The 57,671-nt window shown below is 69.8% G+C and carries 39 protein-coding genes (2 of these 39 running past the window's edge); 12 read left to right on the top strand and 27 right to left on the bottom strand.

Annotation, left to right across the window (positions count from 1 at the left end; genetic code table 11):
• Positions 1–979, top strand: partial view of a TolC family outer membrane protein gene (locus tag BXA03_RS03630; protein ID WP_076503911.1) — the 3' portion only. It extends 383 nt beyond the left edge of the window; only the last 979 of its 1,362 coding nucleotides appear in the window; its start codon lies beyond the left edge, outside the window; it ends in the stop codon at positions 977–979.
• Positions 980–1,095: 116 nt separating this feature from the next.
• On the opposite strand, the gene BXA03_RS03625 is transcribed toward BXA03_RS03630, so the two are convergent.
• Together BXA03_RS03625 and BXA03_RS03620 are read right to left on the bottom strand one after the other, a co-directional pair.
• Positions 1,096–2,733 (bottom strand): 3-deoxy-D-manno-octulosonic acid transferase, encoded by a 1,638-nt coding sequence (locus tag BXA03_RS03625; protein WP_076503908.1) that lies wholly within the window; start codon positions 2,731–2,733, stop codon positions 1,096–1,098.
• 2 nt (positions 2,734–2,735) lie between these two features.
• A complete protein-coding gene (locus BXA03_RS03620; RefSeq protein WP_076503906.1) occupies positions 2,736–4,118 on the bottom strand; it encodes a phosphomannomutase/phosphoglucomutase in 1,383 nt (460 codons plus the stop codon).
• A gap of 111 nt (positions 4,119–4,229) precedes the next feature.
• Here BXA03_RS03620 and BXA03_RS03615 point away from each other — a divergent pair, with 111 nt between their 5' ends.
• From BXA03_RS03615 to BXA03_RS03600, 4 genes are all read left to right on the top strand, one after another.
• Positions 4,230–5,768, top strand: a complete 1,539-nt coding sequence (locus tag BXA03_RS03615; RefSeq protein WP_076503903.1) for an AlkA N-terminal domain-containing protein — start codon at positions 4,230–4,232, stop codon at positions 5,766–5,768.
• The gene (locus BXA03_RS03610; RefSeq protein ID WP_083715864.1) at positions 5,765–6,358 is read left to right on the top strand and encodes a methylated-DNA--[protein]-cysteine S-methyltransferase; all 594 of its coding nucleotides are present in this window, start codon (positions 5,765–5,767) and stop codon (positions 6,356–6,358) included. Before BXA03_RS03615 ends, BXA03_RS03610 begins: the two co-directional genes overlap by 4 nt.
• Complete coding sequence (locus BXA03_RS03605; RefSeq protein ID WP_076503900.1) at positions 6,355–7,269, top strand: DMT family transporter; 915 nt, start codon at positions 6,355–6,357, stop codon at positions 7,267–7,269. The genes BXA03_RS03610 and BXA03_RS03605 overlap by 4 nt, the downstream gene beginning before the upstream one ends.
• A gap of 105 nt (positions 7,270–7,374) precedes the next feature.
• The gene (locus BXA03_RS03600; protein ID WP_200803326.1) at positions 7,375–7,641 is read left to right on the top strand and encodes a type II toxin-antitoxin system RelE/ParE family toxin; all 267 of its coding nucleotides are present in this window, start codon (positions 7,375–7,377) and stop codon (positions 7,639–7,641) included.
• A gap of 16 nt (positions 7,642–7,657) precedes the next feature.
• Here the strand turns inward: BXA03_RS03600 and BXA03_RS03595 are convergent, their stop codons facing one another.
• The 10 genes from BXA03_RS03595 to BXA03_RS03550 all read right to left on the bottom strand — a co-directional run bounded on the left by BXA03_RS03595 (position 7,658) and on the right by BXA03_RS03550 (position 17,812).
• Positions 7,658–8,557, bottom strand: a complete 900-nt coding sequence (locus BXA03_RS03595) for an alpha/beta fold hydrolase (RefSeq protein WP_076503898.1) — start codon at positions 8,555–8,557, stop codon at positions 7,658–7,660.
• A 63-nt stretch (positions 8,558–8,620) separates the two neighbouring features.
• Entirely contained in the window at positions 8,621–8,836 is a 216-nt protein-coding gene (locus BXA03_RS03590; RefSeq protein WP_076503896.1) for a hypothetical protein, read from the bottom strand.
• 91 nt (positions 8,837–8,927) lie between these two features.
• Complete coding sequence (locus BXA03_RS03585) at positions 8,928–9,692, bottom strand: aspartate/glutamate racemase family protein (RefSeq protein ID WP_076504808.1); 765 nt, start codon at positions 9,690–9,692, stop codon at positions 8,928–8,930.
• An 8-nt stretch (positions 9,693–9,700) separates the two neighbouring features.
• Complete coding sequence (gene hydA / locus BXA03_RS03580; protein ID WP_076503893.1) at positions 9,701–11,119, bottom strand: dihydropyrimidinase; 1,419 nt, start codon at positions 11,117–11,119, stop codon at positions 9,701–9,703.
• Positions 11,120–11,147: 28 nt separating this feature from the next.
• Positions 11,148–11,945, bottom strand: coding sequence for an SDR family NAD(P)-dependent oxidoreductase (locus tag BXA03_RS03575; protein WP_076503890.1), 798 nt, complete (start codon positions 11,943–11,945; stop codon positions 11,148–11,150).
• A complete protein-coding gene (locus BXA03_RS03570) occupies positions 11,938–12,948 on the bottom strand; it encodes an NAD-dependent epimerase/dehydratase family protein (protein ID WP_076503888.1) in 1,011 nt (336 codons plus the stop codon). Before BXA03_RS03570 ends, BXA03_RS03575 begins: the two co-directional genes overlap by 8 nt.
• Positions 12,941–13,726 carry an ABC transporter ATP-binding protein gene (locus BXA03_RS03565; protein WP_076503886.1) on the bottom strand — a complete coding sequence of 262 codons (786 nt, stop codon included), beginning with the start codon at positions 13,724–13,726 and terminating at the stop codon, positions 12,941–12,943. Before BXA03_RS03565 ends, BXA03_RS03570 begins: the two co-directional genes overlap by 8 nt.
• A gap of 2 nt (positions 13,727–13,728) precedes the next feature.
• Positions 13,729–14,544, bottom strand: a complete 816-nt coding sequence (locus tag BXA03_RS03560) for an ABC transporter permease (protein ID WP_076504806.1) — start codon at positions 14,542–14,544, stop codon at positions 13,729–13,731.
• Between the two features lie 72 nt (positions 14,545–14,616).
• Entirely contained in the window at positions 14,617–15,618 is a 1,002-nt protein-coding gene (locus BXA03_RS03555) for an ABC transporter substrate-binding protein (RefSeq protein ID WP_234983584.1), read from the bottom strand.
• 304 nt (positions 15,619–15,922) lie between these two features.
• A complete protein-coding gene (locus BXA03_RS03550; protein ID WP_234983583.1) occupies positions 15,923–17,812 on the bottom strand; it encodes a TolC family outer membrane protein in 1,890 nt (629 codons plus the stop codon).
• 247 nt (positions 17,813–18,059) lie between these two features.
• Here BXA03_RS03550 and BXA03_RS03545 point away from each other — a divergent pair, with 247 nt between their 5' ends.
• Together BXA03_RS03545 and BXA03_RS03540 are read left to right on the top strand one after the other, a co-directional pair.
• Positions 18,060–18,770, top strand: a complete 711-nt coding sequence (locus BXA03_RS03545) for a transglutaminase-like cysteine peptidase (RefSeq protein ID WP_369822391.1) — start codon at positions 18,060–18,062, stop codon at positions 18,768–18,770.
• Positions 18,771–18,834: 64 nt separating this feature from the next.
• Positions 18,835–20,931, top strand: a complete 2,097-nt coding sequence (locus BXA03_RS03540; protein ID WP_076503883.1) for a bifunctional diguanylate cyclase/phosphodiesterase — start codon at positions 18,835–18,837, stop codon at positions 20,929–20,931.
• A 146-nt stretch (positions 20,932–21,077) separates the two neighbouring features.
• Here BXA03_RS03540 and BXA03_RS26305 read toward each other — a convergent pair whose 3' ends face one another.
• From BXA03_RS26305 to imuA, 8 genes are all read right to left on the bottom strand, one after another.
• Positions 21,078–31,616, bottom strand: a complete 10,539-nt coding sequence (locus BXA03_RS26305) for a retention module-containing protein (protein ID WP_083715862.1) — start codon at positions 31,614–31,616, stop codon at positions 21,078–21,080.
• 232 nt (positions 31,617–31,848) lie between these two features.
• Positions 31,849–32,487 carry a helix-turn-helix transcriptional regulator gene (locus BXA03_RS03425; RefSeq protein WP_076503882.1) on the bottom strand — a complete coding sequence of 213 codons (639 nt, stop codon included), beginning with the start codon at positions 32,485–32,487 and terminating at the stop codon, positions 31,849–31,851.
• A 52-nt stretch (positions 32,488–32,539) separates the two neighbouring features.
• Positions 32,540–33,973: an HlyD family type I secretion periplasmic adaptor subunit gene (locus BXA03_RS03420; RefSeq protein WP_076503881.1), complete on the bottom strand. Its 1,434-nt coding sequence runs from the start codon at positions 33,971–33,973 to the stop codon at positions 32,540–32,542.
• 16 nt (positions 33,974–33,989) lie between these two features.
• On the bottom strand, positions 33,990–36,059 hold the full coding sequence (locus BXA03_RS03415) for a type I secretion system permease/ATPase (protein WP_234983600.1): 2,070 nt from the start codon (positions 36,057–36,059) through the stop codon (positions 33,990–33,992).
• 136 nt (positions 36,060–36,195) lie between these two features.
• The gene (locus tag BXA03_RS26820; protein WP_076503880.1) at positions 36,196–36,525 is read right to left on the bottom strand and encodes a hypothetical protein; all 330 of its coding nucleotides are present in this window, start codon (positions 36,523–36,525) and stop codon (positions 36,196–36,198) included.
• 242 nt (positions 36,526–36,767) lie between these two features.
• A complete protein-coding gene (locus tag BXA03_RS03405; protein ID WP_083715860.1) occupies positions 36,768–40,139 on the bottom strand; it encodes an error-prone DNA polymerase in 3,372 nt (1,123 codons plus the stop codon).
• Positions 40,132–41,595 (bottom strand): DNA polymerase Y subunit UmuC family protein, encoded by a 1,464-nt coding sequence (locus tag BXA03_RS03400; RefSeq protein WP_076503878.1) that lies wholly within the window; start codon positions 41,593–41,595, stop codon positions 40,132–40,134. Before BXA03_RS03400 ends, BXA03_RS03405 begins: the two co-directional genes overlap by 8 nt.
• Complete coding sequence (gene imuA / locus BXA03_RS03395) at positions 41,564–42,367, bottom strand: translesion DNA synthesis-associated protein ImuA (protein WP_076503876.1); 804 nt, start codon at positions 42,365–42,367, stop codon at positions 41,564–41,566. The genes BXA03_RS03400 and imuA overlap by 32 nt, the downstream gene beginning before the upstream one ends.
• 271 nt (positions 42,368–42,638) lie before the next feature.
• On the opposite strand from imuA, the gene BXA03_RS03390 reads away from it, so the two are divergent.
• The 4 genes from BXA03_RS03390 (at position 42,639) to BXA03_RS26815 (ending at position 51,760) form a co-directional block, all read left to right on the top strand.
• Positions 42,639–45,722 carry a type VI secretion system Vgr family protein gene (locus BXA03_RS03390; RefSeq protein ID WP_076503874.1) on the top strand — a complete coding sequence of 1,028 codons (3,084 nt, stop codon included), beginning with the start codon at positions 42,639–42,641 and terminating at the stop codon, positions 45,720–45,722.
• A gap of 98 nt (positions 45,723–45,820) precedes the next feature.
• Complete coding sequence (locus BXA03_RS03385; protein ID WP_076503871.1) at positions 45,821–50,941, top strand: RHS repeat-associated core domain-containing protein; 5,121 nt, start codon at positions 45,821–45,823, stop codon at positions 50,939–50,941.
• Between the two features lie 56 nt (positions 50,942–50,997).
• On the top strand, positions 50,998–51,336 hold the full coding sequence (locus tag BXA03_RS03380; protein ID WP_234983582.1) for a hypothetical protein: 339 nt from the start codon (positions 50,998–51,000) through the stop codon (positions 51,334–51,336).
• A gap of 259 nt (positions 51,337–51,595) precedes the next feature.
• On the top strand, positions 51,596–51,760 hold the full coding sequence (locus BXA03_RS26815) for a hypothetical protein (protein WP_159444700.1): 165 nt from the start codon (positions 51,596–51,598) through the stop codon (positions 51,758–51,760).
• Between the two features lie 55 nt (positions 51,761–51,815).
• Here the strand turns inward: BXA03_RS26815 and BXA03_RS03375 are convergent, their stop codons facing one another.
• Together BXA03_RS03375 and BXA03_RS03370 are read right to left on the bottom strand one after the other, a co-directional pair.
• Complete coding sequence (locus tag BXA03_RS03375) at positions 51,816–52,541, bottom strand: RNA methyltransferase (RefSeq protein WP_076504790.1); 726 nt, start codon at positions 52,539–52,541, stop codon at positions 51,816–51,818.
• 31 nt (positions 52,542–52,572) lie between these two features.
• Complete coding sequence (locus BXA03_RS03370; RefSeq protein WP_076504788.1) at positions 52,573–53,760, bottom strand: MFS transporter; 1,188 nt, start codon at positions 53,758–53,760, stop codon at positions 52,573–52,575.
• Positions 53,761–53,931: 171 nt separating this feature from the next.
• Between BXA03_RS03370 and BXA03_RS03365 the strand changes: the two genes are divergently transcribed.
• The gene (locus BXA03_RS03365; RefSeq protein ID WP_083715858.1) at positions 53,932–54,693 is read left to right on the top strand and encodes an RluA family pseudouridine synthase; all 762 of its coding nucleotides are present in this window, start codon (positions 53,932–53,934) and stop codon (positions 54,691–54,693) included.
• On the opposite strand, the gene BXA03_RS03360 is transcribed toward BXA03_RS03365, so the two are convergent.
• The 5 genes from BXA03_RS03360 to egtB form a co-directional block, all read right to left on the bottom strand.
• Positions 54,674–55,120, bottom strand: a complete 447-nt coding sequence (locus tag BXA03_RS03360; RefSeq protein ID WP_017759115.1) for a universal stress protein — start codon at positions 55,118–55,120, stop codon at positions 54,674–54,676. The two genes, BXA03_RS03365 and BXA03_RS03360, sit on opposite strands and share 20 nt — an antisense overlap.
• Before the next feature lie 140 nt (positions 55,121–55,260).
• Positions 55,261–56,001: a 2OG-Fe dioxygenase family protein gene (locus BXA03_RS03355; RefSeq protein ID WP_076503865.1), complete on the bottom strand. Its 741-nt coding sequence runs from the start codon at positions 55,999–56,001 to the stop codon at positions 55,261–55,263.
• The gene (locus BXA03_RS03350; RefSeq protein WP_076503862.1) at positions 55,998–56,279 is read right to left on the bottom strand and encodes a DUF427 domain-containing protein; all 282 of its coding nucleotides are present in this window, start codon (positions 56,277–56,279) and stop codon (positions 55,998–56,000) included. The genes BXA03_RS03355 and BXA03_RS03350 overlap by 4 nt, the downstream gene beginning before the upstream one ends.
• Positions 56,280–56,441: 162 nt before the next feature.
• Positions 56,442–57,419: an L-histidine N(alpha)-methyltransferase gene (gene egtD, locus BXA03_RS03345; RefSeq protein WP_076503859.1), complete on the bottom strand. Its 978-nt coding sequence runs from the start codon at positions 57,417–57,419 to the stop codon at positions 56,442–56,444.
• Positions 57,419–57,671 carry the final stretch of an ergothioneine biosynthesis protein EgtB gene (gene egtB, locus BXA03_RS03340; RefSeq protein ID WP_076503856.1) on the bottom strand. Its footprint extends 1,007 nt past the window's final position, so only the last 253 of its 1,260 coding nucleotides appear in the window; the start codon falls outside the window, past its right edge; it ends in the stop codon at positions 57,419–57,421. Before egtB ends, egtD begins: the two co-directional genes overlap by 1 nt.

The raw sequence follows: 57,671 nt of genomic DNA, 5'->3' as shown, positions 1-57,671 counted from the left end.
GGCCGAGCAGGACCTGATCGTGCGGGTGGGTCAGGCCTATTTCGACCTGCTTTCGGCCGAGGACAACCTGAGGCTCATCCGCGCGCAGAAGGCCGCGGTGGCCGAGCAACTGGCCACGGCCCAGCGCAACTTCGACGTGGGCAATGCCACCGTCACCGACCAGCGCGAGGCCCAGGCTCGCTATGACCTGGTGGTGGCGCAGGAGATCGGCGCCGAGAACGACCGCCAGGTGCGGCAGGTGGCGCTGGACCAACTGGTCGGGCGCACCGGCGCCGCGCCCTGGGCCCCGCAGGCTGGCGCGCTGCCCGCACCGCCCGCCCCTGCCGACCTGCGCACATGGGTCGCCCTGGCCGAGGACACGCATCCCGCCGTGGCCCAGGCCCGCATCGGCACCGAGTTGGCTGCGCTGGAGACCGACAAGGCCCGCGCCGGCCACCTGCCCACCGTCGACGCCACGCTGAGCTACGGCGTCAATCGCAATCCGCAGGGCACCCTGACCACCACGACGCGCACCACCGTCGATGCGGCCCAGGCCGGCGTGCAGCTGAACCTGCCGCTCTTCGCGGGCTTTGCGGTGCAGAACCGCATCCGCGAGACGCTGGCCCTGGAAGACCAGGCCCGCGCCCAGCTCGACGGCGCCCGCCGCAACGTGGCGCAGGCGACGCGCACGGCCTGGCTGGGCCTGGCCTCGGGCCGCAGCCGTGTCGCAGCGCTCGAAGCGGCCGAAGCCTCCAGCCGCAGCGCGCTCGAGGCGACGCAACTGGGCTACCAGGTGGGGGTGCGCGTCAGCCTGGACGTGCTCAACGCCCAGGCCCAGCTCTACCAGACGCAGCGCGACCTGGCCGCCGCCCGCTATGCCGTGCTGCTGGGCGACCTGCGCCTGCGGCAGGCGGCCGGCACGCTGGACGCCGAGGCACTGCGGCCGCTCGATGCGCTGCTGATGCCGGCCCCGGTGGCCGAGGCCCAGCCGTCGCGCTGAGGGCGCAGGCTGCGCGCCAGCCATCGAACCTGCGGCTGAACGAACTCATGGACGTCCGCGCATGACGGACGGAGCGCTCCCTCCCATGAGGGAGCGTGATCGACCCGGGCGGCCAATCAGCCCTTGCGTTCTTCAGGCACCACCAGTGGCGCGTCGGGGTCGAACACCGGCTCCGCGCGCTCGCCTGGCGCAGGGCTGCCAGCGGGCACGGGCGTCGATACCGATGCTGCACCCTCTCCCAGCTGCAGGATCTGCTCCGCCTGCGGGGAAACAGCCTGCATGTGCGGCTCCGTCCCCGCCGCGGGTGGCACCTCGGCAGACCCTGGCGCCATCGTCGCGTCGGGCCCGAGGGATATCGCCACCGGCTCCGGATCGGGCAGGGCTTGGCCCAGCGCCAGGATGGCTGCTGCCGTGCGTTCGGCCGCGCCGCGGTGGCTGCCGGCAAAGCCCAGTGCGGCCTGCGACATCGCGGCGCAGCGACCCTTGTCCGCCACCAGCGACAGGGCATGCACCACGGCCTTCATCATGTCGTCCACGCGCAGCGCGCCACCCGCCGCGATGGCCAGCTCGGCCGCCTCGGCAAAGTTGAAGGTGGACGGCCCCATCACGATGGGGCAGGCGCAGGCCGCCGCCTCGATCAGGTTCTGGCCGCCCAAAGGCGCGAAGCTGCCGCCCAGGAGCGCGGCTTCGGACAGGCCGTAGTACAGCGCCATCTCGCCCAGCGAATCACCGAGCCAGATCTCCTCGCCCTCGGGCGCGCCCTCGGCGGTGGAGCGGCGCACGCACGCGAAGCCACGCTGCGCGATCAGCTCGGCCACCGCGTCGAAACGCTGCGGATGCCGCGGCACGATCAGCCACTGCACGTCGCAGGCGCGCAGCCGCGGCAGGTGCCGGGCCCGCTCGCCACGCGGGCGTCCGGGGTTGCCATCTGCGACCGCCGCGGGGCCGAAGTCGTCGCTCGACGGCGCCGTGGTCCAGAAGTGGCGCAGCGCGTCGAGCAGCATGGCCTCCTCGCCGTCGCGCGAGCTGGCGAACACCACCACGGGCTTGGGCAGGCGCGCGCGAAGGGCCTGGGCATGCACCAGTTGCCGTGCATCGGGCTGCGCGTCGAACTTGAGGTTGCCGTACACGCCGCGCAGCTTGGCGCCCAGCGACACCAGGCGGTGGGCATCGGCCTCGCTCTGGGCCCACACGGCCGCGAGCGAGGCATAGGCCGGTCGCGCCAGCGAGGACCAGCGCTCGGCCTTGGCCAGCGACTTCTCGGACAGGCGCGCATTGGCCAGCGTGAGCGGAATGCCCCGCGCCGCGCAGGCGGCCGTCAGCTCGGGCCAGACCTCGGTCTCCATCAGCACGCCGATGCGCGGCCGGAAGCGGTCGAGGAAGGCGGCCACGGCCTGGGGCGTGTCCCAGGGCTGCCAGACCTGCACGTCGCCGTCCTGCAGCAGCTTGGCGCCCTCCTCCCGACCCGTGGCGGTGCCATGGGTCAGCAGGATGGGCACGCCCGGCAACTGCCGGCGCAGTTCGGCGATCAGGATGCCCGCGGCGCGTGTCTCGCCCAGCGAGACGGCATGCACCCAGCAGGCATCGCGGATCTGCAGCGCCGGGTCATACACGCCGAAGCGCTCCGCCACCGCATGGGCATAGCCCGGCTCGGCCTTGGCGCGCTTGCGCAGCTTGCGTTTGAGAAGGGGCTGCGCGAGACGGGTGAACCACCCGTAGAGGCGCAGCGCAGGGGAACGGGAAACGCGCGGCACGCTCAGTGCGCCGCCTCCGCGAAGCTCGCGTCGGGCTTGACCGACTTGAGCAGCGCCGTCATGGTGGCTTCGATGCGATGCAGGGCGTCCTGCGTCTGGCCTTCGAAGCGCAGCACCAGCACCGGCGTGGTATTGGAGGCGCGCACCAGTCCGAAGCCGTCGGCCCAGTCGACGCGGATGCCGTCGATGGTCGAGACCTTGGCGTCGGCATCGAACTTCGCCTTGGCCTTCATTTCCTCGACCAGCTTGTGCGGTTCGCCTTCCTTGCACTGCACGTTGAGCTCGGGCGTGGAGAAGCTGGTGGGCAGCGCGTTCAGCACGTCGCTGGCGTTCGGGTGGGCCGACAGGATCTCCAGCAGGCGGCAGCCGGCGTAGGTGCCGTCGTCGAAGCCGAACCAGCGCTCCTTGAAGAAGATGTGGCCGCTCATCTCGCCGCCCAGAGGCGAGTCGAGTTCCTTCATCTTGGCCTTGATGAGCGAGTGGCCGGTCTTGTAGATCAGCGGCTGGCCGCCCGCGGCCTCGATGGCCGGTGCCAGGCGCTGCGTGCACTTGACGTCGTAGACGATGGTGCCGCCCGGCACGCGCGAGAGCACGTCCTTGGCGAACAGCATCATCTGGCGGTCGGGGAAGATGTTGGTGCCGTCCTTGGTGACGATGCCCAGGCGGTCGCCGTCACCGTCGAAGGCCAGGCCCAGTTCGGCGTCGGTGGTCTGTAGGGCCTTGATCAGGTCCTTGAGGTTGTCCGGCTTGCTCGGGTCGGGATGGTGGTTGGGGAAGTTGCCGTCCACCTCGCTGAACAGCTCGATCACCTCGCAGCCGATGGCGCGGTAGATGGCCGGGGCCGAGGCGCCGGCGATGCCGTTGCCGGAGTCGACCACGATCTTGAGCGGGCGCTGCAGCTTGATGTCGCCGGTGATGCGCGCCACATACGCGGGCAGCACGTCGACCTTGCGGACGCTGCCGCCTTCGGCCAAGTCGGCGCTGCCGTCCTCCATGACCTTGCGCAGGCCCTGGATCTCGTCGCCGTAGATGGCACGGCCGGCCAGCACCATCTTGAAGCCGTTGTAGTCCTTGGGGTTGTGGCTGCCGGTGACCTGGATGCCCGAGGTGCACAGCGTGTTGGCCGCGAAGTACAGCATGGGCGTCGTCACGGCGCCGATGTCGATCACCTCCACGCCCGTGGCCACCAGGCCGCGGATCAGCGCCTCTGCCAGGGTCGGGCCCGACAGGCGGCCATCACGCCCCACGGCCACTGCGCGCTCGCCAGCGGCGCGCGCGGCGCTGCCGAAAGCGCGTCCCAGCGCCTCGGCCACCTCCGCATCCAGGGTGCTCGGCACGATGCCGCGGATGTCGTACGCCTTGAAGATCGAGGGGCTGAGTTGCATGGCTGGGAGGGGAGGAAATGACAACAAAAGTGACGGCGGCGATTGTAGGCACCGCCCCCTGGGGCTCGGATGTCCGGAAATGGCGCATTACTGCACGCCTGCACAGGTAGCATGCCTTCCATGAACACCCGGCCCGATGCCCTCGCGGATACCGAAGGCGACGCCTGTTACCTGGCGTTGAAGACGCGCGATGCGCGCTTCGACGGGGCCTTCTTCACGGCCGTGATGAGCACCGGGATCTACTGCCGACCCGTGTGCCGCGTGCGCCTGCCGCGGCGCGAGAACTGCCGCTTCTACCGTCATGCGGCGCAGGCCGAGGCAGCGGGCTTCCGCCCCTGCCTGCGCTGCCGGCCCGAGCTGGCCCCGCGTGCCGGCGGCGCGCCGGCCTGGAGTACAGAGGACGCCTCGCGCATCCTCGCCCGCCAGGCCGCACGGCTGATGGACGAGCCCGAGTTGTGGTCCGACGACGCCGACGCGCAGCCCGGCCCGCTGGTCGGTCGCATGGCCGAGCGGCTGGGCGTGAGCGACCGCCACCTGCGCCGCCTGTTCGAAGCGGAGTTCGGCGTCTCACCGCTGCAATATCTGCAGACAAGGCGACTGCTGGCCGCCAAGCAATTGCTGGCCGACACGCGGCTGCCGGTGGCCGAAGTCGCACGGGCCAGCGGCTTCGGAAGCGTGCGGCGCTTCAATGCGGCCTTTGCCGAGCGCTACGACCTGAATCCACGTGAGCTGCGCCGCGCGCGCGAGGGGGATGGCGAGGGCGACGCGGGCGGTGCCTCGCTCACCGTGCGGCTCGGGTTCCGGCCTCCGTACGACCTGGCGACGCTGCACGGATTCCTGGGACGCCGCGCGCTGGCCGGTGTCGAGCGGCTCGACGCCGATGGCCGCTTCGTGCGCACGGTGCGCATTGGCGCCCAGACCGGCTGGCTGGCACTGCGCTTCGACCTGGCCGCCTCACAGGTGCGATTGACGCTCGGCGAATCGCTGGCGCCCGTCCTGCCGATCCTGGCCAGCCGCGTGCGTGCGCTGCTCGACCTCGATGCGGACCCAGCCGCCATCCACGCGGTGCTGGGCCCGCACTTCCCCGCGGCCGAAGGCCTGCGCGTGCCCGGCACGCTCGACGGTTTCGAACTGGCGGTGCGCGCCGTGCTGGGCCAGCAGATCACGGTGGCCGCTGCCCGCACGCTGGGCAGCCGGCTGGTGCAGGCGCTGGGCGAGCCCATCGCCACGCCCATCGATGGGTTGGACCGGCTCTTCCCCACCCCCGCGGCGCTGGCCGCCGCCGATGGCGAAACACTCGGCCGGCTGGGCCTGGTGCGCCAGCGGCAGGCCGCCCTGCACGCCCTGGCCGAAGCCGTGCTGGACGGCCGGCTGGCGCTGCATGCCGGTGCCGACCCCCAACGCACCTGCGCCGCTCTGCAGGCCCTGCCCGGCATCGGCGCCTGGACCGCGCAGTACATCGCCATGCGCGCGCTGCGCTGGCCCGACGCCTTTCCCGCTGGCGACATCGCACTGCAGAAGGCCCTGGGTGTGACCCAGGCCCGCGCCGCCGAAGCCGCCTCCCAGGCATGGCGGCCCTGGCGCAGCTATGCGGTGCTCGCCGCCTGGCACGGCCTGGCCGCGCCTACCTCCTCGAAGGACCCATCATGATTCCTGTCCCTTTCCGCACCCGCCGCGTCGCGCTGCGTACCTGCCACATCGACACGCCGCTCGGCGGCGTTCTGCTGGCCGCCAGCGCCGACGGCCTGGCCGGCCTGTGGTTCGACGCACAGCGCCACCATCCCGACACCACCGGCTGGGAGCCCGACCCCGGCCACGCGATCCTGCAGGACGCCGCCGGCCAGTTGCAGGACTACCTGGCCGGCCGGCGGACCGGCTTCGACCTGCCGCTGGACCTGTCGCGCGGCACGCCTTTCCAGCAGGCGGTGTGGCGCGCTCTGCTGGCGATTCCGCGGGGCGGCACGCACAGCTACGGCGCCCTGGGCCTGGCGCTGGGCCGGCCGGCCGCCATGCGCGCCGTCGGTGCCGCCGTGGGCCGCAATCCGGTCAGCGTGATCGTGCCCTGCCACCGGGTCATCGGCGCCGACGGCAGCCTGACCGGCTACGCGGGCGGACTGGAGCGCAAGCGGGCGCTGCTCACGCTGGAAGGTGTGGCGCTCCCACAGGCGGACAAAGGGCCGAGTGCGAGGCGCGTCGGCAACGCCCCGACCGTGCGCGAGCGAACGCGGGAGGTGGCGTGAGTCCGCCGCGTTCTGCATCACGCCCCTGGCTGATCGACCTCGTGCTGCTGGCCGCGCTGTGGGGCGCGTCCTTCCTCTTCATGCGCGTCGGCGCCGCCGAGTTCGGCGCACTGCCGGTGGCGGCCATGCGCGTGGGCATCGCCGCGCTGGTGCTGGTGCCCCTGGTGCTGCTGCGTGGACAGGGCGCCGATCTGCGCCGGCATTGGCGCATCACCAGTGGCGTGGGCATGCTCAATTCGGGCCTGCCCTTCGCGCTCTTCTCGTTCGCGTTGCTGACCATCCCCACCGGCCTCGCGGCGGTGATCAACGCGACGGTGCCGATGTTCGGCGCGCTGGTCGCGTGGGCGGCCTTCGGCGACCGGCCGGATGGCTCGCGGGCACTGGGGCTGGTGGTCGGCTTCGTGGGCGTGGCGCTGCTGGCCAGCGGGTCGACCGGGCTGCACACGGGCGCAGGCGACTGGCGCACGCTGTGGGCCGTGCTGGCCTGCCTGGGCGCCTGCCTGTGCTATGGCCTGTCGGCCAGCGCGGCCCGGCGCTGGCTGCAGCCGGTGCCGCCGCTGGTCAATGCCGCGGGCAGCCAGATCGGCGCCAGCGCACTGTTGATCGTGCCCGCCGCGCTCAGTTGGCCCAGCCAGATGCCCGGCCTGCGCGCTTGGATGGCCCTGGTGGCCCTGGGCGTGGCATGCACGGGACTGGCGTACATCCTGTTCTTCCGCCTGATCGCCCGCGCCGGGCCAGCCAAGGCTTTGACCGTCACCTTCCTCGTGCCGGTGTTCGCCGTGTTCTACGGCTGGCTGCTGCTGGGCGAGCGGGTGACGGCCTGGATGCTGGGCTGCGCACTGGTGATCGTGTGCGGTGTGGCGCTGTCGAGCGGGATGGTGCGGCTGCCGCGGTGGCGGCGCACTGCTTGACGCCGCACCGAGACAGGTGGAGCGCGTGTCGCAGACCCAGTGACGCATGACGACGTGACACATTCATGCTACAGCCACATCGGAGCGGCGCCTCATGTATCGGAGGTGCTGGATGATCTGGAGCGCTTCGTCGAATACCTCGAGCAGCACGGTGCCGGCGACCTCGCGGATCGGATGCAGGAGATCATCGAGGCCTTCGACGTTCTCGCTCACAGCCCGGCCATCGGCCGCCCGGTCAAGGACGGCAAGCGCGAACTCGTGATCGGCAAGGGCAGCCGGGGCTGTGTCGCGCTATACCGGTGCGTCGCCTCCGTCGACACCGTCTTCGTCCTGTCACTGCGGGCCCAGCAGGAGTCCCGGTTCAAGCACTGAGAAGAGCGCTCCCATTTCAATCCCCCGCCGCAGCCAGGAACGGCATCACCCGCGCCAGCAGCGCCTCGGGGGCCTCTTCGGCGATGTAGTGGCCGCAGGGCAGCGGGCCGCCCTGCACATCCACCGCCACGCGCTGCCATTCGGCCAGGGGCTGGAAGCAGCGGTGGACCACGCCCTCCTCGCCCCACAACGCGAGCAGCGGCATCGTCAGCTTGCGGCCGGCGTCGCGGTCGGCGCGGTCGTGTTCCAGGTCGATGGTGGCGGCCGCGCGGTAGTCCTCGCAGGTGGCATGGGCCGCGCCGGGCAGCGCGATGCAGCGCTGGTACTCGGCCAGCGCGCGCGGGTCGAAGGGGGCCAGGCCGGCGCTGCGCTTGCCCATCAGGTCGGTGATGTAGCGGGCCGGGTCGGCCTCGATCAGCCGCTCGGGCAAGGGCGCGGGCTGGATGAGGAAGAACCAGTGCCAGTAGGCGCGCGCGAAAGCCTCGTTGGTCTGCTCGTACATGGCGAGCGTGGGCGCGATGTCCAGCGTCACCAGGCGGCGCACGGCCTGCGGATGGTCCATGGCGAGCCGGTGGGCCACGCGCGCGCCGCGGTCGTGCGCGAGGACGAGGAAGCGCTCGAAGCCCAGCGTGCGCATCAGCGTCACCTGGTCCTGCGCCATGGCGCGCTTGGCATAGTTGGCATGGTCGGGCAGACCGGCGGGCTTGGAGGAGTCGCCATAGCCGCGGATGTCGGCGGCGACGAGGGTGTAGTGCTGCGCCAGCGTGGGCGCCACCTTGTGCCAGATGGCGCGGGTCTGCGGATGGCCGTGCAGCAGCAGCAGCGGGGGGCCGGAGCCGCCGATGGTGGCGGCGATCTCGATGCCGTCGCCGACGTCGACGCGGCGTTCTTCGAATCCGGGAAAGAGCGGGGTCATGCAGGGAGTCTCCTAGGGACAGCCCTGCATGGTAGGCGCGCGCCCCACAGCGCGCGCAGCACGTCAGCGGTAGCGCGGGTCGTTGGGGCGCGAATCGTAGCGGTTGGGCACGCCGTCCCCATCACGGTCCCGGTCGTAGCGATTGGGCATGCCATCGCGGTCCCGGTCGCGGTAGGCGCCCGGTGGCGGACCCGAGTGCGGGGGCGGCGGGGGCGCAACGATGCAGCCGGTCAGGGCGACCGCCAGCAGGCCGAGCAGCAGGGGTGTCTTGATCTTCATGGAGAGGCTCCTTGCGGCGATGCCGCTGGCGGCAGCCTGCCGCCGAGCCCCCGACCGGTCTGTCGGACGCCGCCGCCCGCGATCGGCTGCCTCAGGCCGACGCGCCGCGGGCCTGGGCTGCGTCCAGCAGCGCAGCCAATGCGGGCGGCAAGCCTTGATGCGGCTTGGCCGGCGGCGGCGCCATGCTGCCGCGCCGGGCCGCGCCCGGCTGCAGGCCATGCAGCATCTCGGCCTGCCGTACGGCGCTGGAGACACCGTCGACCACCGGCACCGGCAGGCGCCCGGCCAGTTGCCGCGCCAGACCGGCCAGCGGCGCGCCGGCCAGGATCAGCACGTCGGCGCCGTCCTCGGCCACGGCCCGCTCGCACAGGGCGAGCAGCGCCTCGGTGTGGTCTTCCTGGATGCCGTCGATGCGCGCCAGCGGCCGGTCGAGCGCGCGGATGCTCGCCAGCCGGCCTTCCAGCCCGTTGGCCTGCACCACCTCGCGGTACCAGGCCTGGATGCGCTGCGAGATGGCGATGATCGAGAAGCGCGGGCCCAGCAGGCACGCACTCGCCAGGGCCGATTCGGTGAGGCCCAGCACCGGCATGGGCAGCACCTCGCGCAGGGCCGCGAGGCCCGGGTCGCCGAAGGCGGCCACGATCACCGCGTCGTGACCGGCTGCGTGCTCCGCGGCGACGTTGGCCGCCGCATAGGCGCCGACCATGGCCTCGAAGCGGGTCTCGATGTAGGCCACGCCGAAAGGCGCGGTACGCAGCGTGAGTTCGGTGCCGGCGCTGGCGCTGCGCGCCGCCTCGCTGCCGATGAGGGCCGTGACGCTGTCGGAGATGTTGGGGTTGATGACGAGGATGCGCATGGCACCGATCATCCCCGCCGGCGCGGCACCAGCGTGGGCATGCCGCAGTGCAGGAAGCGGCCTGCGCCCTGGCGGCCGGTGAAATCGCGGCCGTCCCAGACCACCTCGCCCCGCGCGAGCGTCATGCCGGGCCAGGCCGTCAGGTGCATGCCCTCATAGGGCGTGTAGTCGACGTTGTGGTGCAGCTGGGCATTGGTCAGCACGAACTCGCGCTCGTCCCAGATCACGAGGTCGGCATCGGCACCCACCGCCAGGCTGCCCTTGCGCGGATGCAGGCCGTAGGCCTTGGCCGGGTTGGTGGACGTCAGCTCGACGAACTTCTGCGGCGTGATGCGCCCGGCCATCACGCCCTCGGACCACAGCAGCGCCATGCGCGTCTCGATGCCCGGGATGCCGTTGGGAATGTGGCGGAAGCCCACTTCCTCGCCGCCCGGCTTCTTGCCTTCGGTGCCGTCGAACTTGTAGGGCGCGTGGTCGGACGAGAACACGGTGAAGAGCCCATCGGCCAGCCCGTTCCAGATCACCTGCTGGTTGCTCTTGTCGCGCGGCGGCGGGCTGCAGACGCACTTGGCGCCGTGGTAGCTGTCGTCGATGCCCAGGTCCTCGGCGGTGAGGAAGAGGTACTGTGGGCAGGTCTCGGCGAAGACGTTCAGGCCGTGGGCGCGCGCCCAGCGGATCTGCTCAACCGCCTCGCGTCCGGAGACATGCACGATGAGGATGGGCACATCCACCAGTTCCGACAGCGCGATGGCGCGGTGCGTGGCCTCACGCTCCACCAGCATGGGCCGCGCATGCGCATGCCAGCGCGGCGCAGTGCGGCCGGCGGCCTCCAGCCGCTTGCTGAGCCATTCGATGCAGTCGGCGTTCTCGGCATGGATCATGGCCATGGCGCCATGCTCGCGGGCCACCGCCAGCACGTCCAGGATCTGGCCGTCGTCCAGCTTCAGGCTGTCGTAGGTCATGTAGATCTTGAACGAGGTGTAGCCCTCGCGGATCAGCGCAGGCAGCTCTTCCTCCAGCACCTTGGGCGTGGGGTCGCTCACGATCAGGTGGAAGCTGTAGTCCACATGCGCCTTGCCCTCGGCGCGCTGGTGGTAGTCGGCCACCGCATCGCGCAGCGACTGGCCCTTGTGCTGCAGCGCGAAGGGGATGACGGTGGTGGTGCCGCCGCAGGCTGCGGAGCGTGTGCCGGTGTCGAAGTCGTCGGCCATCACCACCGGCGGCGGTTCGGGCTGGTCGAGGTGACAGTGCGCGTCGACGCCGCCGGGCGTCACATGACGGCCCGCCGCGTCGATCTCGCGCGCGCCGGCGGCGAGACCCTGGCCCAGTTGCACGATGCGGCCGTCCTTCACGGCGATGTCGCAGTCGAAGATGTCGCTGGCCGTGACGGCGCGGGCGTTGCGGATGACGAGGTCGAAGGGTGACATGCGTGTCTCGTTGGGAAATCGGAAGGGATCAGGCGGCCATCCAGCCACCGTCGACCATGAGTTCGGCGCCGGTGATGAAGCGCGCCTCGGAACTGGCCAGAAACAGCACCGCCTCGGCCACGTCCTCGGGCCGGCCCAGGCGCGGCCAGGGCGTGCGGCGGATGGCGCGCTCCATGACCACGGGGTCGAGGGCGCGGCCGCCCTGCCCCGTCTGGATCTTGCCGGGCGCCACGGCATTGCAGGCGATCTGCTCGGCGGCGTAGTCGGCGGCCACCTGGCGCGTCATGTAGCCGATGCCGGCCTTGGTGACGCCATAGCCCAGGTCGCCGGGCGCGGCGATCAGGCCATGCTGCGACGACAGGTTGACGATGCGGCCGCGCACCTCGTCCACCACGGCCTGCATGCGCATCTGGCGCACGGCGGCGCGGCTGGCGCGGAAGACGCCGCCGAGGTTGACGTCGAGCAGGCGCTGCCAGTCGGCGTCCTCCATGTCGGCCAGGGGCCGCGCGTGGCGGATGCAGGCGTTGTTGACCAGCACGTCGAGCCGGCCCTGCCAGCGCACGGCTTCGGCCACGAGGGCATCGACCTGCTCGGTGCGGCTCACGTCGCACTGGACGAAGCGGGCCTGCCCGCCTTCGGCCTCGATGGCCGCGAGCGTGAGCGCACCGCCCTCGATGGGCTGCTGGGTGATGTCGGCGACGACCACGAAAGCGCCTTCGGCCGCCAGGCGGCGCGCGATGGCGCGTCCGATGCCGGAGGCGGCGCCGGTGACGATGCAGCATCGGCCGGCCATGCGCCGTGCGGGCGTCGGGGTGATCTCAGGCATGGGCAGGCTCCGCGCTGCGCTGCAGCCAGTCCAGGAAGTCGGCACCGGCGTACGCCAGGTCGTAGCCCGGCACGAAGCCGGTGTCCCGGCGCAGCGCGGTGATGTCCATGCTGGCGCGGTCGTAGTCGGCGTAGGGGTCGATGTTGGTGGCCTCCCCTTCGCCGACGATGGCCCAGTCGGCGCCCTCGAAGCCGGGCTGTTGGCACAGCCATGCGCACCAGTCGGCCACGGACCACTCGAAGCCGGCAGCCAGGTTGTAGATGGGCTGCGTCGGCGCCTCGGCATCGAGCAGCGCCGCGATCGCGGCGGCGGCATCGCGCACGTAGAGCCAGTCGCGCCGCAATGCGCGCGGCAACCGCACGGGCTGGCCGGCGCGCAGCAGGCGCAGCGCCTGCAAGGGCGCGCTGGGCGTGTCGCGCACGCCGGTGTCGCGCTCCCAGGGACCGAAGCAGGTGCCCAGGCGGCCGATGCGCAGGTCCACGCCCAGCAGCCCGGACAGTCGCCGCGCGGCAGCCTCGGCCGCCACCTTGGAGATGCCGTAGAGCCCCTCGGGCTGCAGCGGTGTGCCGGTCTCGTGCAGCAGGCCGGGCAGACGCCCGCTGGCGCCATAGGCCGAGCCCGAGCTGGCCAGCAGCACCCGCTGAACGCCATGCGCGGCCGCCAGGCGCAGCGCCGTGGTGACGGCCACCAGGTTGACGGCGAAGATCCCTTCGGGCGCGCGGCGCTCGCGCTCGGCCGCCGCGGTCACGGCCGCCAGCAGCACCATGCGCTGCGGACGGTGCAGGGCCAGTGCGGCTTCCAGCGCCGCGGCGTCGCCCGCGTCGCCACGCAAGGCGATGAAGCGCCCGGGCAATGCTGCCAACACGCGCTGCGCCGCATCCGGCAGCGGCGCCGCATCCCAGCCGATCACCGTCTCGCCACGCGCCAGCAGGTGCTCCACCAGCGCCAGACCGACAAAGCCCGCGGCGCCGGTGATGAAGGTGACGGGCGCGGTGTCAGCCATGCGCGGCGGCGGCCGGCGTGGCCACGCCCTCGGGCCGCAGCAGTTGCAGGATGTGCCGCTTGTAGTCGTTGAAGCGCGGGCTGGTGGAATCGCGCGGGCGCGGCAGGTCCACCTCGATCAGCTCGCGGATGCGACCCGGCCGCGCCGACATCACGGCGATGTGCGTGCCCAGCGCCAGCGACTCCTCGATGCCGTGCGTGACGAACACGATGGTGCTCTGGCTGTCGCGCCAGATGCGCACCAGCTCGGCATGCATGCCCATCTTGGTCTGCTCGTCCAGCGCGCCGAAGGGCTCGTCCATCAGGATCACCTCGGGGTTCATCAGCAGCGCCCGGGCGATGCCCACGCGCTGGTTCATGCCGCCCGAGAGCTCGCTGGGAAAGTGATTCTCGAAGCCGCGCAGCCCCACCATGTCGATGAAGTGCTGCGCCTTCTTGCGCCGCTCGGCCTTGGGCAGGCCGCGCATGGTGAGGTGGAAGGCCACGTTCTCCCACACCGGCAGCCAGGGCATCAGCGTGGGCTGCTGGAAGACGACGCCGCGGTCCACGCCCGGTGCCGTCACCGGGCGGCCGCCCACGGCCACCACACCGCGCGTGGGATGGTCGAAGCCCGCGATCATGTTCAAGAGCGTGGACTTGCCGCAACCGCTCGGCCCCAGCAGGCACAGAAATTCGTTGCGACCCACGCTCAGGCTCACGTGGTCCAGCGCCTTGACGGCGCTGCCGCGGCGCGGGTCCTCGAAGTGGCGCGAGACGTTCTGGATGGTGATGAGGCTCATGGTCAGCCCTCCTTCGCCTGCAGGGTGGAGCCGCGCTGCCAGCGCAGCACGCGCGCCGACAGCAGTTTGATGAGCCAGTCGCTGCAGTAGCCCAGCAGGCCGATGCTGGCCATGGCGGCAATGACGATGTCGTAGCGCAGGAAGTAGTACGAATCCCAGAGCACATAGCCCACGCCGCTCTTGACGGCCACCATCTCGGCCGTGACGGTCAGCATCCAGGCCGAGCCGATGGCGATGCGCAGGCCCGAGAAGATGCTGGGCAGCGCCGCCTGGAACACGATGTGCCGCAGCAGCAGCCGCGGCGTGCCGCCCGCCATGGCACCCGCGCGCAGCAGGTTGCGGTCGCAGGTCTTCACGCCATGGATGGTGGACAGCAGCACCGGGAAGAATGAGCCCAGGAACACCAGGAAGATCGCCGGCTTGTTGGCGATGCCGAACCAGATGATGGCCAGCGGAATCCACGACACCGGCGGCACCGGCCGCAGCACCTGCAGCAGCGGCTCGATCAGCTTCTCGATGGTGCGCGACCAGCCGATGGCCATGCCCAGGCCGATGCCCAGGGCCGCCGCCAGCGCGAAGCCGGCGGACACGCGGCCGGCGCTGGCCGCCACGTCGAAGATCCATCGGCCCGAATAGGTCTGCGTGTTGCCGTCGGTGCCGATCACCCAGTCGGCCCAGGCCACCAGTACCTGCGAAGGTGCCGGCAACAGTGCGGGCGGCAGCACGCCCGAGCGGGAGAACAGCTCCCAGCCGATGAGCACCAGGGCCGGCACGATGGCGCGCTCGACGCGCCGGTACAGCCGCTTCCAGGCCGGCATCGCCGCAGCCGGCGCCGGCGCGGCCGGCAGCGTGGTCGTGGAGGAATCCGCCATCGTCGTCGGCCCCTTGCCTCAGTAGCCCAGCTGCGACTTGGGCTTGCCCGTCGCGGCTTCGAGGAAGCGGTAGTCGATGTTCTTCTCGACCGCCGCCGTCACGTCGGTGTTGATGTACTTGAGGTCACGCATCATCTGCGCGATGGCCACGGCCGAGGCGCGGTGGATCTGGTAGTCGGGGTAGAGGTTGGACGCCGCGCCGGTGGCGATGGCCTTGTCCAGGCCGGTCACCTTCTGGATGGTGTCGATGAAAAGGCCCTTGTCCTTGGTCATCAGCTCGTTGACCTTGACGATGGAGCGCACCGTCTCTTCCACCGCCTTGGGCTTGCTGGCGATCACGTCGGAGCGGGTGACGATCAGGTTGGTCAGCTTGCCGGCCGCCTGGTCATAGGGATAGGTGAAGAACTTGGCGGCCTTCACTTCGCGGATCTGGGTGGCGAAGGGGTCGACCGAGCAAATCAGCTCCACCTCGCCGCGGCGCAGCGCCTGCACGTGGTCCGACGGGTTGGGGATGTTGATGAACTGGACGTCCTTGTTGATGTCGATGCCCTGCTTGGCGAAGGCGCCGCGCATGTGGATGTCCTGCGCATTGCCGCGCGAGGCCGCCACGCGGAAGGGCTTGCCCTGGGTCTTGTAGTCGGCGATGACCTTCTTGAGGCCCGCCCAGTCGTTCTCGGCCACGGGCACGTCGTTGCCCACGAGGATCTGCGAGCCGCCGTTGATCTGGCCCGAGATGGCGACCACGTCGAAGCCCTTGTCCAGGGCGGTGGCGTAGTGCAGGTAGGTAACCTGGGCCACGTCGATGCTCTTGGACAGCAGGGCCGTCAGCACGTCATTGCCGGTGTTGAAGCCGGTGGCCTCCAGCTTGACCTTGGAAGCGTCGGCGTTCTGCGGCGTGAGGGCCAGCGGCGTGCAGTGCGCGCACTTGGCGTAGCCGAGCTTGATGGCGTCCTGCGCCTGGCCGAGCAGCGGCGTCAGGGCGGCGGCGGCCACCAGGAGGGGAGCGATGAATTGGCGCATGGGCATTCCCGGAAGGTTGAACAACAGGACCGGCGGGAGGCCGGATGGCTGTCTTCAAGCAATGGGCGTGCCACTTTGTATCCAATCCTTATTCCCCCCAGTACCGCACTCTTCACTGATGCACGTGCGGATCTCTTCATACGGCATTGGTTCAATGCGCCTTCAAATTGGATACAGTTTCCCGTCCTGGTGCATCCATGCACTGCTTCGACGCAAACCCGCGCCGCGTTGGACGCACCAATGCAAACGGGCCCCGAAGGGCCCGTCGTGTGCGCTGGATGAGGGCCCTTGGGGCCCCCGCGGGTCAGCGTGCCGGCGTCGCGACCTCGGACTGGATCTTCCAGGCCTGGCCTTCGCGCACGAAGCCCAGCGTCTTGTAGACCACGTCGTTGTAGTCGTCCGAACGGTAGGTCTGCTTGAAGGAGGCCTGCGCACCATTGGCGCCGTCAGGGCGCACCTGCACGTCCTCCAGCGTCACGCGGATCGGGCCGGGCTTGGTCACGCGAGTGGTGCGCAGCGACTTCCAGGCCGACACGGTGCCCTGCGCCGGACGGAAGCTCGCGGCGTAGAAGCCCATGTACTTCTCCAGGTCCTTGGCGGACCAGGTGCGGGCCCAGTCCTGCACCGTGGGCAGCACACCGGAGATGTCGGCCGCAATCGGGCTGCCTGCCGGGAGCGGGCGCGGGGCGGGCGAGGTCTGGCCGGGCGTGGGCTGCAGCGGCGGGCGCGAGGCGACCACGGCCGCGGTGTCCAGCACCTGCGGCGGCGTCATCTCGGTGCTGCACAGCACGGCCTCGTCCTCGGGCTGGCCGCCTTCTGGCACTTCGGGCGCATCGACCATGATCGGCTTCTGGCCCATGGCGGGCAGCAGGCCGTTGGTCTGCTGCAGCACGCGGTAGCCGGCGAGCAGGTAGTCGTAGCGGGCGTTGACCACCGCGCGGCGGGCCTGGAACAGCTCGTTCTCGGTGTCCAGCAAGTCCAGCAGCGAGCGCTGGCCGATGTCGAACTGCTGGCGGAAGGCTTCGCGCGCCTTCTCGCTCGACAGCTGGTGCTGCTCCAGGTAGTTGAGCTGCTCGCGCAGACGACGCAGATCGTTGTAGGCGATGGTGGCGGTCTGGCGGATGTTGCGGCAGGCCAGGTCGCGCTGGTCCTGGGCGGCGTAGAAGTTCTCCTGCGCGGCACGGGCGCGGGCATCGTCGGCGCCACCGCGGTACAGGTTGTAGTTCAGCACCACCTGAACCGAGCTGTTCTGCACGCGCTGCACGGTGTCGAGGCCGGACAGCTGCTTGTCGGTACCGGTCTGGGCCACGAAGGCGACGGTGGGCGACTTGGCGGCATTGCGCACATCCAGGTCGGCACGGGCGGCACGGATGCCCGACACGGCCGACAGGAAACCCGGGTTGCGGCGCATGGCCTCATTGAGCACCTGCTGGGCGGCCGGCAGGTTGGCAGACGTCTCGGGCACCGGCGACAGCTGCGCGGCGGGCATCTGGCCCACCAGGCGCTGGAAGCGCTGGGTCACGTCATGCAGGTTGGCGCTGTCGGTCAGCCAGTTCGACTGCGACAGGGCGGCACGGCCCTGGGACAGTTCCAGGTCCACGCGCTTGCCCACGCCGGCCGAGGCACGGCGGTCGAGCTGCTCGCGCGTCTCGTTGTGGAAGCCCCAGTTGTCGGCAGCCAAGCGCTCCAGCTCGCGGTAGCGGCTCACATCGATGTAGGCCTGCACGGCCTGCAGCGCGATCTCGTCGCTGGCCGCGAGGTAGTCGTAGTAGCGGCTGAGCTTGGCGAAGCCGGCGCGGCGCGTGTCGCTGGACGCTGCACCACCGTCGAACAGGGTCTGGCGCAGTTGCAGGTTGGCACCGGGACGGCTGTAGTTCTGGCTGTCGCTGCCGCTGATGCGGCTGCTCTGGTAGCCGGTGAAGGCTTGCAGATCGACCTGCGGACGCAGCCCGCTGCGGGCCACGGCCTGGTCGGCATCGGAGGCCTGGTACATGCGCAGGCGGGCCAGCACCTCGGGATTGCGATTGATCGCCAATGCGACGGCGTCGCCCAGCGAGGCCGGCGGCACCGCCGTGGCGGCGGACGCAGGCGCCGCCTCAGGCATCGGATTGGATGCTGGGGTGGGAGGCGTCTGGGCGACGGCGACACTGCAAGCCAGCAAGGCGGCCACGGCAACGGGGCGGAAGGTCAGCATGGTCATACGATCAATCAAGATCCCGGTCAGATTTGTAAAAAAAGATGGCGCGAGTCGGGGTTTTGTCAGTGATGTGTTACCCGCGCCACACGGTCGGCCAAGCCAAATGCCTGAATCTAATAAATTATTCTACGGGTCGGTAACAGACTGCTTAAGGATGTTGCAACATTTCGCTTACATTCGGAACTTTTCCGTGCCGGGCCGCTGAAGTAAGCGGTTTTTTCTGCCCCTTTGCGCCCGGCCTGTCGTGTTTACGCAACTCTTCGACGCCACCCTGAACGTCGGCCGGATAGGCCGTGCCTCGGCATTCCGGGCCGGCGCGGCCCTGCTGCTGGGCGTGCTGCTGGCCCTGGGCGGGCCCATTGGCGTCGGGGCCTGGGACGGTGCGCTCATGGAGCGCACCATGGCCCAGCGCTACGGGGCCTGGGGCCAGCAGGCCTTCACGGCCTGGCGCACGCTGGTCGAGGGCGGCGCTCAATGGGACGAGCGCGAGAAGTTGCGCCGCGTGAACGAGCACTGGAACCGCGCCGTGCGCTTCGGCGAGGACATGGAAATCTGGGGCCAGGAGGACTATTGGGCGACACCTGTCGAGACCCTGGGCCGCGGCCGAGGCGACTGCGAGGACTACGTCATCGGCAAGTACTTCACCCTGCGCGCCATGGGCGTGCCAGAGGAGCGGCTGCGCCTGACCTATGTGCGTGCGCGCGTCGGCAGCGCCACGCAGGCCCACATGGTGCTCAGCTACTACGCCACGCCCGAGGCCATGCCGCTGGTGCTCGACAGCCTGGTCTCCAGCATCCTGCCCGCCAGCTCGCGCCCCGATCTCACGCCCGTCTTCAGCTTCAACGCCGAAGGCATCTTTGCCGGCCCGGGCAATGCCGCCAGCCATCCCGTCGACCGCCTGACCCGCTGGCGCGACGTGCTGGCGCGCATGCGCGCGGAAGGCTCGATTCCATGACTGTCCCCTGCCCTTCCTGCGCCGGCGCTGCCCGCCGCGCGCCTGCCTCCCAAGGAGAAATTCCGTGTCCCTGTTGAGACGACTCTGGCTGAGCGTGCTGCTGGCCATGTTCGCGGTGCTTCTGGGCACCTGGGCCGTCAGCGTCGCCACGTCGCGGCTCTACCTGCAGCAGCAGCTGCTCGCGCAGGGCGCGGACGCCGCCGTCTCGCTGGCCATGTCCATCTCGCAGCAGGGCGACGACCCGGCCATGGCCGAGACGCTGGTCAATGCCCTGTTCGACAGCGGCCACTTCCAGCAGGTGCGCTACACCGACGTCAAGGGCCAGGTGGTGGTCGACCGCAACCGGGGCCCGGCGCAGCCCGGCGCCGAGGTGCCGGCGTGGTTCTCGCGCCTGCTGCCCCTGCAGGCGGCTCCGGGCGAGGCCCTGGTGAGCAACGGCTGGCAGCAGGCCGGCCGGGTGACGGTGATCGCCAGCACCCAGTACGCCTATGTGGCGCTGTGGCGCGGCACGCTGTTGCTGGGCGCGCTGCTGGCCCTCACGGGCCTGCTCTGGGGCCTAGGCATCACGGCGCTGGTGCGTTGGCTGCGCCGGCCGCTCAAGCACATGGCCGACCAGGCCGACGCGGTGGGCAACGGCCAGTTCCACACCATCGAGGAGCCCCGCGTCATCGAACTGCGCAGCATGGCCCGCGCGCTCAACCGCATGGTGGCGCGGGTGCACGCCATGTTCACCGAGCAGGCGGCCCAGATCCGGCGGCTGCACTCGGAGGCCACGCGCGATCCGGTGAGCCGTCTGCCCAACCGCGAGTACTTCATGGGCGCGCTGCGCAACGCACTGGACGACGACGCCGATGACGCCGCCGGCGGCCTGCTGCTGCTGCGCGTGGGCAACCTGATGGCGCTCAACCGGCAGATCGGCCGCGAGCGTGCCGACCGCTGGCTGGCCGCGGTGGCCAAGGTGCTTTCGGGCGTGCTGCCGACCGAGGGCGACCGGGTGCTGGCACGCCTGAACGGCGCCGACTTCGCCTACCTGTGGCCCGGCGCCACGGCGGCCGACATGGCCGAGCATGCGACGCGGGCCCATGCCGCCGTGCTCTCGCTGCAGGACGCGCGCGACGGCGACCTGCCCAGCGCCTTCGCGCCGCCCTCCTCCGCCTTCGCGCCGCTGCCCACGGGTTTCGGCGCGCTGCCCACCGATTTCGCGGCGCTGGCGGCCGGCGAACATGCGGCCGGCGCGCCCACTTCCGCCTGGGCCGACCTGGGGGCACGGCCGGCGACGGCCGGCGTGGACGTCGCGTACGGCCACTGGCGGCGCGGCGAAGGCGCGGGTGAAGTGATGGCGCGTCTGGACGCGGCGCTGATGCAGGCCGAAGGCGCGGTGCGCGGCATCGCCGAGGCCGCCGCGCCCGGCAGCGAAGCTTTGGTGGTGGGCGAAAGTGCCTGGGACGCCCTGCTGCAGCAGGCGCTGCAGGAGCAGCGCTTCACGCTGGTCTTCTACCCCGTCTGCCAGACCGACGGCCGGCTGATCCACCACGAGGCCATGCTGCGCATGACCCCGCCGCCCGATGCGCCCGAGGGCAGCGCCCTGCTGTCTGCCGGCCAGTTCATGCCAGCCGCGCTGCGCCTGGGCTGGGTGCACGACTGCGACCTGATCGCCACCCGCCTGGCCCTGGACAGCCTGCAGCGCCAGCCCGGCCCGCTGGCGGTCAATCTGTCGCCGCGCTCGCTGCTGGAGCCCAGCTTCCTGCCGCGGCTGGACGCGCTGCTGCGCAGCCAACCGGCCGAATGCAACTGGCTGTCCTTCGAGCTGAGCGAACGCGGCCTGGAAGAACATGTGGACGCCCTGGCGGCGCTCGCGCAGGTGCTGGCCCGCCATGGCTGCCGGCTGGGCGTGGAGCACTTCGGTCGCCAGCTGGCGCTGCTGCCGCGGCTGCACGAGCTGCAACTGCACTACCTGAAGATCGACGGCTCCTTCGTGGCCAGCGTCGAGAGCAGCGAAGGCTACCGGCGCCTCGTGCAGGCCATGGTCGAGGTCGCGCGCGGCCTGGGCGTCGAAGCCTATGCCGAGCAGGTGTCGTCGGCCGGCCAGTGGCGCGCCCTGGCCGGCCTGGGCATCGGCGGCGTGACCGGACCGGCCGTCACACGCTACCTGAACCGCTGAGCCGCTGAGCCGCTGAGCCGCTGAGCCGCTGAACCGCTCCGCGGCCCGGCGGCGCCAGCCCGCGCCGGGCCGCGGCTGCACACATCCCCCGGACGAAAAAAAGGCAGCCCCCTTTCGGGGGCTGCCTTGCTTCATGCCGTCGCCGTTCAGTCGGTGATCAGCTTGCCCTGGTTCAGCAGGTTCTGGATGATCGCCGCGTCGTTGAGCGAGTTGTTGGCCGTCAGGTCCACATTGCTCAGCACGATCTGCTGGGTCACGCCACCGCCGGCCGCGCCGTCGTGCTTGACGTCGATCACCGTGTCGCCGCCCGACTTGCTGAAGTGCAGGAAGCTGCCCAGGTTGCCGACGTTGGTGCCGGTGTGGCTCTCGCCCTGCAGCAGGTCGCGCAGGTCGAGCACGTCGCCACCATTGGCCTTGGACGCGGTGCCGAAGTCCGTCACGATGTCGCGGGCCGGCGCCTGCGTGGTGCCCTGGTCGCCCAGCTTCCACACGAAGGTGTCGGCACCGGCGCCGCCGGTCAGGATGTCGTTGCCGGAGCCGCCACGGATCGTGTCCGCGCCGTCGCCACCGCGGATCGAGTCGTCGCCGGCGCCGCCGTTGATGACGTCGTTGCCGGTGCTGCCCACGATGCGGTCGCCATGGTCGGTGCCCGTGTAGTTCTGGCCCGTAGTGGTCGTCAGCTGGATCTCGGACGGTGCCTCGATCTTGATCGTCACGGTCGAGGTGGCGGTGTCGCCGTCCTTGTCGGTCACGGTGTAGCTGAAGTTCTGCGTCACCGACTGGCCCGGGGCCAGCGTGTCGCGGGTGTCACGGCTGACTTCGAAGTCGTAGGTGCCGTCCGCGTTGACATTCATCGTGCCGTACTGGCTCGTCAGGTCGCCCCAGGTCACGCTGGCGAGACCGTCCGCACCCGGAGTGGTGCCCACCTGGCCGGTGATGTGCGGCAGCGCATCGGTGGAGCTGATGCTGCCCCACAGGCTGTAGGTGTTGCTGGCTTCCTCGTTGGTGTAGATGGTGTTGACCAGGTTGCCGCTGGCGTCCTTGAAGCCCTCCACCCGGAAGGTGTAGCTCTCGATGCCGACCTGCACGATCACATCCTGCTGGGGCAGGCTGATGATGTCGCGCGAGGCCACGGGATCGTTGCCGTTGGGCGTCTCGGTGTGGTCGAACAGCACGTTGAAGCTCACCGGCGTCACCACGCCGTTGATCACCACGTTGGCCGACATGGTCATCGTGACCTTGTCGAGCGTCGACGAGTTGGCCGAGATCGGCCAGTTCTCGTGCGTGAAGTCGGCCAGCTTGAAGGGCGTGCCCGCCGTGATGGCCGTGCCGCCGGTGCTCGTGTAGCCGATGTTGTCCACCAGCGTGTAGCCCGACTTGCCGCTGCCGCTGGTCGGCGAGCCCCAGGTGATCTTGTCGTTGAGCGCGTCGTTGTCGGTGTTGGTCTGCGTCACCGTGCTGGTGCCGTTGACGAACACCGGGTTGATCCAGCCGCCCTGGAGCGAGTTGATGCTGATGCTGTCGGCGCGCACCCAGCCGGTGGCGCTGGTGGCGGTGGCGACAGGGCTGTCGTCCTCCACACGCACCGCCAGGCTGCCGGTGGTGGCGGCGACGCCATCGCTCACGCGCACGCCCACGTTGAACTGGCTCACGTCTTCCTGGTTCTTCACCGGCTGGTCCAGCGGCTTGCTGAGCGTGACGGTGTAGGCCCCTGTGTTGCCGATGGCGACGCGGATGGCCTCGGTGCCCGTGGGGCTGCCGATGTGGCCGATCAGCTCCTGCGTGCCGGCGCCGGTCCAGACGATCGTCTGGCCGCCCGAGGTGAGCGCGGTGGTGGGCGCGACCAGCGTCACCGCCAGCGTGTCGCCGTCGATGTCGCCGATCACCACGCTGCCCGTGGCAATGCGCGAGTTGGTGGTATCGGTGTTGCCCGTTGTGTCCGGAATGCCGCCTGGCAGGCCCTCTTCCGACACCGCCGCCACGGCGCCCGCCTGGATGGTGGGCGCGTTGTTGGTGCCGCCGATGGAGATGACCAGCTGCGCCGTCTCGGTCTTGCCGGCTTCGCCGGTGACGGTGTAGGTGAAGGTGTCGGTCACCGCCTTGTTGCTCGGCAGGCCGCTCGCGTTGTCGGCGACGTAGGTGTAGCTGCCATCGGCATTGAGCGTGAGCTTTCCGTACTGGCCGGTCAGCGTCTGGCCGGGCGCCGCGGTGGCGGTGGAGGCCACGCTGGTCGCATCGCCGCCGGTGTGCACGCCGGTGACCACCAGGCCGGTGCCCACGTCCTTGCCGCCCGCGTCGGTGCCGCTCTGGATCACGCCGTTGGCCGCGGAGACGGTCAGGGTGGCGCCGCTCTTGACGCTGCCCACGTCGTCGTAGGCAACGATCTGCGGATTGGCCTCGGTGTCGCTGGCGGTGCCGGTGGTGGTGATGGTGGGCACCGTGTCGTACACGGTGGCCACGGCCGTGACCGACAGCTCGCCGGTGTACGAAGCCGGCACCGACATGGTCAGGCCGGTGATGGTCACCGCATGGGTCACGGGATCGACGCTCACCGTGTAGCCGCCGTTGCTCGTCAGCGGCAGCGTCCAGGTGCCATCGGCATTGGCCGTGCCCGCCGAGAGCGTCGCACCTGCCGGCACGCGCAGCACCACGCTGCTGACGAACTCGGAGTTGTCGATGTCCGTCGGCGTGACGGCAACCGTCACCGGCACCGTCTCGCCCACCACGTAGGTGACCTTGTTGAGCACGTAATCGTCGTTGGTACCGGGCGCAGCGAAGTCGATGCGGCTGATCAGCGCACCCGTGTCGCTCTTGACCGTGATCGACGGATCGATCAGGTCGGTCACACCCGTCACCACGCCGCCGCCGATCACGCGGCCCGCCGCGTCGTACAGGGTATAGCTGGCGTGTTCGGTGGGGTTGAGATAGGAGAAGGTCAGCGTGGCGCTCGAAGCCGCCTTGTCGAAAGCGATCGACAACTGCTCGGACTTGCCCGCCTGATAGCCCAGTTCGGTTTCCGCGCCGTTGCTGGCTGCGCCCGACACACCGAAGCCCACCACGCCGCCACCGTTGATGAAGCTGATGGTGCCGGGCGTGCCGTCCAGCTTGGTGGCCGTGACCTTGAAGCCCTGGTCGGTCGACGTGGCGTTCTGGCTGTTCACCGTGACCTGGGTGGCCACGGGCGTGCCCACGTCCACCACCACCTTGGGCGTGTCCGCAACGGGGGAGATCGTCACGTTGACCGTGGTGGTGGCCGTGCCGCCCGCGCCGTCGTTCACGGTGACGGTAAAGCTGTCGTTGCCGGCATAGTCCTTGGTCGGCGTGTACGTGTAGCTGCCGTCAGCGTTGACCACCACGGAGCCGTGCACCGGGTCGCGGCCCTTGACATAGCTTAGGTTGTCGCCGTCCACGTCGGTGGCCACCACCTTGCCGGTGACGACCGTGTCTTCCCGAGTCGTGGCGCTGTAGTTGGTGGGCACCACCGGGTTGTCGTTCTGCGGTTCGACACCGATGGTCACCGTCGAGGTGGCCGTGGCACCGCTCGGGTCACGCACCGTCACGGTGAAGCTGTCGCTGCCGTTGTAGTCCTTGCCCGGCGTGTACGTGAAGGTGCCGTCGGCGTTGACCACCACGGTGCCGTTCTTCGGATCGCTGCCCTTGGTGTAGGCCAGCGGGTCGCCGTCCACATCGCTGCCCACCACCTTGCCGCTGACCGGCGTGTCTTCCAGCGTCGTCAGGCTGTAGTTGGGCGCCGTGGGCGCGTCGTTGCTCGGCGTCACGCCCACGGTCACCGTCGAGGTGGCCGTGGCGCCGCTCGGGTCGCGCACCGTCACGGTGAAGCTGTCGCTGCCGTTGTAGTCCTTGCCCGGCGTGTACGTGAAGGTGCCGTCGGCATTGACCACCACGGTGCCGTTCTTCGGATCGCTGCCCTTGGTGTAGGCCAGCGGGTCGCCGTCCACGTCGCTGCCCACCACCTTGCCGCTGACCGGCGTGTCCTCCAGCGTCGTCAGGCTGTAGTTGGGCGCCGTGGGCGCGTCGTTGACCGGCGTGACGGTGATGTTGACCGTCGACACGGCGGTGCCGCCGTTGCCGTCGCTCACCAGCACGGTGAAGCTGTCCTTGCCGTTGTAGTCCTTGCCCGGCGTGTAGGTGTAGCTGCCGTCGGCATTGACCGTCACGGTGCCGTGCGCCGGGTCGCTGCGCTTGGTGAAGGTCAGCGTGTCGCCGTCCACGTCGGTGGCCGCCACCTTGCCGCCGATGGGCGTGTCCTCGGGCGTGACCAGGCTGTAGTTGCCGGTCGTCGGGTCGAAGGTCTGGCCCTTGGGCGGGTTCGGCGGATCGACCACCACCGGCGGATCGTTCACCGGCGTGATGTTCATCGTCACCTTGGCGCTGTCGGTGCCGCCACGGCCGTCGGACACGGTGTACTGGAAGTCCACCACGCCGTTGAAGTCCTTGTTGGGCGTGAAGGTCAGCGTGCCATCGGTGTTGAGGCTGAGCACGCCATCCTTCAGGGCCACCGGCGTGCCGACCGCGATGGTCTGGCCGTTGACGGCGACGATGTCGAGCGCATCGCCGTCCGGGTCGGTGTCGTTGGAGCGCGGGTCGAAGGTCAGCGGCGCGTCCTCGAAGCCGGTGACGACGTTGTCCAGCGCGTTCGGCGGATCGTTCACGCTGTCCACCACGATGTTGACCGTGGCGATGTCGCGCGCCGTGCCGTCGGTCACCGTGTAGGTGAAGCTGGCCGGGCCGTTGTAGCCGGCATCGGGATTGAAGGTGATGGTGCCGTTGGCGTTGAGCGTGGCCGTGCCGTGCTCCACGGCGATGGCCTGGCCTACGGTGGCGGCCTTGCCGTCGATCTGCAGCACCGACAGCGGCTCGCCGTCGACGTCCGTGTCGTTGGCCAGCACGCTGATCGTGATGGCCGTGTCCTCGGGCGTCGTGGCCGAATCGTCCACCGCCACGGGCGCGTCGTTGGCGCCGGTGACTGTGAGGGTCAGCGTGGTGACCGAGGTCGCGCCCGTCGGGTCGGTGACCGTGTAGGTGAACACGTCCTTCTGGCTCTCGCCATCGTCCAGGCCCTGGGCCGCGGCATTGGGTGCATAGGTGTAGCTGCCGTCCGCGTTCAGCGTCAGCGTGCCCCACTGTCCGGCGATGGCCGTGCCGGCATTCACCGACGCGGCGCCGAAGCCCACGCGCAGCACCGACAGCGTGTCGCCGTCGTCGTCGCGGTCGTTGACCAGCACGCCGTTCACCGAGCCCACCTTGAGCACGACGTCCTCGCTGGTGGTGCCCACGTCGGCCACGGCCACGGGTGCATCGTTGACGCCACCCACGGTGATGGACACGGTGGCGGTGGAGGTGCCGCCCTTGCCGTCGCTGATGGTGTAGGTGAAGCTGTCGTCGCCGTTGTAGTCCAGGCCGGGCGTGTACAGCGGGTTGCCGTCGGCGCCCAGGGTCACGGTGCCGTGCAGCGGCTGGGTGAAGCCGATGATGCTCAGCGTGTCGCCGTCCACGTCGGTGTCGTTGCGCAGCACCGGGATGGAGATGGGCGTGTCCTCGGAGGTGTTGACCCGGTCGTTGACCGCTACCGGCGCGTCGTTGACCGGCGTGACCTCCACGTTGACCGTGGCCGTGACCGGGGTGCGGCCGTCGGTGGCGGTGTACGTAAAGCTCAGGTTGCCGTTGTAGTCCTTGTTGGGCGTGAACAGCAGCGTGCCGTCGGCATTGAGGCTCACCGTGCCGCCAGTGACGGCCACCGGGCCGCCGCTGATGTCCTTGCCGTCGATGCCGATGATGCTGAGCTTGTCGCCGTCGACGTCGGTGTCGTTGGCCAGCACATCGATCTTGATGGGCGTGTCTTCGGGCGTGCGGGCGAAGTCGTTCGACAGCGCGGGCGTGTCGTCCAGCGGCGTGACCACAATGTCCACGCGCGAGACGGCGATGCCGCCCTTGCCGTCGTCCACCGTGACCGTGAAGCTGTCGTTGCCGTTGTAGTCGGGCGCCGGCTGGTAGGTGAAGGTGCCGTCGGCATTGACCGTCACGGTGCCGTGCGTCGGGTTGCTGGCCTTGGTGAAGGTCAGCGCGTCGCCGTCCACGTCGGTGGCGATGATGCGGCCGTTGAGCGGCGTGTCCTCGGGCGTGGTGCGGCTCTGGTTGGGGGCCACGGGCGCGTCGTTGGCACCATCGACCGTCAGCGACAGCGTGGTGGTGGCGGTGGCGCCCGAGGGGTCGCTCACCGTGTAGGTGAACACGTCCTTGCCGCTGGCGCCGGCGCCCAGGCCCTGGGCCGCGGCGTTGGGCGCGTAGGTGTAGCTGCCGTCGGCGTTGAGGGTCAGCGTGCCCCACTGGCCTTCGATCGCCTTGCCGGCGTCAACGGTGGTGTTGCCGATGCTGACGCGGGTGACGGACATGGTGTCGCCGTCAGGGTCCACATCGTTGACCAGCACACCGGCATTGGCCGCCACGCGCAGCGTGGTGTCCTCGCCCGTGCGGTTGACGTCGGCCACCGGCACGGGCGCATCGTTGACGCCGCCCACCGTGATCGACACGGTGGCGGTGGAAGTGCCGCCGTTGCCGTCGCTGATGGTGTACTGGAAGCTGTCCTTGCCGTTGTAGTCCAGGCCGGGCGTGTACAGCGGATTGCCGTCGGCGCCGATGGTCACCGTACCGTGGGCCGGTTGCGTGAAGCCGATGATGGTGAGCTTGTCGCCATCGACATCGGTGTCGTTGCTCAGCACCTTGATGCTGACCGGCACGTCCTCGTCGGTGGTGACGGTGTCGTTGACGGCGATGGGCGCGTCGTTGACCGGCGTGACGGTGACGCTCACGGTCGAAGTGGCCGTGCCGCCCTTGCCGTCGCTCACCGTCACGGTGAAGCTGTCGCCGCCGTTGTAGTCCTTCGAGGGCGTGTAGGTGTACGTGCCGTCGGTGTTCACCGTCACGGTGCCGTGCGTCGGATCGCTGCTCTTGGTGAAGGTCAGCGTGTCGCCGTCCACGTCGGTGGCCGCGACCTGGCCCTTGACGGGCGTGTCTTCCGGCGTGCGGATCGTGTAGTTGCCCGTGGCCGGATCGAAGTTCTGGCCCGGCGGCGTGACCGGCGGATCGCTCGGCACCGGCGGGTCGTTCACCGGCGTCACGGTGATGGTCACGGTCGAGGTGGTGGTGCCGCCATTGCCGTCGTTGACCGTCACGGTGAAGCTGTCGCCGCCGTTGTAGTCCTTGGCAGGCGTGTAGGTGTAGCTGCCGTCGGTGTTGACCGTCACGGTGCCGTGCGCCGGGTCGCTGCCCTTGGTGAAGGTCAGCGGATCGCCGTCCACGTCGAAGCCTACGACCTTGCCGCTGACAGGCGTGTCTTCCGGCGTGCTCACACTGGTGTTGGGCGCGGTGGGCGCGTCGTTGACCGGCGTGACGGTGACGGTCACGGTCGAGGTGGCCGTGCCGCCATTGCCGTCGCTCACCGTCACGGTGAAGCTGTCGCCGCCGTTGTAGTCCTTCGAGGGCGTGTAGGTGTATGTGCCGTCGGTGTTCACCGTCACGGTGCCGTGGGCCGGATCGCTGCTCTTGGTGAAGGTCAGCGTGTCGCCATCCACGTCGGTGGCCGCGACCTGGCCCCTGACGGGCGTGTCTTCCGGCGTGCGGATGGTGTAGTTGCCCGTGGCCGGATCGAAGTTCTGGCCCGGCGGCGTGACCGGCGGGTCGCTCGGCACCGGCGGGTCGTTCACCGGCGTCACGTTGATGGTCACCGTCGAGGTGGCGGTGCCGCCATTGCCGTCGTTGACCGTCACGGTGAAGCTGTCGCCCCCGTTGTAGTCCTTGGCAGGCGTGTAGGTGTAGCTGCCGTCGGCGTTCACGGTCACGGTGCCGTGCGTCGGGTCACTGCCCTTGGTGTAGGTGAGCGTGTCGCCGTCCACGTCGGAGCCGGTGACCTTGCCGGTGACGGGCGTGTCCTCGCGCGTGGTGACCCGGTAGTCGATCACGGTAGGTGCGTCGTTGACCGGCGTCACTTCCACCGCCACGGTCGCCGTCACGGGCGTGCGGCCGTCCGTGGCCGTGTACGTGAAGGTGAGGTTGCCGTTGTAGTCGGGGTTGGGCGTGTAGGTGAGCGTGCCATCGGCATTCAGGCTCACCGTGCCGCCGGTCACGGCCACCGGGCCGGCGGCGATGTCCTTGCCGTCGATGGCGATGATCGTCAGCTTGTCGCCATCGACGTCGGTGTCGTTGGCCAGCACGTCGATCTTGACCGGCGTGTCTTCGCGCGTCTTGGCGACGTCGTTGGACAGGGCGGGCGTGTCGTCCAGCGGCGTGACGGTGATGTCCAGCGTGGTCGACGAGCCGGTGTTGGTCGTGTAGGTGACCGTGGGCACCTGGCCGTTCCAGTTGGCGGCGGGCGTGAACACGTAGTCGCCGTTTGCGGCGATGGTGATCGTGCCGACGTTGGCGATGGTCGCGGTGCCACCGGCCAGCACGGCCGCCTGGCCTGCCACCTGGAAGGAGGCGACGCTCAGCACGCTGTCGACGTCGCGGTCGTTTGTCAGCACGTTGCCCAGGGCCGGGCTGTCTTCCGTCGTGGTCTTCACGTCGGGGGCCAGCACGCTGGCGTCGTCGACCGGCGTGATGCCCACGAACACGGTCGAGGTGGCCGTGCCGCCGTTGCCGTCGCTCACCACCACGGTGAACTGGTCGCTGCCGTTGTAGTCCTTGGACGGCGTGTAGGTGTAGCTGCCGTCGGCGTTCACCACCACGGTGCCGTGCGTCGGGTCGCTGCCCTTGACGAAGGTCAGCGGGTCGCCATCGACGTCGCTGGCCGCCACCTTGCCGGACACGGGCGTGTCTTCGGGCGTGGTGATGCGGTAGTCGCCCGTGGTCGGGTCGAAGGTCTGGCCGGGCGGCGGGCTGGGCGGATCCACGATCACCGGCGGATCGTTCACCGGCGTGATGCCCACGAACACGGTCGAGGTGGCGGTGCCACCGTTGCCGTCGCTCACCACCACGGTGAACTGGTCGGCGCCGTTGTAGTCCTTGGCAGGCGTGTAGGTGTAGCTGCCGTCGACGTTGACGACCACCGTGCCGTGCGTCGGGTCGCTGCCCTTCGTGAAGGTCAGCGGGTCGCCGTCCACGTCAGTGGCTGCCACCTTGCCCGACACGGGCGTGTCCTCGGGCGTGGTGATGCGGTAGTCGCCCGTGGTCGGGTCGAAGGTCTGGCCGTTCGGCGGGCTGGGCGGGTCCACGATCACCGGCGGATCGTTCACCGGCGTGATGCCCACGAACACGGTCGAGGTGGCGGTGCCACCGTTGCCGTCGCTCACCACCACGGTGAACTGGTCGCTGCCGTTGTAGTCCTTGGCGGGCGTGTAGGTGTAGCTGCCGTCGGCATTCACCACCACCGTGCCGTGCACCGGGTCGCTGCCCTTCGTGAAGGTCAGCGGGTCGCCGTCCACATCGGTGGCCGCCACCTTGCCCGACACGGGCGTGTCCTCGGGCGTGGTGATGCGGTAGTTGCCGGTGGCAGGGTCGAAGTTCTGGCCGGGCGGCGGGCTGGGCGGATCCACGATCACCGGCGGATCGTTCACCGGCGTGATGCCCACGAACACGGTCGACGTGGCGGTGCCACCGTTGCCGTCGCTCACCACCACGGTGAACTGGTCGCTGCCGTTGTAGTCCTTGGCGGGCGTGTAGGTGTAGCTGCCGTCGGCATCTACCACCACCGTGCCGTGCACCGGGTCGCTGCCCTTGGTGAAGGTCAGCGGGTCGCCGTCCACATCGGTGGCCGCCACCTTGCCGGACACGGGCGTGTCCTCGGGCGTGGTGATGCGGTAGTTGCCGGTGGCGGGATCGAAGTTCTGGTTGGCCGGCGGGTTGTCGGGGTTGGTGGGCACCGGCGCGTCGTTGACGGGCGTGATGGTCACGGTGACCGTGGCCGTGGTGGTGCCGCCCTGGCCATCGTTCACCGTCACGGTGAAGCTGTCGGTGCCGTTGTAGTCCTTGCCGGGCGTGTAGACGAAGGTGCCGTCGGTGTTCACCACCACGACGCCGTGCTGCGGATTGGTGGCCGCCGTGAAAGTCAGGGCGTTGCCGTCCAGGTCGGTCGCGTTGACGCGGCCCGCCACGGGCGTGTCTTCGGGCGTCGTGATGTTGCCGTTCTCGGCCGTCGGCGCATTGTTCAGGTTGGGCGCGTCGGCGATCAACAGGGCCGGGCTGGGCGGCAGGGCCGAGAGGCCGAGGCCCGCCGCATTGGCCTGGGCCAGGCTCATGTTGGGCGTGCTCTCGCTGATGCGGTCGAGGATCACGAAGGAATGGCCTTCGCTGGCCTCGCCACCGGTCAGGCCGGCAGCCGTGGGGTCGAGGTTCTGGAACGGGTCCTCGCCGCGGTTCAGCGCCTGGATCACCTGGTCGACCTGGGCCGTGCCACGGTTGACCGCCCCTTCGGAGCGCTCGGGCGCCGGAGCCGTGCCCAGCATCTCGGCATTGGTCGACACCTCGCGCGGGCCGGCCACCACGAGTTCGCCGCCGGGCGTGCGCATCTCGACGACGGCGCCGTCCTCGATGACGAGCTGCTGTCCTTCGCGGACGAGGTCGCCCACTTGCAGCGCGCGCAGCTGGCCCGAAGGCAGCCGAATGAAGGCATTGCCGATCAGCGCGGTGATGGTCCCGGTGGCAGCAGCAGCAGTCGTGGTAGTGGCCATGGTGTAGAGGTGGGTGAAAAAACGTTAAGGCAAATGTTAAGGAACGTTTCTTCTTGTCACATTGGCCTTGAGGACAATGCCGGGCTGCTCTTTTGCGGAACTAAGTCACACTTTTGCGCCAAGTGAGCGAAAAGCGGCGCCACGGTGCCCACGACGACACGCGCGCCGGATCCCGGCGCATGCCCGGCCACCCGTCGGGAATCGAAAGATCGGGCCGGCCGGGCCCGCCGCTTCAGCGGATGCCGTGGACCCGCAGCGCGAGCTGCAGACGGTCGGCCACGCCCAGCTTGTCGAAGGCGGTCGACAGATGGGCCTTCACGGTGCGGGCGGTGATACCGAGCCGCTCGGCGATGGCGTCGTTGGCCTCGCCCAGGGACGCCAGTTCGGCCACCTCTCGCTCGCGCACGGTGAGGCCGTGGGCCCACGCCGCATCGGACGCGCCGCGGGCGGGCTGCGCCGGTGGATGCCCGTCCAGCAGCCGCAGCAGTCGGGTGAGCAGGTCGCGGCCCACCCACAGTTCGCCCGAGGCCACCACCTGCAGCGCCTGACGCACCGTCGGCAGCGGCGCATAGAGGTGGCAGAAGCCGCCAGCACCGGCCTGGAGCACGGCGGCGCCCAGCTGGTCGTCGGGCGTTCCGAGGCCGACCAGCAGCTCCACGCCGGACAGCCGACCCGGCCATCCGGCGTCCTGCCAGGCGGGCAGGCCGGGCATCTGTCCGTCCAGCAGCACCAGACGTCGCCCCTGCGCCCGCCAGTCGGCCAGCGCCGACAGGTCCGCGCCCCGCTCCACCAACCAGTCGCTGCCCAGCGACGCCCAGCGCTGGGCGAGCACGTCGTCGTGGGTCAGGATGAGCAAGGGTTCGGGCGTCATCGACAGGCGGTCAGGATGGAAAGCGTGAAAGACAGGAAATGAGGAAGAAGGCTCAGCGCTCGGTGAGCGCGCGTTCCTTGGCCCGGAGCACGGGCTTGAGCAGGTACGACAGCACCGACTTCTTGCCGGTCAGGATGTCCACCTCGGCCACCATGCCGGGCAGGATGGGCAGCTTCGCCTCGCCGATCTCGCTCTTGGTGGTGCGCACCCGCACCAGATAGAAGGCATTGCCCTTCTCGTCGGTGACGGTGTCGGCGCCGATGGTCTCCAGCTTGCCCTCGAGCGAACCGTAGGTGGCGAAGTCGTAGGCCGTGAACTTGACGATGGCCGGCTGCCCGGGCACCAGGAAGGCGATGTCGCGCGGCGCCACCTTGGTCTCCAGCAGCAGCGTGTCGTCGCTGGGCACCACCTCGAGGATCTGCTTGCCCGGCTGCACCACGCCGCCGACCGTGTTGGACAACAGCTGCTTGACAATGCCGCGCACCGGCGAGCGGATCTCGGCCTGCTTCACGCGGTCGGCCAGGCCCACGCTGCCGGCCTGCAGCGCACCCAGCTTGGTGGTCACTTCCGACAGTTCGCTGCGGGCCTGGTTGCGCAGGGTCAGGTCCACTTCCTCGATCTTGCGCTGGGCCTCGCCGATGGCGGCCTGGATGCGCGGGATCTGGGCCGAGGCCATGTCGCGCTCGCCACGGAATCGCGACACGTCGCGCTCCAGGCGCAGCAGTTCCACCTCGGAGACGGCGCCGGTGCGGATCAGCGGGCGCGTCACCTCCAGCTCCTTGGCGGTGAGCTGATAGCTCTGCGAGGCCTGGGCCTGCTTGGAGGCCACCTCGGCCAGCTCCTGGCGGCGCTGTGCCAGCTGCTGGCGAGCGACGCCGACGGAGGCCTCGAGCTCGGCACGACGGGACTCGTAGGCCACGCGCTCCTGCTCCACCACGTTGGGAATGGCCTTGCGCACCTCTTCCGGCACGTTGAAGGGCTTGCCCGAGGCCAGCGCCTCCAGCCGCGCGGCGCGCGCCTGCAGCGTGTAGACCTGGGCCTTGTTCTCGGCCAGCGAAGAGTTGAAGCGCGTCGGGTCGATGCGCAGCAGCACCTGGCCGACATCGACCTTCTGGCCTTCGCGCACCAGGATCTCGGAGACGATGCCGCCGTCCAGGCTCTGGATCTGCTGCACCTGGCGCGACGGGATCACCTTGCCCTCGCCGCGCGTGACCTCGTCGATGCGGGCGAAGGCGGCCCACACCACCAGCAGCAGCAGGGCCGTGAGCGTGACCCACACGGCCAGGCGGGCGCCGCGGGCCCTCTGCTCGGCGATGGCCCATTCGGCATCGGCGCCGAAGTCCTTCTCGTCGTGCAGTTCGGCGCGCTCGGCGCCATCCATCCAGCGGTCGAAGACGCGGCCCACGCGGGCCGCGAAGCGCGACCAGCGGCGGGACAGACGCGCGAAGAAGGTGTTCTTCTGGGGAACGGTCTTGATCTGCAACATGTGCCTGCCCTCCCCTTCAGCCCGCACGGCCCACGCGGCCCTGCTGCAGGGCCTGGATGACCTGTGCCTTCGGGCCGTCGGCCACCACCTGGCCGTTGTCCATCACGATCAGCCGGTCCACCAGGTCCAGCAGCGAGGTCCGGTGGGTGATGAGCAGCAGCGTCTTGTTGCGCGCGAACTGGGCCAGGCGGCTCTTGAGGCGCTCCTCACTCTGATGGTCCATGCTGGACGAGGGCTCGTCCAGCAGCAGGATGGGCGGATCGGACAGCACGGCGCGGGCGATGGCCACCGCCTGGCGCTGGCCGCCCGAGAGCGACTCGCCGCGCTCGCCCACCAGCATGTCGTAGCCCTGCGGATGCGCATCGGCGAACTCGGCCACGCCCGACAGGTCGGCTGCCGCCAGCACGGCGCTGTCGTCGGCGAAGGGCGCACCCAGCGAAATGTTGTGGCGCAGCGTGCCGTAGAACAGGCTGATGTCCTGCGGCACGAAGCCGATGGCGCGGCGCAGTTCGGCCGGGTCGATCTGGCGCGAGTCGATGCCGTCGATCAGCACCTGGCCGCGCGCGGGCCGCCACAGGCCCAGCACCATCTTCTCGAGCGTGGTCTTGCCCGAGCCGATGCGGCCGATGATGCCCACCTTCTCGCCCGGCGCGATGCGCAGGCTGACGCCGCGCAGCACGCCCTGCTCGCGGCCCGGGTAGGCGAAGTGCACATCCTTGAACTCGATGGCGCCCTGGAACTGCGGCCGGTGCACGAAGGGCGCGTCCTCGGGACGCTCCACCGGCATGGTCATGGTCTGCTCGACCGAGGTGAGCGAGGTGCGCGCCTGGTGGTACTGCGTCAGCAGCGCCGCCACCTGCCCCAGCGGCGCCAACGCGCGGCCCGAGAGCATCGAGGCCGCGATGATGCCGCCCATGGTGATGCCCGCGTCCTGAAGTTGGTAGACGCCGACGATGACCACGCAGATGGTGGTCAGCTGCATCACGAACTGGGTGAAATTGACGTTGGCCGACGACAGCAGCTTGAGCCGCGAGCCCACCTGCGCCAGGAAGCGCGTGGAGCGCTCCCACTGGCGCTGCACGGTGCCTTCGGCGCCCAGAGTCTTGACCGTCTCCAGGCTCACCAGGCTTTCGACCAGCACCGCGTTGCGCTGGGCCGAGGCGCGGTAGGTGGTCTCGGTCAGGTCATGCATCTTGTGCTGCACCAGCAGCGAGGCGATGACCACCAGCACGATGCCCACCACTGGCGGGATCACCACCCAGGGCGAGATCCACACCATCGCCCCCAGGAACAGGAAGATGAAGGGCAGGTCCACCAGCGTGGTCAGCGTGGCCGAGGCGATGAAGTCGCGCACCGACTCGAAGCTGCGCAGGTTGGAGGCGAAGGAGCCCGCCGAGGCCGGCCGCGCATCCATGCGCAGGCCCATGACCCGCTCCATGATCTGCGATGACAGGTGCACGTCGATGCGCTTGCTGGCCGTGTCGACGATGTAGGCCCGCACGGTGCGCAGCACGAAGTCGAAAACCAGCACCAGCAGCACACCGATGGCCAGCACCCACAGCGTGTCGGTGGCGCGGTTGGGCACCACGCGGTCGTACACGTTCATCGAATAGAGCGGCACCGCCAGCGCGAACAGGTTGACGGCCAGCGCCGCCAGCAGCGCGTCTCGGTACAGGCGCCAGTTCTGGAACACCACGCCCCAGAACCAGTGGCGCCCGCGCAGTGCGCTGACCTGCGGCGCACGCGCCTCGAAGCGGAAGCGCGGGCGCAGCAGCACGGCCACGCCGATGTACTCGGCGGCCAGGGCCTCGAGCTCGATCACCTCGGACGATTCGCCGAACTCGGGCCGGCGGATGCGCAGGCGACCGTCCTGCAGCCGTTCCTGCAGCACGCAGGCATGGCCGTTCTCCAGCAGCAGGATGGCCGGCAGATGGGCGGTGCCCAGACCTTCGAGCGGCCGGCGCACCAGCCGGGCGGCCAGGTGCGCGCGACCGGCGGCGCGCAGCAGCAGCGAAGGCGTGAGCCGGCTGTCCACCAGCGGCAGGCCGGCCGTGAGCGCCTCGGCGCTCCAGGGCTGGCCGTGCATCTGGGTGATGGCGATCAGGCAGTCGAGGAGAGGGTCTTCGTGCAGCAGCCGTTCGTCGGGCACCTGCGAGGGCGAGATGGCGCGTGCGTCGGGCAGGCCGGATTCGAGCGTAGAGGACATTCGTCTGGAAAGAAGATCAGATGACGTCGTCGCCGGGCACCAGGTCCAGGCGGCCACGCAGGTGCTGGCGCAGGTCCTTGCGGGCGAGCAGCTTGCGCTGGGCTTCCAGCGGCAGGTCGGTCAGGCGCAGCAGGTTCTTGTCGATCAGGGCGTCGATGACGTCCTCCAACACGCGGATGAAGTCACTGTCGAGGCTGCCGAAGGCAGCCGCGGGCGCGGCCGGCGGATCGCCCAGGAAGGCCCGCACTTCGGCGGCCTGGGCATCCAGCCACTCGCCTGCCTGCGGCTGCGAGGTGGCGAGCAGGGCCACGATCTCTCCCTGGGAATTGCGTTGGACGAAGGGCATGGCGCTTGGATCGGGAAAGGCTAGGCCTTTCGACTGAAGTTGCAGATCATGTTAGCTGAGTTAACTATAGTAAAAATATGTGAAATTCCTGACTCCAGTCGGCTTTTTGCTGGCTTTGGCACGGGAAGTTGCGCGCGGTCATGGCTCCGCCGGGAGGGAGGGAGCTGCCGTGCGGCGACCAGCGTTCACGTTTTATTCACTTTTTTCGGATGCGCAAGCGGCGGCCCCGCATCCGCATGCCGTCAGTGGAAATCGCGGCTGCGGTTTTCGCGCGCCAGCCGTCCCAGCAGCGGCGTGAGGTCGCGCATGCCCTCGGCCACCAGGTGGCAGACCTTGCCGTCCGTGCCCTGGTCGCGCTGCCAGGTGCCGCGCACTGCCAGCAACTGCGACTTGAGCAGCGGCTCGCGCCACTGCTCGGCCACCCGGGCCCAGACCACCACGTTGACGGCACCCGTCTCGTCCTCGAGCGTGACGAAGACCGTGCCCTTGGCCGTGCCCGGCCGCTGGCGGACGGTGACGATGCCGCAGGCGCGCACCGGCAGGCCGCCGGGCATGGCGCGCAGTTCTTCCGCGCTCGAGAGGCGCCAGCGCGCCAGTCGGGGCCGCAGCAGCGCCAGGGGATGCCGGCGCAGGCTGAAGCCCAGGCTGGCGTAGTCGCCGACGATCTCCTCGCCCTCCCCGGCGGCCGGCAAGGCGAGCGGCGACTCGTGGATCGGCGCATCCCGCAACAGTGCCGCGGCGCGGTGCGAAGCCGTGGCCTCCCACACCTGCTGGCGGCGGTGGCCGGCCAGGGCCTGCAGGGCATCGGCGCCGGCCAGCAGCGCCATCTCGGACGGCCCCAGCCCGGCGCGGCGCGCCAGGTCGCCCGTGCCGGTGAAGGGCGCATGGGCCCGCGCCTCGACCAGCCGCCCGATGGCGGCCGGACTCAGCCCCTTGATGTGGCGCAGGCCCAGCCGCACCGCGGGCTGGTCGGGCAGCGCCTGGGCGGCGGATTCGGCCCAGGCGGGTGCAAGCGGCGGGCCGCCACCGTCGGCCGGCTCCAGGGTGCAGAAGGCGTCGCTGCAGGTCACGTCCACCGGCCTCACCTGCACGCCGTGGCGCACCGCGTCCTGGATGAGCTGGGAGGGCGTGTAGAAGCCCATGGGCTGCGCGTTGAGCAGCGCCGCCAGGAAACAGGCCGGCTCATAGCACTTGAGCCAGCTGCTGACGGTGACCAGCTTGGCGAAGCTGGCGGCATGGCTTTCCGGGAAGCCGTATTCGCCGAAGCCCTGGATCTGGCTGAAGATGGCTTCGGCGAAATCGCGGTCGTAGCCGCGGTCGGCCATGCCGTCCACGAGGGGACCATAGAAGCGCTCCATGTGCCCGGTGCGCCGCCAGGCGGCCATGGCCCGGCGCAGGCGGTCGGCCTGACCGGGACTGAAGCCGGCGGCGATCATGGCGATCTGCATCACCTGCTCCTGGAAGATGGGCACGCCCAGCGTGCGCTCGAGCGCCGGCTCCAGCTGCGGGTAGCGCAGCACGATCTTCTCGCCCCGCTCCACCTTCGCGCGGTTCTTCAGGTAGGGATGCACCATGCCGCCCTGGATCGGCCCCGGCCGCACGATGGCCACCTCGATCACCAGGTCGTAGTAGTTGCGCGGACGCAGGCGCGGCAGCATGGACATCTGCGCCCGGCTCTCGATCTGGAACACGCCCACGGTGTCGGCACGGCCGATCATGTCGTAGACCTTCGGGTCGTTGGTGGGCAGCTGGTGCATCTGGTGCGCCGTGCCGCGCCAGCCGTTGGCCATGTCCAGCGCGCGGCGGATGCAGCTGAGCATGCCCAGGGCCAGCACGTCGACCTTGAACATGCCGATCTCGTCGAGGTCGTCCTTGTCCCACTGGATGATGGAGCGCGCCTCCATGCTGGCCTTCTCGACCGGCACCAGCCGGGTGAGCGGCCCCTGCGTGAGCACGAAGCCGCCGACGTGCTGGCTGAGGTGGCGCGGAAAGCCCCGCAGCTCGTTGGCCAGGCCGATCCACAGCCGCAGGCGAAACGGGTCCTCGCGCACGCCGGCGCGGGCCATCGCGGCTTCGAGCCGCTCATCGAGCATGGGGTCGTCGAACCAGTAGTGATCCTTGGCGAAGGCGTCGACCAAGCCTTCGTCGATGCCCAGCGCCTTGCCGGCGTCGCGCAGCGAACTGCGCGAGCGGTAGCTGATGACCACGGCGGCGATGGCGGCGCGCTCGCGGCCGTAGGTCTGGTAGATGTACTGGATGACCTCCTCGCGCCGGTCGTGCTCGAAGTCGACGTCGATGTCGGGCGGCTCGGCACGCTCGCGGCTGATGAATCGCTCGAACAGCAGGTTGCCGTCGTGGGGATTCACGGCGGTGATGCCCAGGCAGTAGCAGACGGCCGAGTTGGCCGAGGAGCCGCGGCCCTGGCAGAGGATGCCCTCACGGCGCGCGAAGGCGACGATGTCCTCGACGGTGAGGAAGAACATCTCGTACTTCAGTTCGAGGATGAGGTCGAGTTCCTTCTTGATCTGCGCGCAGACCTCGACGGGCACGCCATTGAAGTAGCGATGTTGCGGGTAACGGTCGAGCGCGCCCAGCCAGGTCTTGCGGATCAGCGTCTGCGCCGGGGTCTCGCCCGAGCCGACGACCTCCTGCGGGTACACGTACTGTTCCTTGAGCTCCTTGAGCTGGAAGCTGCAGCGGTCCGCGATCACGAGCGTGCGCGCCAGCAGCTCGGCCGGATAGAGCCGCGCCAGCCGCGTGCGCGCCCGCAGGTGCCGCTCGGCATTGGGCTGCAACGCGAAGCCGCAGTCGGCCACGGGCCGGCCCTCGCGCACGGCCGTGAGCACGTCCTGCAGCGGCTTGCGCGAGCGCAAGTGCATGTGCACGTCGCCCGCGGCCACCAGCGGCAGGCCGGTGGCCTCCCCGGCGCGGCGCAGCACCTGCAGCCACAGGGCGTCGTCGGCCTCATGGAACAGCTCGACCGCCAGCCACAGCGGTCCGGGCTCACCATCGGGGCGTGGTGGGAACACCGCTGCCACGGCGGCCAGATCGGCCTGCAGCGCCGCCTCGTCGATGGGCTCGCCGCTGCGGCGGTGCGGCACGCAGAGCAATTCGCAATGCACCAGCGCCGCCGCATCGGCCAGCTCGGCCCGGTAGTCGCCCTTGTCGATGTCCTCGCGCATGCGGGCGGCGCTGATGTACTGGCACAGGTGGCCCCAGCCTTGGAGGTCGTGGGCCAGCACGACGAGCCGGAAGCGCCCGAAGTCGAATTCGCTGCCGAAGATCAGCTTCGGCTCGGGATGCGGCGGCAACGGCAGGCCGTCCTCCTCGCGCTCCTCGCGCCACATGCGCAGGCCGCTCACGGCACGCACCACGCCGGCCACCGAGCATTCGTCGGTGATGGCGATGGCGGCGTAGCCGAGTTGCCAGGCGCGCACCGCCAGCTCCCAGGGATGCGAGGCGCCACGCTGGAAGCTGAAGTTGCTCAAGGCATGCAACTCGGCATAGGGGGGCAGGCCCTGGCCGACGGGCGGCGGCGCCATCGCCCCCGCGGCGCGTGCCGCCTGCCGCTGCTGGCGCCGGGCTTCTTCGTCCTTCAGCGAGAGCTCAGGCATAGATGCCCTGCAGGTACCAGCGCACCGGCGCCTCGGTGCTGGCGAGGGACGCCCGCTCGCGGTAGATCCAGAACAGCGCGCCGGCGGCGTCCTGGGCGATGTAGTAGTCGCGGGCGGCGGGCCGGCCGGATTCCCACCAGGCCGTCTCCAGCCGCTGCGGGCCGGCCAGGCGCCGCAGGGGCGCGCCGCCATGGCAGGGCTCGCCGTCGTGCACGGGCAGCAGGCGGGGCTCGCGCAGCAGCCAGGCCGGCAGCAGGCCGGTGCCGACGTCCGGCAGGACGGGCGCGGACGAAACGGTCGGTGGGGGCACGGCCGCCCTCGCCTTCGCTGGTCGGCGTGATGCAGGAGGCGCCGGGCGCGTCATGCCCGCGGCCGGCCGCCAGCGCTGTCGCTCCTCGGGCCGGTGGTCCTGCACCGGCCGTGCGGCCAGCACCTGCGGGGCGCCCAACCGGGCGCTGAGCTTCTCGAGCAGGTGGTGCAGCGGCTCGCCCTCGCGTCCGTCCCCCGCCCAGGCGCCGGCATGGCTGCCGGGCAGCGACGGCGGCAGCAGGCTGCGGGTCTGGCCCTGCCAGTCGGCCGTCTCCAGCGAGCGCAGCCGCAGCCAGCCGGTGGGCGCGATCAGCTGGGTGAGCGCCAGCCGCTCACCCAGCAGCCGGCGCAGGTGGGCCATGTCCTGCGTGGGCTCGGCCGTGCGCACCTGCAGTTGCTGCGAGCGGGGCAGGTCGGCGCCGTCCAGCCGCTTGAGGTCCAGCGTCCAGGACAGCTCGATGGAAAGCACGCCACGCTGGCGCGCCTGCAGCCATAGCCGCAGCGCGCCCAGCAGGCGCTGGGACGCCCAGAGCAGTTCGGGCGCAGTCTGGGCCAGCATGGGCAGTTCGAGCCGCTGCTCGAAGCTGTCGGGCACCTGCAGCCAGGGCAGGCCGTCGGGACGCAGCCCCCAGGCCAGGTCCAGCGCCTCGCGCAGCGGCGCGCCGAAGCGCCGCACCAGCGGTCCGCGAGGCAGGGCCGCCACGTCGCCCCAGGTACGGCAGCCCAGGCGGGCGAGCACCTGCAGGTGCGGCGCGGCGGCGGTCAGGGTGTCCAGCGGCAGGTCGTCCGGCAGCCGGGCCGGCTGTTGTTGCCCGGCAAGGTACAGCCGCAACCGGGCCAGCGCCTCCAGGCTGGTGGTACCGGTGACCTGCCGCACCCGCAGGCCGGGCGGCACGTTGGCGGCGATCTGCCGCATCAGCGAACGGCGGCCGCCCCACAGGCGCTCGCAGGCCGAGACCTCCAGCATCAGCGCCTCGTCCAGCCAGGCCACGTGCGGGGTGAACTGGAGCGCCCACCAGCCGAGCGATTCGGGCGTGGGCAGGCGGGCCGCGGGCGGCGGTGCCGGCCCTGCGTCGGCGGGCGCCGCATCGCCGGAACCGGCGGGCTCGGCCGGCTCAGGCCGCCACTGAAGCGCGATCCAGTGCATGGCGCGGGTCCTGCCGCAGGGCGCGACGCAGGTCGAGGCGAACCACAGTCGCCCCGCCCTCGCCTGCGGGCAGGATGGGGGATGCGGGCGCGGCAGGCCGGCCAGGCCGGGTGGCTTCCAGCAGGCCGCTCAGGCGAGCGCCCCGTCCGGGCATCGGCATGGGACGCGCCAGCGGCGGGCCGCGGCGCTTGAGCAGGTGCACGTCGAGCTGGCCGTCCGGCTGGGGCTGCAGCCGCAGGCGCAGGCGCGCGGGCGAGGACGAGGGCGCGGCCGCGTCCGGCCGGCAGACGAAGAGCAGCGCGCCATGCCGGGCGGCGGCCAACTGCAGCCGGCGCAACTCGCCCAGCCGCGCCTGCGGCAGCCAGGCCAGCACGGCAGCCACCTCGGCGCAGCGCAGCGCCTGCTCGCAGGCCCACAGACGGGCAGGTGCGGCGTCGGCCCGCACCCACAGCAGCGACTCCATGGGCAGCCCGCCGGCCGCCAGGGCGGGGCCGAAGGGCTCGTGCGGCGGTCCGATCAGTGCCACCGGCTGGCCGCGCACCGCCGCCGCCTGGGCCAGCGCGGGAAGCAGAAGCGGCCACAGCGGCGATTCGGCCGCCGGTTGCAGGATTTCGGTCAGGGCACCGAGCGGCCAGCCGCCGCCGGGCAACTCGGCATCGAGGCCCGGGTGTCCGCTGGGGCAGGTGGCCGCGCCTGCCTCACCCAGCTCGTCGCCCCGCCACACCCCTTCGGGGGCGTCGGAGAAGTCGACGAGGACGGCTTGAGAGCGCATGGCAAATCGGTTGAATGTGCGATGAATACTGTATGGATATCCATACTTTAACCCTTTGGCCGGATTGCGGAAACGTTGGTGACGCATTGCAGGACTTTTTTCGCCGAGGCGCCCTGGCTGGCCGCAGCGAGCACAAATCCACGGCATACGCGATTGAATGAAGCGCGACGGGCGCCCTGCGCGCTGCGCCGGACGAGTCGCCGCTAACCTCCCGCCCGCGCCGAGCCGCCTCGAACCAGAAGGCAGCCGACGCGAAACCAGGGAGGTTTCCATGTCCACGCTGTCACACACGCTGCGGGTGAGCTCACCCGCCCTGCCCGTCTTTGCCGGAACACCCTTGCTGCACCCCGTCCGGCTCAGCGGGCAGGAAGGTGTCAACGCCCTCTTCGACTATTCGCTGATCCTGGAGACGCCCGACAGTCTCACGCCCGGCGCCCTGGCCGATGCCTGCGCCAACATCGAGCTGGACGACTTCGTCGGGCGCGAGATCCACTGCGAGATCGACCTGGACGGCGCCGGCTATTTCGTCGCCGGCGCGGTGGGCAGCGCCACCGACCGCATCGGTGCGGGCGTGCGGCAGATCAATGCCCTGATCACCGAGGCCGAGCTGCTGGGCGAGGAAGGCCGCCACCTGCAGTACCGCCTCAGACTGAAGCCCTGGCTGCACCTGGCCACGCTCAACAGCGATTGCCGCATCTTTCAGAACCAGACGCCGGTGCAGGTGCTCGACGCGGTGCTGGCCGACTATCCCTTCCCGGTCGACAAACGCCTGATCGAGCCCCTGCCGATCCGCGACTACCAGACGCAGTTCAACGAAAGCGACTTCGCCTTCTTCGAGCGCCTGTGCCAGGAATGGGGGATCAGCTATCACTTCGAGCACGACGCCGGCGCGCACCGCCTGGTGCTCAGCGACCACCTGGGCGCCTTCCTGCCCAATCCCAGCGAGGCCTACCGCCACGTCGAATATCACCCGCCGGGCTGGAAGGTGGACGCCGAATACATCCACGCCTTCGTGCCCGCCAGCCGCATCGCCAGCGGCCGCTACACCAGCCGCGACTACGACTACACCCGGCCCCGTGCCAAGCTCGAGGCCACACGCCGCGACCCGCGGCCCACCGGCCAGGCCGACGCCGAGGTCTATGCCTGGCATGCATCGCTGGCCGGCAGCCACTACGCCCAGCCCCAGGCGGGCACCGCCGCGCCCAATGACCCGCGGGCCGAAGGCGAGCTGCTGGCGCGCCTGCGCATGCAGCAGCTGCGCACCGCAGGCGCACGCGCGCAGGCCAGCGGCAACCTGCGCGGCATGGTGCCCGGTTTCACCTTCTCGCTGCAGCGCCATCCGCGCGAAGCCGCCAATGTCGAATACCTGATCCTGGCCACGACGCTGCTGATCGAGGACACCGGCCAGGACAGCCAGGCCGCAGGCGCCGCACCTCACCGCCAGCAGCACTGGCGGGTTCGGGTCGACCTGCTCGTCCACCCCACGGCCGAACAGCTTCGCCCGGATCACACGCGCCTCAAGCCCCATACCCACGGTCCCCAGACAGCGCTGGTGGTGGGCCCCGAAGGCCAGGAACTCTGGACCGACGAATTCGGCCGCATCAAGGTGCAGTTCCCGTGGGACCGGCAAGGCGGGAACGACCAGCACAGCAGCTGCTGGCTGCGCGTGTCCAGCCAGTGGGCGGGCAATCAATTAGGTGGCGTGCACCTCCCGCGCATCGGACAGGAGGTCATCGTCGACTTCCTCGGCGGCGATCCCGATCTGCCGATCTGCACGGCACGGGTGCACAACCAGCTCAATCTGCCGCCGTGGCATCTGCCGGACCAATCCGCGCTGTCGGGCTTTCGCAGTCGTGAGCTGACCCAGGGCGGTGGCAACAGCGCGGCCGGGCGAAGTAACCACCTCGTGATGGACGACACTGCCGGCCAGATCCAGGCCCAGCTCAAGAGCGACCACCAGCATTCCAGCCTCAGCCTGGGCCGCATCACCCGCATCGAGGACAACAAGGGCCGCAAGGACCCGCGCGGCGAGGGCCTGGAGCTGCGCACCGATGGCCCCGCAGCCGTTCGCGCGGGCGGCGGCATGCTGATCACCACCGAGTCCCGGACCGCTGCCAAGGCGCACATCAAGGACATGGGCGAGACCGTCGAGCGGCTGGCACAGGCCCACGACCTGCACCAGAGCGGCGCCGACATCGCCCAGAAGAACAAGGGCCAACAGGCGGGGGACCAGGACGACGTCGCCGACGCCCTGCGCGCGCACAACGAGGCCATCCGTGGCAGCGGACCGGGCAACCCCGCCATGGGCGAGTTTCCTGAACTGGCCGAGCCGCACCTGCTGCTGGCGTCGCCAGCAGGCATTCATGCCACCAGCCAGCATGGCACGCACCTGGCCAGCGCCGAGCACACGGCCATCACCAGCGGCAAGCACACCAGCGTGGTGAGCGGCGACAGCCTGCTGGCCGTGGCGCTGCAGGCCATTAAGCTCCTGGCAGCGCAGAAGGGCATCCAGGTGGTGGCCGCCCAGGCGGACATCGAGATCCAGGCGCTGATGGCCTGCCTGCACATGGCGGCCAAGGACGAGATCACGATCAAGGCCGACCGGGTCAACATTGAGGCCAAGACCCAGCTCAACATCAAGGGCGGCGGCAGCTACGCGCAGTACAAGAGCGGCCTGATCGACAGCGGCACCAGCGGCGCGGACGTGCGCCATGCCGCCAGCCATTCGATGGTGGGCCCCAGCCAGCAGGGCAATCCGTCGCTGCCCGAAGGCAACAAGCCCGGCAAGGGCCAGTTGGAACTCACCCACCAGTACGCCCAGGGCCGGGGCTTGCGGGGGGCGAGCTATGAGGTCGTCGACGTGCTGGGCCAGGTCCGCAAGGGCACGCTGGACGGCAATGGCTTCGCGGCCGTCTCCGGGCTGGCGCCGGGTGGCACACGGGTGAGCTTCGGCAAGGACCCGAGCGACACCTGGGCGGCAGGCAGCTACTTCGGCAAGCCCACATGGCCCGAACTGCTGGAAGCGCAGGCCAAGGCACTTGGCACCCAGCCCGAGCCGGCCGCCAGCGATTTGGCAAGCGGACTCCTGAAGCAGGCCGCGGCAATTCCCGCCGGTCGGGCGCTGTCGTCCACGCCTGGCGGCAAGCCGGCCGCAGCGCCTTCGGGCACGGCCGGCAGGTTCATCGCAAGCCCCACATCCCGAAGCGCCGCCACGCAAGCCGGCGCCCTCGCCGCGGGCGTCTTCGGCCCCGACATCGGGGCCGCCTCTGCCGGTGTACTAACGGCCATGACCGCCGGCACCCCGGCCTTGGCCATGTTGCCGCCTGGCCTCTCGCGGGCCCCAGCCGTCCACTGACACGCAAAGCTGCGCTGGCGCCCGGAGAAGGCGCCCGTGCACCTCGTCTCGTTCCAACAAAAGAAGCGGGCCACGACGCCCAAGGGAGTTTCCGAGTCATGACGCCTCAAGAGATCGAGCGCAAGGCGGCCGAGCGCGTGAGCGCCGTCGTGCCGCTGGGCCAAGTGGCCATGGAGGACGTGGGCCGGGGCGCGCAGGTGGTCGACCAGTGGCTGCGTGACATCAGCGGCGGCTATGTCACGCTGGAAGTGCTCAAGAACGTCGCCGGCTCGTTGCCGATCATCGGCAACATCATGGCGGTGATCGACGTGCTGTGCGACATCGTGCACCTCGTGCGCGACAAGACGGCCGACGAGATCGAGACCTTCTTCAACTGGGTCAGCCTGGGTATCAACCTCATCGGCATCATTCCGCTGCCGCCATCGATGGCCGCGGCCCGCATGAGCCTGCGGCCCACGCTGCACCTGGTGCGCCAGGAGCTCAAGCATGCGGCCAGCGGCCTGGGCGATGCCATCGTCAGCCTGCTCATCGACCACCTCAACGCGCGCATCGCTGGCGAAATCGACGGCTACATCGACCAGGCCATCGCCAAGCTGTCGGGCATGCTAGACGAGTGCGCGCACAAGGGCGAGGCGCTGATCCAGGGCTGGAGCAACGGGCTGCGGCGCATCGCCGCCGGCGAAGTGTTCAAGACCGTGCCGGCCGAGAAGCCCAGGCACGACCCCACGTCGAAGTACCTCAACGTCTTTGCGGCCGCCTGGGGTGCGCTCAAGGCCGGCGCCAAGACAGCGGTCAACCGAAGCGTCGGCGCGGCCATGCATGCCAGCGGCGCCGACAGGCTGCTGCTGCGAAACGCAGATCTGCTCAGCGTGATCGGGCAGCAGGTCAAGGCCCGGATCAAGGCCCAGGCCAGTGCCCAGACGCAGAAGTCCATCGCCTGGCTGCTGGCACGGCTCAAGCAGGCTGTGGTGCGCTACCTGACCAAGCACAAGTCACGCAGCGCCCCCATGGTGAACGACAAGACCGTCGCCAAGAGCCACAAGAAGCGCGGCGACGGCGCTCTGGAGGTCACCGGCAACCAGGCGCCTGTCAAGCAGGACCCCAACTGCTGCAAGACCACTGGCGGCGGCCGAGCCCCGGCCGCGCAGGGCAGCACCCCCCACGCGCTGAGCTTCGCCACTGGCAGCGAGACCCTGGTGCACACCGACTTCGCCCTGCCCGGTCACATGCCCATCGTGTGGAGCCGCACCTACTACTCGCGCCTGGGTGCCTACGACCACCCGCAGGAATCCGCGAGCAAGACCACGTCCCCCGCCTACCTGGGCGCCCGCTGGACCACGCCGTACACCACCCGCATCGAGCAAGCCGCCGACGGCAGCCTGCGCTACCTGGCCGCCGACGGCCGCGAACACGCCTTCCCTGCCCTCGCCGGCCCCGGCGAAGTGCCCGGCAGCGCCATCGGCCAGAGCCACCACGACCCTATCGAGGACCTCACCCTCGCCCGCGGCAACGACGGCCTGCTCGTCCTGAGCCACGGTCGCGACTTCGTCGAGACCTTCGAACTCGCCCCCCAGTTCCTGCGCCACGGCCAGCCCCACACCCGCGGCCGCGCCGTGCACTACCGCCTCACAAGCCAGCGCACCCGCGAGGGCCACCTCACCGAACTGGCCTACCGCCACGCGGGCGGCCAGCTCTCTGACATCACCAGCGGCGACACCCACGTGTGCACCGCCATCGACGCCCAGGGCCGCATCCAGAGCCTGTGGCTGGTGCAGGACAGCCAGGCCGTGCGCCAGCTCGCGGCCTACACCTATGCCGATCAGACCGACGGCAGCAGCGACCTCGTGGCCGCCCAGGACGAAGACCAGCACAGCTGGACCTATGCCTACCTGCCTGCATCGGCACAAGCCGACGCACCCAGCACCCACCTGCTGCGCCACTACCGCGACCGCACCGGCCGCGGCATCCACCTGCACTGGATGCACGAAGACGGCTTCGCGCACGCCCTCACCCCCGCCAACAGCGCCCGCGCCAAGGCCTGGCGCGAACACGCCGACGACGGCAGCTTCGACACCACCATCGTGTGGAACCGCCACATCCGCCTGGCCACCGTCGTCGACGCCCTGGGCCAGGCGCGCGAGTACTACTTCGACATCCGCGGCTACGTCTACCGCGTCGTGCACCCCGAAGTGCAAGGCGCCGACGGCCTCGCCTACCGCCACCAGGAATGGTTCTTCCGCGACGCGCAGGCCAACATCACCCGCCACCTGCACGCCGACGGCAGCCGCGACGACTACGCCTACGACGCCCGCGGCAACCTCGTGCGCCACAGCCGCGCCGACGGCAGCACCGTGCACTTCGCCTACGACGCGCAGGACAACCTCACCGGCATCCGCGACGCCGAAGGCCACGCCTGGCAGCGCGCCTACGACGGCAGCCACCTCGTGGAAGAAACCGACCCGCTGGGCCACATCACCCGCTACGCATGGAACGAGCAGGGCCTGCCGGTGGAAATCACCGACGCCAAGGGCGGCAAGAAGACCCTCGCCTACGACAGCGCCGGCCAACTGATCCGCTACACCGACTGCTCGGGCAAGACCAGCACCTGGGCCTACGACGCGCGCGGGCGCCTGGTGCAGGCACGCAACGCCGCTGGTGAAACCACCCGCTACGTCTACGCGCGCGGCCAGCTCGCCCAGGTCGTGCTGCCCGACAACACGCGCGAGCACTACGAGCACGACGCCGAAGGCCGGCTGCTGCTGCACCGAGACGCCCTGCAGCGCGAGACGCGCTACGACTACGGCCCGGCCGGACTGATCGCCCAGCGCACCGACGCCGCCGGCCAGCGCCTGGGCTACAGCTGGGACCGCCTGGGCCGGCTGGTAGCCCTGCGCAACGAGAACGAGCGTGTCCACCGCTTCGGCTACGACCGCCTGGGTCGGCTCTTGGCCGAAGAGCACTTCGACAAAGCCGTCACCGAATACGGCTACGACAGCGCCAGCGGCATCCTGGCGTGGGTGCGCGAGGCCGATGCGCGCACCGAACTGGGCTTCGATCCCCTGGGCCGCCTCACCTGGCGGCGCGCCAGCCTGTGGGCCGTGCCGCGGGATCCACGCACCGGCCGCGCCCTGGACGGCCAGCCTTTGCAGCAGACGCCGGAGAGCGTGCGCGAAGCCCGCTACGCCTACGACGGCAACGGCCGGCTGGTGGACGCGCGCAATGCCGGCATCCACCTGCAGTGGTTCCACGACCCGGTGGGCAACGTGCAGGCCGAGCACCAGCACTACCGGCTGAACGCCCGCGGCGAGCCCCTGGCGCAGCCACGCACGGCCGTCTGGCGCCACCGCTACGACGAGCTGGGCCACAGAACCCACACCACCCGCCCGGACGGCCACAGCCTCAGCTGGCTCACCTACGGCAGCGGCCATGTGCACGGACTGATGCTCGACGAGCTGGAGGTGCTGCAGATCGAGCGCGACGACCTGCACCGGGAAACCAGCCGCACCCAGGCCAACCGCATCACCGAGCAGCGCCAGTACGACGCAGCCGGGCGCCTGAAGGCGCAACTGCTCGGGCGCGCCGAGCGCCTGGCTCAGCGTCCGGGCAGCCTGCAGCGGCTGCCGCTGGCCAGCGAAGACCGCGCGGCCAGCCCACTGAACCTGCAGCGCCGCTACACCTACGACGCCGCCGGCCAGCTCATTGGCATCGCCGACAGCCTGCGCGGCAGCCTCAGCTACCGCTACGACCCCGTGGGCCGCCTGCTGCAGGCCCACAGCCGCCTGGGCCAGGAAATATTTGCCTTCGATCCGGCCAGCAACATGCTGGACCTGCCACCCCAGCCCGAGGACGAGGGCCTGCGCCTGAGCACCACCCCGAGCTCGGGCGCGGGCCTGGACCCCGAAGCCGCTGCCCGACGCCTGCCGCCCATCCTGGACAACCTCCTGAAGGACTACGCCGGCACGCACTACGACTGGGATGCACGCGGCAACCTGATCCGCCGACGCCACAACGGCGAGCTCACCCAGTTCAACTGGAACGCCGCCAACGAACTCGAAGAGGTGATCCGCAACGGCAGCGTGCGCACGCGCTACTGGTACGACCCTTTGGGCCGACGCATCGGCAAGTTCAGCGAGCCCATCGTGCACGTGCCGCCGGACGCCGGTAGCCGCTACGGGGCCAGCGAATATGCGCGGCGGGCCAAGGAGGAAGGTCTGGGCGGCGTGGTCTACGGCTGGGATGGTGACCAGCTCGCCTGGGAGACGGACTACGTGCGCCAGCAGACCCTGCACTACGTGCACGAGCCCAATAGCTTCGTGCCGCTGCTGCAGGCCACCACCCGGGTGGAGATGCTTGCGTGCATGCTGCAACGGCCAAAGGACGTGGCACGCGAGTACGAGGGCGCCGACGGCTACGACATGGACCGGGATCCGCTGTACAACGGCAGTTGGCATCCGGGGCTGGACGACAAAGGCGAACTATTGGCGCCGCTGACGCGGCTGCACTTCTACCAGTGCGACCACCTGGGCACGCCCCAGGCCCTGACCGATGAGCAGGGCGAGATCGCCTGGGAGGCAAACTACCGGGCCTGGGGCCAGGCCCGCATCACGATCCAGGAGGCCGCGCGCAAGGCGGGGCTGCACAACCCGATCCGATTCCAGGGGCAGTACTTTGACGAAGAGTCGGGGCTGCACTACAACCGCCATCGGTACTATGACCCGCACTCCGGAAGGTTCGTAAGCAAGGATCCGATTGGGCTGTTGGGTGGGTTGAACCTGCATCAGTACGCGCCGAACACCCTGGAGTGGATCGACCCGCTTGGCCTCGCTGGCAATCGAGCCAATCGCAGGGCCGGACAAATCCTGCAAGATCAGCAGGCCGCTTCAGGTGGTCATGCGTATTCGCGGCATGGTGCGCATACGACCATGCCGCAACAGGAGCACCGGGCGACCACCGGCATCCCGCCTGACAATCCGTGCCCGAGAAGACCAAGACCAATCAACTCGACTCGGTTCCTGAGCAACGTCGATCAGTTGGACGCTATTCAGCGGGCGACGCAGGCAATGGACAGAAACGGCACCAACGCGGAGACCATCGATATGGGACGGGCTATTGGCGAGGGGTACAGAGCTGGCGGTGGATGCCCTGTCACGACGACAAAAGCGAGAGTGGTCAGAGGCCCAAACGGGATCGCTACCGCATATCCAATACTTCCGCCTTGACTATGAAGCAAATATTCCCGGACTACATCCGAGCGCTGTACTACTACGTGGAGGTCATGAGCGATGACGAAATCGCTGACTTCTACATTAACGATGCACGCTGTCGAGAGGCGCTTTTTGGTGCGATGAGAACGGACTTCGACCACTTTGGCCAGGTAAGCAAGCAGAGGGTTCTGGATTTCATCGAATTTGTCTTGTCATCGGGCGACATCCAGAAATACTGGGGGTATGTAGTGCCACAAGAAGTGGCGTTGGACGAAGTCGAGGACAAGGTTGGTTATCTGCGTGCGCTATACGAGAAGCTAGCGGAACACGAGCCGCCGCAACGGGACTTCGGCCTTGACGTAGAACTTGTCGACGCGATCGGCCCTCACGGCATCAATGTGAGGCAATAGAGGTCTGGACCTGCCATCCCAGTCCGAGGACGAGGGCCTCAAACTCAGCACCACCCCGGGCTCGGGCGCGGGCCTGGACCCCAAAGCCGCCGCCCGACGCCTGTCGCCCATCCTGGACAACCGCCTGAAGGACTACGCCCGCACCCACTACGACTGGGATGCATGCGGCAACCTCATTCGCCGCCGTCCCAACGGCGAACTCACCCAGTTCGGCTGGAACACGGCCACCGAGCTGGAACAAGAGATCAGAAATGGCCGCGTGCGCACGCGCTACTGGTACGACCGGCTGGGCGGGCACATCGGCAAGCTCAATGCCCCGTCAGTGCTGTTGAACGTCGCCAGTTGCTGTGACGCCTGCAATACGCTTGGCGAACCACCCTTGGCCGAGCTGCCTAAAGCGCAGCATCCAGGCCCGTTTGATTGAAGAACCTCTGGTTCTCCGAGACTCATGCAAGGCGTGGCTGGCGGCCACGCCCAGCTCATCGCCCAAGCCGCTTCTGATCCGCCATCGCCTTCGCGATCCCCCGCAGGATGTGGATCTCCTCCACCGTCGGCTGTGCGCGGTTGAACATCTGTGCCAGGCGCGGCATCAGCTTCTTGGGTGCCGCGGGGTCGAGGAAGCCGATGTCGACAAGCGAACGCTCCCAATGCGCCAGCATGCCGGCAACCGCCTGCGCGTCCGCCGGGGGCGTCACCGGGGCGGCCGAGCGCACGTCGAAGCCGCCCAGGGCCTGCCGCCATTCGTAGGCGACCAGTTGCACCGCCGCGGCCAGGTTGAGGGAACCGAAGTCCGGCGCGGTGGGAATCGACAGCGCCACATGGCAGCGGTAGACGTCCTCGTTGCGCATGCCGAAGCGCTCCGAGCCGAAGAGCAGGCCCACATGCTGTTCGCTTCCCTGCATCAGCTGGGCGAAGTGTTCGCGCGGCGCCCGCGTAGGCGGGCCAAAGTCGCGCGACACCATCGCCGTCGCGCACAGGTGGGTCAGGCCGTCCAGGGCTTCGTCCAGCGTGGCCACGATGCGGGCCTTCTCCAGCACGTCGAGGGCGCCGCTGGCGCGCTGGATGGTTTCTTCGCGGCGCAGCACGTTGTCCCACCGCGGCGCCACCAGCACCAGGTCGTCGAAGCCCATGGTGCGCATGGCGCGCGCCGTGGCACCGACGTTGCCGGCATGGCTGGTGTGGATCAGGATGAATCGGGTGCGCATCGAGGGCATTCGCGAAGGGCGGAAAAGCCCGTCATTCTCGCGCCGGCCCCGCGCCCATCCGGTCACGGCGAGCCAGCATGGGAAAGAGCCGGAACCACGCCAGCGTGACCAGCAGCGTGCCCACACCCCCCGCCACGACCGAGCCCACCGGTCCCAACAGCGCGGCGGTGGCGCCGGATTCGAACTCGCCAAGCTGGTTGCTCGCGCCGATGAAGATGGAATTGACGGCACTCACCCGACCGCGCATGCCATCGGGCGTTTCCAGCTGCACCAGGGTCTGGCGGATCACGACATTGACCATGTCCGCGGCGCCCGAGATCGCCAGCACCGTCAGCGACAGCCAGAAGCTGCGCGACAGACCGAACACCACCATGCACAGTCCGAACACCCCGACCGCCAGCAGCAGCGTGCGGCCCACATGCCGGTCCACCGGCCGCCGGGTGAGCCAGATGGACGCGGCCAGCGCACCCACCGCCGGCGCCCCCCGCAGCAGGCCCAGCCCCCAGGCGCCAACATGCAGGATGTCCTTCGCGAAGATCGGCAGCAGCGCCACCGCTCCCCCCAGCAGGACGGCGAAGAGGTCGAGCGACACCGCACCCAGCACCGGCTTTCGCTGCCAGATGAAGCGCACGCCAGCCAGCAGCACCTCGGTCGTGACCGGCTCGCGCGGGCGCGCCGCGTGGGCGTAGCGCAGGGTTGCGGCCAGCAGGACGGCCACGATGAAGAAGCCGATGCAGGTGGCATACACCGCGCCCATCCCTGCCACGAAGAGCAGCCCGCCCAGCGCGGGCCCACCGATGATGGCCGACTGCTGCCCTGCCGAGCTGAAGGCCATGGCACGGGGCAGCATGAGCGGCGGCACCAGCAGCGGCGTCAGCGCCTGCTGCGCCGGCATCTGGAACGCCCGCACGGCGCCCAGCACCAGCGACACACCCAGCAGCAGATTGCGCGAATCTCCGCCCCCCAGGTGCGTGAGCAGCAGCGACAGGGCCACCAGCGCCTGCACGCCCAGACACGTGGCCAGGATGCGGCCGCGGTGCAGCCGGTCCACCACATGGCCGGCGTACAGCGCCAGCAGCAGCGCTGGCGCGAACTGGTACAGGCCGACCAGGCCCAGGTCCCAGGCACTGCCGGTCAGGTCGTACATGTGCCAGCCGATGGCCACCATCAGCATCTGCTGCGCCGCGGTGCCCAGCAGGCGGGCGAGCCACAGCTGCATGAAGGGTCGGACGCGGGTCAGGTCGGAGAAGCGGGCCGGTTCGGCGGCAGAAGCAGGATCGGAATCGGGCGCGACGGCGATGTCGGCTGGTGCGGGAGGCATTCGGTCGAGCATAGCCCAGGGTCCCCGCTCTTCGCTGACCAGGGTGCTGCGTGGGTCAGCCCGGCCGGGATGCGAGTCGACGCTCATGCCGCCCTGACCACGCAGGCGTGCCCTGCCCGCCTAGACTCCCGCCCCGTGAGCCCCGACCCCACTGCGCTGCGCGCCCTCCACGAAGACGAACACCTCCTGGTGCTGGACAAGCCCGCCGGCCTGTTGAGCGTGCCGGGCCGCGGCGACGACAAACAGGACTGCCTGTCGGCGCGCGCCCAGCAGCGTTGGCCCGACGCGCTGGTGGTGCACCGCCTGGACATGGCCACCAGCGGCCTGATCCTGATGGCACGTAGTCCCACCGTCCAACGCACGCTCGGCGACGCCTTTGCGGCGCGCCAGGTGTGGAAGCGCTACGAGGCCATCGTCGACGGCGCGCTGGACGGCACGCACTGGCAGACCATCGACCTGCCGCTCATGCCCGACTGGCCCAACCGCCCCTTGCAGAAAGTCGATGCCGCCGGCAAGCCCAGCCTCACCCGCTGGCGCACGCTGCGATCAATTCCACACGCCAGGGCGACGCATGTGCTGCTCGAACCGCAGACCGGCCGCTCGCACCAGTTGCGGGTGCACATGGCCGCGCTGGGGCATGCGATCCTGGGCGATGCGCTCTATGGCGATGAACGTGTGGCGGCGGCTGCGCCACGTCTGTTGCTGCATGCCACGGTGCTGCAGCTGCGCCATCCGGTGACCGGCGCAGCCCTGCGCATCGAAAGCCCGGCGCCCTTCGCGCCAGCACAGGACGAGGTCGGGACGGAGGTCCTCAGACCTCCAGTTCCTTGACCACCAGCACCGGCATCGGCGCCTCCTGCAGAACGCGCTGCGTGACGCTGCCCAGCAGCAGCTTCTCGATGCCCGTACGGCCGTGCGAGCCCATCACGATCAGGTCGCAGCCCAATGCCTTGGCCGTATCGACGATGCCTTCGTGGACCACATGGCCGTCGATCACGCGCTGGTCGCTGTGCAGGCCTTCGGCGGCCAGGGCGGCCACGCCACGCGCCAGGGCGGTGTTGGCGCTGGCCGTGGCCGCGGCCAGGTATTCGTTCTGACCCAGGGCGTAGTCGGCGCCCACGCCGATGAAGGGATAGTTGTCGATGACGTGGATCAGCGTGATGCGGCTGCCGAAGGCCAGGGCCAGGCCGCTCGCCTTGCTCACCGCCAGCATCGACGTCTCGGAGCCGTCGATGGGAACCAGGATGTGGTTGAACATGAAGGTGTCCTCTCGCTGTGGGTTGGTCCTGCCGGTCGGTGGGACCGCCGGCGCCTTGGTGCACTGTAACCCGCGCCCCTGACCGGACCATGTAGGACGCCGGGGCAGTGGCCGGTGGCAGGCCATGAGCCTGCGCTGGATCAATCGCCCTGGAAGCCGCCGGCCCGGCAGGTGATGACCAGCGTGTCGCGCCAGCCCTGCGTGGCGGGAGCGATCGGCTGGATGGGCGTGGATTCGTGGATGACGCGCTGGTCGTCCAACAGCATCAGTGTCCAGGGCTCGGTCAGCGTGAAGCGCTCGCCGCGGCGGCCACCAGCCTCGAAGACGCGGGTTTCGCCGCCCTTGATGCCATGCCGCCCCACCAGCGCCACGGCCACCAGATCGACGCCGTCACGGTGGGCGCCCTCGGGCGTGGGCCGGCCGATGCCGCCTTCGGTGTCGATGCGGAACTGGTGCGCCTCGATGTACCAGCGCTGGTCGCCGCGCAGCGCTGCCGCGGCCTCGGCCGTCTTGAGCAGCAGTCGACGCCATGCCGGCCGCGCCACGGTGTCGGGCTCCATCGGCGCGAACCAGCGTTGCATGCCGCCATGCAGTGCGTTGTATTCGACCGGCTGCCAATGCGCTCGGTGCGGCGCCTGCACCAGCGCGCCGCCTTCGGTGGTGAAGCAGGCATGGCGGCGGCGGCGATACCGGCCACCATCCTTCAGGTATTCGTCGGGCGGCAGCTGGTCCCAGTCGGCCTGCAGGGCTTCCAGGTCGACCAGTGGCAGATCGAGCCATTCGGCCACGCCGCGCGGATTCAGGACGGCATAGCCTTCCTGGCGCAGGGTGGCGGCGAGTTCGTCGGGCGGTGTGTACGGGGGAGAGAACGCGCTGTTCAAGGCTCGACCTTCACGCCCTTCCAGAAGGCGACCCGGTCTTTCACCATCTCGGCTTCGGGCTTGGGGTCCGGGTAGTACCAGACGGCCTCGGGGTTCAGTTCGCCGTTGACCAGCAGCGAGTAGTAGCTGGCCGTGCCCTTCCAGGGACACACGGTGTGGTTGTTGCTGAAGGTCACGTACTCGCGCCGCAGCGAATCGGCGGGAAAGTAGTGGTTGCCTTCGACGAGCACGGTGTCGTCGCTTTCGGCGATGGTCACGCCGTTCCAGGTAGCTTTCATGTCGGCAGAAGGTTCATCGCGCCGTCGCCGGGCGCGGGCTGCGATTGTCGCTGCCGGCGCGCTTCGGTGGCGACTCCTGCCGAAGCCCAGGCCACCGGCGGCGGCCAGAACGGAAAAGGGGCGCCGGCGCACTCGGCCGACGCCCCGGGATTCAGGCCGTCTTCATTGCATGGCGGGCAACCAGTGCACGCTGAACAGGCGCTGCGGATCGGTCCACACGGGACCGATGCCGAAGCCCGCACGCGCCGCCATCGCACGCAGGCCGTCGATGGTGAACTTGTGCGAATACTCGGTGTGCAGCGTCTCGCCTTCCTCGAAGATATGGCGCTGCCCTTCCAGGGTGACCGCCTGCTCCCGGCGGCTCACCAGATGCATCTCGATCCGGCGCTTGGGCGCGTTGTAGAACGCCGCGTGCGAAAAGGCACCCAGATCGAAGTCGGCGCCCAACTCGGCATTGGCACGCGCCAGCAGGTTGAGGTTGAAGGCCGCCGTCACACCTTGTGCGTCGTTGTAGGCCGAATGCAGGAGTTGCGGATCCTTCACCAGGTCCACGCCCAGCAGCAGGCCGCCGCCGCGCAACAGGCGCGCCGCCTGGCGCAGGAATGCGAGCGCCTCATCCGGCTCGAAGTTGCCCAGCGTGGAACCCGGAAAGAAGCCGACGCGCCGACCTGCGCCTGACAGACGTTCGGGCAATTCGAAGGGCCGCGTGTAGTCGGCCACCACGGGCGTCACCTCCAGGCCGGGATAGTCGGCGCGCAACTGGCGCGCCGCACCCTGCAGGTGCTCGCCCGAGATGTCGATGGGCAGGAAGCGCCGGGGCGATTCCAACGCATCCAGCAGCAGCCGGATCTTGACCAACGAACCGGCGCCGAACTCGACGATCTCGGCGCCGGGACCAATCTGCTGGGCGATCTCTGCCGCGCGGTTCTGCAGGATCGACAGCTCGGTGCGTGTGGGGTAGTACTCCGGCAACTCGCAGATGCGGTCGAAGAGCCGGGATCCTTCAGCGTCGTAGAACCATTTGGGCGAGATGCGCCGCGGCCGCTGTGCGAGCGCAGCCGCCAGATCATCCGCAAAGGCGCGACGTCCTTCATCGGCCGCACGGGGCTGGATGGCGAGGGAGACGACAGGTGGAGACATCACAGATCCTTGGCGAGGCGCAGCCCGCTGAATTGCCAGCGGGCCGCTGGCGGAAAGAAGTTGCGGTACGTGGGCCGTGCATGACCCGCCGGCGTGGCCACGCTGCCGCCGCGCAGCACCAACTGGCCCACCATGAACTTGCCGTTGTATTCGGCGGCCACACCGGGCAGTGGCTTGAAGCCCGGGTAGGGGTCATAGGACGAGCGCGTCCATTGCCAGACTGCGCCTTCGGCCTGCGTGAACCCCGGCAGG

It is taken from the genome of Pseudacidovorax sp. RU35E, assembly GCF_900156165.1.
Classification (GTDB): Bacteria; Pseudomonadota; Gammaproteobacteria; order Burkholderiales; family Burkholderiaceae_C; genus Xenophilus.
This window is presented reverse-complemented; position numbering and strand designations above follow the sequence as displayed.

What these genes read in the sequence shown, in the direction of transcription:
- BXA03_RS03620 (WP_076503906.1), bottom strand. Translation starts at nt 4,118, where the DNA reads ATGCAACTCAGCCCCTCGATCTTCAAGGCGTACGACATCCGCGGCATC.
- BXA03_RS03615 (WP_076503903.1), top strand. Translation starts at nt 4,230, where the DNA reads ATGCCTTCCATGAACACCCGGCCCGATGCCCTCGCGGATACCGAAGGC.
- BXA03_RS03610 (WP_083715864.1), top strand. Translation starts at nt 5,765, where the DNA reads ATGATTCCTGTCCCTTTCCGCACCCGCCGCGTCGCGCTGCGTACCTGC.
- BXA03_RS03595 (WP_076503898.1), bottom strand. Translation starts at nt 8,557, where the DNA reads ATGACCCCGCTCTTTCCCGGATTCGAAGAACGCCGCGTCGACGTCGGC.
- BXA03_RS03590 (WP_076503896.1), bottom strand. Translation starts at nt 8,836, where the DNA reads ATGAAGATCAAGACACCCCTGCTGCTCGGCCTGCTGGCGGTCGCCCTG.
- BXA03_RS03585 (WP_076504808.1), bottom strand. Translation starts at nt 9,692, where the DNA reads ATGCGCATCCTCGTCATCAACCCCAACATCTCCGACAGCGTCACGGCC.
- hydA (WP_076503893.1), bottom strand. Translation starts at nt 11,119, where the DNA reads ATGTCACCCTTCGACCTCGTCATCCGCAACGCCCGCGCCGTCACGGCC.
- BXA03_RS03575 (WP_076503890.1), bottom strand. Translation starts at nt 11,945, where the DNA reads ATGCCTGAGATCACCCCGACGCCCGCACGGCGCATGGCCGGCCGATGC.
- BXA03_RS03570 (WP_076503888.1), bottom strand. Translation starts at nt 12,948, where the DNA reads ATGGCTGACACCGCGCCCGTCACCTTCATCACCGGCGCCGCGGGCTTT.
- BXA03_RS03565 (WP_076503886.1), bottom strand. Translation starts at nt 13,726, where the DNA reads ATGAGCCTCATCACCATCCAGAACGTCTCGCGCCACTTCGAGGACCCG.
- BXA03_RS03560 (WP_076504806.1), bottom strand. Translation starts at nt 14,544, where the DNA reads ATGCCGGCCTGGAAGCGGCTGTACCGGCGCGTCGAGCGCGCCATCGTG.
- BXA03_RS03555 (WP_234983584.1), bottom strand. Translation starts at nt 15,618, where the DNA reads ATGCGCCAATTCATCGCTCCCCTCCTGGTGGCCGCCGCCGCCCTGACG.
- BXA03_RS03550 (WP_234983583.1), bottom strand. Translation starts at nt 17,812, where the DNA reads ATGCTGACCTTCCGCCCCGTTGCCGTGGCCGCCTTGCTGGCTTGCAGT.
- BXA03_RS26305 (WP_083715862.1), bottom strand. Translation starts at nt 31,616, where the DNA reads ATGGCCACTACCACGACTGCTGCTGCTGCCACCGGGACCATCACCGCG.
- BXA03_RS03425 (WP_076503882.1), bottom strand. Translation starts at nt 32,487, where the DNA reads ATGACGCCCGAACCCTTGCTCATCCTGACCCACGACGACGTGCTCGCC.
- BXA03_RS03420 (WP_076503881.1), bottom strand. Translation starts at nt 33,973, where the DNA reads ATGTTGCAGATCAAGACCGTTCCCCAGAAGAACACCTTCTTCGCGCGT.
- BXA03_RS03415 (WP_234983600.1), bottom strand. Translation starts at nt 36,059, where the DNA reads ATGCACGGCCAGCCCTGGAGCGCCGAGGCGCTCACGGCCGGCCTGCCG.
- BXA03_RS26820 (WP_076503880.1), bottom strand. Translation starts at nt 36,525, where the DNA reads ATGCCCTTCGTCCAACGCAATTCCCAGGGAGAGATCGTGGCCCTGCTC.
- BXA03_RS03405 (WP_083715860.1), bottom strand. Translation starts at nt 40,139, where the DNA reads ATGCCTGAGCTCTCGCTGAAGGACGAAGAAGCCCGGCGCCAGCAGCGG.
- BXA03_RS03400 (WP_076503878.1), bottom strand. Translation starts at nt 41,595, where the DNA reads ATGCACTGGATCGCGCTTCAGTGGCGGCCTGAGCCGGCCGAGCCCGCC.
- imuA (WP_076503876.1), bottom strand. Translation starts at nt 42,367, where the DNA reads ATGCGCTCTCAAGCCGTCCTCGTCGACTTCTCCGACGCCCCCGAAGGG.
- BXA03_RS03390 (WP_076503874.1), top strand. Translation starts at nt 42,639, where the DNA reads ATGTCCACGCTGTCACACACGCTGCGGGTGAGCTCACCCGCCCTGCCC.
- BXA03_RS03385 (WP_076503871.1), top strand. Translation starts at nt 45,821, where the DNA reads ATGACGCCTCAAGAGATCGAGCGCAAGGCGGCCGAGCGCGTGAGCGCC.
- BXA03_RS03380 (WP_234983582.1), top strand. Translation starts at nt 50,998, where the DNA reads ATGAGCGATGACGAAATCGCTGACTTCTACATTAACGATGCACGCTGT.
- BXA03_RS03375 (WP_076504790.1), bottom strand. Translation starts at nt 52,541, where the DNA reads ATGCGCACCCGATTCATCCTGATCCACACCAGCCATGCCGGCAACGTC.
- BXA03_RS03370 (WP_076504788.1), bottom strand. Translation starts at nt 53,760, where the DNA reads ATGCAGCTGTGGCTCGCCCGCCTGCTGGGCACCGCGGCGCAGCAGATG.
- BXA03_RS03365 (WP_083715858.1), top strand. Translation starts at nt 53,932, where the DNA reads ATGCGAGTCGACGCTCATGCCGCCCTGACCACGCAGGCGTGCCCTGCC.
- BXA03_RS03360 (WP_017759115.1), bottom strand. Translation starts at nt 55,120, where the DNA reads ATGTTCAACCACATCCTGGTTCCCATCGACGGCTCCGAGACGTCGATG.
- BXA03_RS03350 (WP_076503862.1), bottom strand. Translation starts at nt 56,279, where the DNA reads ATGAAAGCTACCTGGAACGGCGTGACCATCGCCGAAAGCGACGACACC.
- egtD (WP_076503859.1), bottom strand. Translation starts at nt 57,419, where the DNA reads ATGTCTCCACCTGTCGTCTCCCTCGCCATCCAGCCCCGTGCGGCCGAT.